Annotated in this window: 31 protein-coding genes; 16 read left to right on the top strand and 15 right to left on the bottom strand. The window is 73.0% G+C overall.

Features of this window, described 5'->3' with window-relative positions:
• Positions 1-66 precede the first annotated feature (66 nt).
• Positions 67-2,283, top strand: coding sequence for a SpoIIE family protein phosphatase (locus AB0M03_RS32295; RefSeq protein ID WP_363498116.1), 2,217 nt, complete (start codon positions 67-69; stop codon positions 2,281-2,283).
• Between the two features lie 32 nt (positions 2,284-2,315).
• Here AB0M03_RS32295 and AB0M03_RS32300 read toward each other — a convergent pair whose 3' ends face one another.
• The 5 genes from AB0M03_RS32300 to AB0M03_RS32320 all read right to left on the bottom strand — a co-directional run bounded on the left by AB0M03_RS32300 (position 2,316) and on the right by AB0M03_RS32320 (position 6,955).
• Entirely contained in the window at positions 2,316-3,338 is a 1,023-nt protein-coding gene (locus AB0M03_RS32300) for a DUF2637 domain-containing protein (protein WP_363498119.1), read from the bottom strand.
• Positions 3,339-3,469: 131 nt separating this feature from the next.
• Positions 3,470-4,276, bottom strand: a complete 807-nt coding sequence (locus tag AB0M03_RS32305; protein ID WP_363498122.1) for a (2Fe-2S)-binding protein — start codon at positions 4,274-4,276, stop codon at positions 3,470-3,472.
• A 104-nt stretch (positions 4,277-4,380) separates the two neighbouring features.
• Positions 4,381-5,181 carry a hypothetical protein gene (locus AB0M03_RS32310; RefSeq protein ID WP_363498125.1) on the bottom strand — a complete coding sequence of 267 codons (801 nt, stop codon included), beginning with the start codon at positions 5,179-5,181 and terminating at the stop codon, positions 4,381-4,383.
• Positions 5,182-5,328: 147 nt separating this feature from the next.
• Positions 5,329-6,147, bottom strand: a complete 819-nt coding sequence (locus AB0M03_RS32315) for a hypothetical protein (protein ID WP_363498128.1) — start codon at positions 6,145-6,147, stop codon at positions 5,329-5,331.
• A gap of 205 nt (positions 6,148-6,352) precedes the next feature.
• Positions 6,353-6,955 (bottom strand): nucleotidyltransferase family protein, encoded by a 603-nt coding sequence (locus tag AB0M03_RS32320; RefSeq protein WP_363498131.1) that lies wholly within the window; start codon positions 6,953-6,955, stop codon positions 6,353-6,355.
• 131 nt (positions 6,956-7,086) lie between these two features.
• Here AB0M03_RS32320 and moaA point away from each other — a divergent pair, with 131 nt between their 5' ends.
• Positions 7,087-8,127 (top strand): GTP 3',8-cyclase MoaA, encoded by a 1,041-nt coding sequence (gene moaA / locus AB0M03_RS32325; protein ID WP_363498134.1) that lies wholly within the window; start codon positions 7,087-7,089, stop codon positions 8,125-8,127.
• Between the two features lie 138 nt (positions 8,128-8,265).
• A complete protein-coding gene (locus AB0M03_RS32330; protein ID WP_363498202.1) occupies positions 8,266-8,952 on the top strand; it encodes an HNH endonuclease family protein in 687 nt (228 codons plus the stop codon).
• A gap of 143 nt (positions 8,953-9,095) precedes the next feature.
• Here the strand turns inward: AB0M03_RS32330 and AB0M03_RS32335 are convergent, their stop codons facing one another.
• Both AB0M03_RS32335 and AB0M03_RS32340 read right to left on the bottom strand, forming a co-directional pair.
• The gene (locus AB0M03_RS32335) at positions 9,096-11,381 is read right to left on the bottom strand and encodes a glycosyltransferase family 39 protein (protein WP_363498137.1); all 2,286 of its coding nucleotides are present in this window, start codon (positions 11,379-11,381) and stop codon (positions 9,096-9,098) included.
• A 125-nt stretch (positions 11,382-11,506) separates the two neighbouring features.
• Positions 11,507-12,634 carry an alpha/beta hydrolase-fold protein gene (locus AB0M03_RS32340; protein WP_363498140.1) on the bottom strand — a complete coding sequence of 376 codons (1,128 nt, stop codon included), beginning with the start codon at positions 12,632-12,634 and terminating at the stop codon, positions 11,507-11,509.
• Between the two features lie 320 nt (positions 12,635-12,954).
• Between AB0M03_RS32340 and AB0M03_RS32345 the strand changes: the two genes are divergently transcribed.
• A complete protein-coding gene (locus tag AB0M03_RS32345) occupies positions 12,955-15,204 on the top strand; it encodes an MMPL family transporter (RefSeq protein WP_363498143.1) in 2,250 nt (749 codons plus the stop codon).
• An 81-nt stretch (positions 15,205-15,285) separates the two neighbouring features.
• Here the strand turns inward: AB0M03_RS32345 and AB0M03_RS32350 are convergent, their stop codons facing one another.
• The 3 genes from AB0M03_RS32350 to AB0M03_RS32360 all read right to left on the bottom strand — a co-directional run bounded on the left by AB0M03_RS32350 (position 15,286) and on the right by AB0M03_RS32360 (position 17,194).
• Positions 15,286-16,416, bottom strand: a complete 1,131-nt coding sequence (locus AB0M03_RS32350) for a hypothetical protein (protein WP_363498146.1) — start codon at positions 16,414-16,416, stop codon at positions 15,286-15,288.
• A 310-nt stretch (positions 16,417-16,726) separates the two neighbouring features.
• Entirely contained in the window at positions 16,727-17,050 is a 324-nt protein-coding gene (locus tag AB0M03_RS32355) for a hypothetical protein (RefSeq protein ID WP_363498149.1), read from the bottom strand.
• 6 nt (positions 17,051-17,056) lie between these two features.
• The gene (locus AB0M03_RS32360; protein WP_363498151.1) at positions 17,057-17,194 is read right to left on the bottom strand and encodes a hypothetical protein; all 138 of its coding nucleotides are present in this window, start codon (positions 17,192-17,194) and stop codon (positions 17,057-17,059) included.
• Positions 17,195-17,592: 398 nt separating this feature from the next.
• On the opposite strand from AB0M03_RS32360, the gene AB0M03_RS32365 reads away from it, so the two are divergent.
• Positions 17,593-18,564 (top strand): helix-turn-helix transcriptional regulator, encoded by a 972-nt coding sequence (locus AB0M03_RS32365; RefSeq protein WP_363498154.1) that lies wholly within the window; start codon positions 17,593-17,595, stop codon positions 18,562-18,564.
• 121 nt (positions 18,565-18,685) lie between these two features.
• On the opposite strand, the gene AB0M03_RS32370 is transcribed toward AB0M03_RS32365, so the two are convergent.
• Positions 18,686-21,208 carry a discoidin domain-containing protein gene (locus AB0M03_RS32370; protein ID WP_363498205.1) on the bottom strand — a complete coding sequence of 841 codons (2,523 nt, stop codon included), beginning with the start codon at positions 21,206-21,208 and terminating at the stop codon, positions 18,686-18,688.
• A 553-nt stretch (positions 21,209-21,761) separates the two neighbouring features.
• On the bottom strand, positions 21,762-23,000 hold the full coding sequence (locus tag AB0M03_RS32375; RefSeq protein ID WP_363498157.1) for an ROK family transcriptional regulator: 1,239 nt from the start codon (positions 22,998-23,000) through the stop codon (positions 21,762-21,764).
• 155 nt (positions 23,001-23,155) lie between these two features.
• On the opposite strand from AB0M03_RS32375, the gene AB0M03_RS32380 reads away from it, so the two are divergent.
• The 6 genes from AB0M03_RS32380 to AB0M03_RS32405 all read left to right on the top strand — a co-directional run bounded on the left by AB0M03_RS32380 (position 23,156) and on the right by AB0M03_RS32405 (position 30,095).
• Entirely contained in the window at positions 23,156-24,472 is a 1,317-nt protein-coding gene (locus AB0M03_RS32380) for a sugar ABC transporter substrate-binding protein (protein ID WP_363498160.1), read from the top strand.
• A 1-nt stretch (position 24,473) separates the two neighbouring features.
• Positions 24,474-25,403: a sugar ABC transporter permease gene (locus tag AB0M03_RS32385; RefSeq protein ID WP_363498163.1), complete on the top strand. Its 930-nt coding sequence runs from the start codon at positions 24,474-24,476 to the stop codon at positions 25,401-25,403.
• Positions 25,396-26,238: a carbohydrate ABC transporter permease gene (locus AB0M03_RS32390; protein ID WP_363498166.1), complete on the top strand. Its 843-nt coding sequence runs from the start codon at positions 25,396-25,398 to the stop codon at positions 26,236-26,238. Before AB0M03_RS32385 ends, AB0M03_RS32390 begins: the two co-directional genes overlap by 8 nt.
• Positions 26,239-26,258: 20 nt before the next feature.
• Positions 26,259-27,599, top strand: a complete 1,341-nt coding sequence (locus tag AB0M03_RS32395) for a GH1 family beta-glucosidase (protein WP_363498169.1) — start codon at positions 26,259-26,261, stop codon at positions 27,597-27,599.
• Positions 27,600-27,834: 235 nt separating this feature from the next.
• Complete coding sequence (locus tag AB0M03_RS32400; protein ID WP_363498172.1) at positions 27,835-28,779, top strand: RNA polymerase sigma-70 factor; 945 nt, start codon at positions 27,835-27,837, stop codon at positions 28,777-28,779.
• A gap of 113 nt (positions 28,780-28,892) precedes the next feature.
• Positions 28,893-30,095, top strand: a complete 1,203-nt coding sequence (locus tag AB0M03_RS32405) for an FAD-dependent oxidoreductase (protein ID WP_363498175.1) — start codon at positions 28,893-28,895, stop codon at positions 30,093-30,095.
• A gap of 71 nt (positions 30,096-30,166) precedes the next feature.
• Here the strand turns inward: AB0M03_RS32405 and AB0M03_RS32410 are convergent, their stop codons facing one another.
• Together AB0M03_RS32410 and AB0M03_RS32415 are read right to left on the bottom strand one after the other, a co-directional pair.
• A complete protein-coding gene (locus AB0M03_RS32410; protein ID WP_363498178.1) occupies positions 30,167-32,110 on the bottom strand; it encodes a CocE/NonD family hydrolase in 1,944 nt (647 codons plus the stop codon).
• A gap of 139 nt (positions 32,111-32,249) precedes the next feature.
• The gene (locus tag AB0M03_RS32415; protein ID WP_363498181.1) at positions 32,250-33,188 is read right to left on the bottom strand and encodes a hydrolase; all 939 of its coding nucleotides are present in this window, start codon (positions 33,186-33,188) and stop codon (positions 32,250-32,252) included.
• A gap of 333 nt (positions 33,189-33,521) precedes the next feature.
• Between AB0M03_RS32415 and AB0M03_RS32420 the strand changes: the two genes are divergently transcribed.
• From AB0M03_RS32420 to AB0M03_RS32435, 4 genes are all read left to right on the top strand, one after another.
• A complete protein-coding gene (locus AB0M03_RS32420) occupies positions 33,522-34,628 on the top strand; it encodes a HoxN/HupN/NixA family nickel/cobalt transporter (RefSeq protein ID WP_363498184.1) in 1,107 nt (368 codons plus the stop codon).
• A gap of 312 nt (positions 34,629-34,940) precedes the next feature.
• Positions 34,941-35,897 carry an RIO1 family regulatory kinase/ATPase gene (locus AB0M03_RS32425; RefSeq protein WP_363498187.1) on the top strand — a complete coding sequence of 319 codons (957 nt, stop codon included), beginning with the start codon at positions 34,941-34,943 and terminating at the stop codon, positions 35,895-35,897.
• A gap of 280 nt (positions 35,898-36,177) precedes the next feature.
• Complete coding sequence (locus tag AB0M03_RS32430) at positions 36,178-38,613, top strand: endonuclease/exonuclease/phosphatase family protein (protein ID WP_363498190.1); 2,436 nt, start codon at positions 36,178-36,180, stop codon at positions 38,611-38,613.
• A gap of 117 nt (positions 38,614-38,730) precedes the next feature.
• Entirely contained in the window at positions 38,731-39,663 is a 933-nt protein-coding gene (locus AB0M03_RS32435) for a nucleotidyl transferase AbiEii/AbiGii toxin family protein (protein ID WP_363498193.1), read from the top strand.
• Between the two features lie 135 nt (positions 39,664-39,798).
• Here the strand turns inward: AB0M03_RS32435 and AB0M03_RS32440 are convergent, their stop codons facing one another.
• Entirely contained in the window at positions 39,799-40,725 is a 927-nt protein-coding gene (locus AB0M03_RS32440; protein ID WP_363498196.1) for an SGNH/GDSL hydrolase family protein, read from the bottom strand.
• 291 nt (positions 40,726-41,016) lie between these two features.
• Here AB0M03_RS32440 and AB0M03_RS32445 point away from each other — a divergent pair, with 291 nt between their 5' ends.
• Complete coding sequence (locus AB0M03_RS32445) at positions 41,017-42,672, top strand: FAD-binding dehydrogenase (protein ID WP_363498199.1); 1,656 nt, start codon at positions 41,017-41,019, stop codon at positions 42,670-42,672.
• The last annotated feature ends 97 nt before the right edge of the window (positions 42,673-42,769 follow it).

The following is a 42,769-nucleotide window of genomic DNA, read 5'->3' on the forward strand; positions in this document are numbered from 1 at the left end:
CAACCGAACACCCCCCGGCCGGGCCGCCCCCGGGGGGCGCCACGGCCTGGCAGCGGCAGGAGACACATGGCGACAGAGCCCGAGCCGCAGGGGCCCGCGCGCCGCAGCCCACCGGCCCAGGCGGTCCGCAGCGCAGCAGGCCATGCGCTGCGCACCGCGACCGCCGGCCTGTCGGTGCCCGCAACGACCCACGGCCTCTCCGGCCGCGGCGGCGACTCGACACCGGACTGGCTCGAGCCGGCGATGGCCGCCAACGGCATCGGCTCCTTCGACTGGGACATCCGCCGCGACCTCCTCGAGGGCGACCAGCGGGCCTGCGACATCCTCGGCCTGGACCCCGACCGCTTCGACCGCAGCTCCGCGGCCTTCCTGGCGCTGCTCCACCCCGAGGACGCACCGGTGGTCCGCCGCCGGGTCGAGCGCGCCGTCGCCGAGCTCGGCCAGTGCGGCGCGTACTACCGCACCGTCCACCCCGGCGGCGAGATGCACGCGGTGCGCTTCCGCGGCCGGGTCCTCGCCGACGCCTTCGGCCGCCCCTCCCGCATGGTCGGCTTCGTCTGGGACGCGACCGTCGAGCTCCACAAGCGGGAGAAGGCCGGCGAGATCGCCGCGCTGCGCGAGGAGCGCTCCCGGTTCATCAAGGAGGCCGCCCGGGCACTGTCCGAGGCGGTCACCGTCCGCGACGTCGCCCGCGTCTTCACCGAACTCCCGCTGCCCGGCCTCCCGCCGGACGGCCTGGTGCTCGCCTCCATGGAGGCCGGCCGGCTCGCCGTCCTCGGCGCGAGCGGCTACCGCAGCGAACTGATCGCCCGGCACGACCGCTCCCCGCTGGCCGCCGACCACCCGATGGCGTACGCCGTCCGCACCCGCACACCGGTGTTCATCGCCGACCGCGACGAGTACCGCGAGCGCTACCCGCAGGCCTGGGAGCAGCTCGGCGCCGGCACCGGCCGCAGCGCCTGGGCCTTCCTGCCGCTGGTCGTCAGCGGCCGGGCGATCGGCGTCTGCGTGGTCAGCTTCGACGACGACCGCGAGCTGGACCCCGACGAGCGCACCCTGCTCTCCACCCTCGGCGGCCTGGTCGCACAGTCCCTGGCCCGCGCCCAGCTGCACGACGCCGAGCACGAGCTCGCGGCGAGCCTGCAGCGGGTGATGCTGCCCCGCGCCGTTCCGTCGGTGCCCGGGGTGACCACCGCCGTCCGCTATCTCGCGGCCGGCTCCGGCCTGCAGATCGGCGGCGACTGGTACGACGTGGTGCCGCTGCCCGGCGGCCACGTCGGCCTGGTCATCGGCGACGTCCAGGGCCACGACGTGCACGCGGCCGGCATCATGGGCCAGCTCCGGATCGCCCTGCGCGCCTACGCGGCCGAGGGCCACCCGCCGGCCGCCGTGATGGCCCGCGCCTCCCGCTTCCTCGCCGACCTGGACACCGACCACTTCGCCACCTGCACCTACGCCGAGGTCAACGTCGACTACGGCGTGGTCTACGCGGTGCGGGCCGGCCACCTCGACCCGGTCGTCCGCCGCGGCGACGGCTCGGCCGCCGTCCTGCCGGTCGCCGGCGGCCTGCCGCTGGGCGTCGACCCGGACGAGGAGTACCGCGTCACCCGCTTCAGCCTCGACCCGGGCGAGACCGTGGTGCTCTGCACCGACGGCCTGGTGGAGGCCCGCGGGATGGACCTCGACACCGGCTTCTCCCGGCTGTGCGAGGCGGTCTCCGGCCCGCTGGCGGCCCGCGACGAGTCCGCCCGCGAGCCGCTGGAGGAGCTCGCCGACCGGGTCGCCGCCGGTGCCGCCGACTCCAGCGAGCGCGAGGACGACATAGCGCTGCTGCTGCTCCGCTGGGACGGGCCCTCCGGCGGCCGCGCCGCCCAGCAGCTGCGCCGCCGGATCGGCCAGGCCGACCTGGCGCGGATCTCCGAGCTCCGCGGCGAGCTGCGGGACGCACTGCGCCGCTGGCAGGTGCCGGACCTCATCGACACCGCCGAACTGCTCTCCTCCGAGCTGGTCACCAACGCCATCCGGCACACCGACCGGGACGCGATGTTCACCGCGCGGCTCTACCAGGCGCCCGGCAACGGCCGGGCCCGGCTGCGGGTCGAGGTCGAGGACGAGTCGGACCTGTGGCCGACCCGCCGCACCCCCGGCGAGCAGGCGTCCTCCGGGCGCGGCCTGATGCTGGTCGAGGCGCTGGCGGACGGCTGGGGCGTGGAGCCCCGGGGCTCCGGCAAGCGGATGTGGTTCGAGCTGTCCGCCGAGGGGTCCGCCCCGGCGGACAGCTGATCCGGGGCGTGTCCTGCGACACGCCCCGGCCGTCAGCCGAACTGCTGCTCCAGGTCCTTGAGCTTCTGCTCCAGGGAGTCCAGGCGGGGCAGCGTGATGGTGTCCTCCTCCGGCGTCAGGTCGACGCTGAGCGGGGCCGCCCGGACGGGGAGCCCGGTCCGGGCCGCCCGCGTCTCGGCGGGACGGGCCTCGGCGGGGCCCGCCTCCACGGCTATGACGGGCTCCGCGCCGCTCCCGGCCTCCAGCTGGCGGGCGGCCGCGCGGTGCCGCCAGCCGCTCTGGTGCCGGCCGATGGCGCGCAGCTCGGCCCGCTCGCGGCGGTTGGCGAGGCGGCGGCGCTCCCGGTCGGCGGCGGCGGCCCGCCGGTCGTCGCGGACCTCCTCGACCGCCTCGTCCAGCGTGCGCACCCCCTCCAGCAGCATCAGCGACCAGGCGGCGTACGTCTCCCGCGGGGCGCGCAGCCAGCGGACGATGCGGATCTGCGGCAGCGGACGGGGCACCAGGCCCTGCTCGCGCAGCGCGGCGCGGCGGGTCTGCTTCAGCGCCCGGTCGAAGAGCACGGCCGCCGAGAGCGACATGCCGGCGAAGAACTGCGGTGCACCGGCGTGTCCCAGCCCGCGCGGCGCGTGCACCCAGTTGAACCAGGCGGAGGCGCCGGCGAAGAGCCACACCAGCAGCCGCGAGCCGAGCGCCGCGTCGCCGTGGCTGGCCTCGCGGACGGCCAGCACCGAGCAGAACATCGCGGCGCCGTCGAGCCCGAAGGGCACCAGGTACTCCCAGCCCCCGGAGAGGTTGAGGTTCTGGACGCCGAAGCCGACCAGCCCGTGGAAGGACAGCGCCGCGGCGACGGCCGCACAGCAGAACAGCAGGGTGTACGAGGCGGCCCCGTACAGGGATTCCTTGCGGCGGCGGCGCTCCTCCGAGCGCTCCCACGAATCGCCCCCGCCCGCCGTCGCGCCGGCCCGGTTGCGGGCGAACGCCACCAGTACGGCGGTGACCACCAAGAGGGCCCCGCCGGTGGTGGCCCAGCCCAGTGATATGTCCGACAGTCTCATGACCTGAACCAGCCTCGCTTTCCTGCGTGGGAACGGCTGGTCCATGATGGCGGAGAATTCCCGGGGCCGAAGGCCGGATTAAGGGCGATGCACCGGTGCGGGGGAATTATCGAGGAATATTCGAATGGCAATCATCTTTCCTGCTGTCGCGGGCAGGTGAAACACGCCTCGTTCGGGCGAACCGTGTAGAACAGACAGCAGGTCGCCCGAGTGCGTGTACGGATTCCGCCGGAGAGGCGGAAGGCCGCCCCGCCGACGAACGGCGCCGGGCCGTCGCCGGGCAGCAGCGCCGTCAGCTCCGCCGCCGCGCGTTCCTCCTCGCCGAGCAGGCCGGCCAGGTACCACAGCCCTTCGACCACGTCGTCGGTCGCCGTCCCCCAGAGCGTCCGCGGTCCGCGCCGCAGCTGCGGGCGGAACGCCGCCACCAGCGGCGCCGTGTGCTCGGCGAGGGCGTCCAGCAGTTCGGCGCGCAGCGCGGCCTCGTCCGGCACCACCCGCAGCAGTCCGGTGCCGGCCAGCGGATCGTCCGGCAGCCCGGTCAGGCCGGCCGGGTGCACGGCGAGTTCGCCGGTGGCCCGGCGGATCGCCACCCGCCCGACCGGCAGCCGGGGCACCCGGCGCTCCAGGAACCAGGGGAGGGTGAACGCCAGGGCGGTCGGCCACAGGTGGCGGTGCAGGCAGAACCCGGCCGCGACGTCCGGGCGCAGCGGCGTGCCGTAGTCGCGCAGACCGGCCTCCGCGTCGAAGGCGATCGCGGTGCGCATGGCGTCCGGGTCGGTGGCCAGGTCGGCGGCGGACATCCAGCCGTCGCCGGACGGCAGCGGCCCGCAGTGCACGCGCATGGCCGGGTGGGCGGCGGCGAGGCGGCGGTAGCTGTCGGCGAGCGGCGGCTCGGCGGCGGCCTCGGCCGGGGCGGCCTCCACGGTGGTCACGGTCATGCGGGCCCCAGCGGGACGGGGCTCGGAAGGAGCCCGGGGACGGCGTAGGTAGGCAGTCCCGTCCGGGGCACTGCTCTCCCCGGACAGGTTAGCCTTACCTTAGCTCACGCCGTCCCCGGTGTCCGCGCCGCGGTACCGTCCGGCAGGCCGGGCTGCGCAGGCACCCGCAGCCGTCCGGCCAGCCACACCGGCACGCCGCCCAGCGCCTGCACCAGCCGGGCCGCCTCGGCGCGCAGCCGGGCCGCCTCCGCCGGGTCCGCGACCTCGGCCAGCGCGGCCAGTGCCGGCGCCACCCCGACCGTGAAGCCCAGCTCCTCGCGCAGCCGCAGCGAGGCCCGGAAACCCTCCCGGGCCCGCTCCAGGTCGCCGCCCGCCAGCGCCAGCCCCGCCAGGTGCCGCCAGGTGTACGAGCGGAGCAGGTCGTCGTGCCGCTCCAGTGCCGCGTCGTGCGCCCGCCGGTAGGCGATCCGGGCCGCCACCGGGTCGTGCAGCAGGTGCTCCGCGACCAGGCCGCGCCGGAAGTCCAGCAGCGGCCGGCCCGGCGCGTCCGGCGCCAGCAGGGCCGAGGTGCGACCGAGCGCCGCCTGTGCCTCGTCCAGTCGGTCGCGCCGGCCCAGCACGCTGGCCACGTACGCCAGGAAGCCGCGCGCACACGCCGCCGCGGCCCGTTGCGGGGGCGCCGCCGCCCCGGCCTCGGCGAGGCGCAGCGCGGCCTCCGCCTCGGCCCAGTGCGCGGCCGTGAACAGGCACTGCTCGATCAGGAGTTCGGCCCTCTGCAGGGCCGCCGCCGGATCGCGCCCGGCCTGCGGGCGCAGCAACTCGGCAGCCTCCTGCCAGCACCCGCGCGACCGCAACCGCCACACGGCTTCCGCCAGGCCGCCCTGGGCCCTCCCGTGCTCCGACAACGCCACCTCCTCGTGTGCGCCATCCAGCAGGGCGCGGGCCCTCCCCATCGGCCTGCGCTGTGGCGGCAATTCAACACGGGGGCGCGCTTGTGCACCAGATCACGAGCGGCACTGATTGCGGAGGGTCGCCCTCCGCCCGACGGTGGATCAGGACGTCCAGCCAGTCTCCATCAGGGCCTCCGCCGCGCCGTTCGCCGGCTGCGGGATGCCCGCCGCGTCCACCGTGAACAGCGCCACCAGCAGTTGCTCGCCGCGCACCACCGCCTGGTGCGAGAACCCGGCCAGCGTGAACATCGCGGCCGCCATCTCCTCGCTGTGCAGCGTCTGCATCCACAGGCACTCCACGGCCTTCACGTCCGCCGGATCGGACCAGGTGTCCACCTGCGCCACCATCCGGGTGCCGAGCAGTGTCACCGCCTCGCGGTCCTGCCCCTCCGTCAGCTCCAGGTCCTCGAAGCCCAGCCACTGCAGGTAGCGCGCCGCCGCCAGCACCGCGTCCTGCGAGGTGCGCACCGGCTGCGGGCGGAACGGGGGCCGCATCAGCCGGTGCCGGCCCGGCTGCGGTGCCACCGGCTCCGGCGGCACCGCCGTCGTGTACGGCCGCGCACCGGCGGGCCGCCCGCTCGGACCCGCCGCCGGCAGCCGCGGCGCCCGGTCCACCGGGAGCCGCACCGTGGCCCCGCAGTTGCAGGTGAACTCCGGCTGCGGCCACTGGTCGTTGCGCCCGCAGTGCGGACAGCGCATGCTCAGCCAGGAGTCCTCCCACGACCGGAACCGCACCTGCACCGGCACCCCGCCCCGCAGCAGCGGCACCCGCAGCTGGGCCCCGCACGGGCACGGCAGGCTCGGCGCCTCGTACACGTGCTCGGCCCGGCAGGCCGGGCAGCGGATGGCGCTGGCACCCGCGGCCGGGACGGGACCGGCCGCCTGGTCGCTGAAGTCGTCGGGCAGCGGCACTGCGGTCATGGCTGGCACCGTCCGTTCGGTGTCGGCTGGGCAGGTCACCCCCCATCTTCGCTGATCCGGGCAGGTGGCGGAGTGGATTACGGCAAACCTCAGGGAGAGTTAAGGGGCATACAACCCGACCCCGGCGCCGCCCCCTCCGAACGGCGGGGGCCGCTGTGCCACCAGCGCACGAGAGTGGCCCAACGGCCTTGTACAGAGGCGCCGTTCACCCCTGCGAGGCCGTCCAGCGGGCCAGGTCGGCCGGCGTGTCCAGGTCGTCCGGCACCGCCACGTCCCCGCACTCCACCAGCAGGAGCTCCCCGGCGTGCGCGGCGAGCAGGGCGCGCGCCCCCGCGTCCCCCTCGGCACCGGCCGCCGCCTCCGCGAACAGCCCCGCACCGATCAGCACCGGATGCCCCCGCCGCCCCGCGTACGCCGCCGCCACCAGCCCGCCGCCGGCCCGGTGCGCCGCCAGCAGCCGGGCCACCGCCTCCGGCGTCACCCCCGGCGTGTCCACCAGCATCACCAGCACCGCCGAGACGTCCGCCGGCAGCGCCGCCAGACCCGCCCGCAGCGACGAGCCCATCCCGCTCTCCCACGCCGGATTGTCGACCAGCAGGCAGCCGGTCGTCTCCGCCTCCGCCCGCACCCGCTCCCGCGCCGCCCCCAGCACCGCCACCAGCGGCCCGCAGCCGCCCGCCCGGACCACCCCCAGCGCGTGCTCCAGCAGCGGCCGCCCGCGGTACGGCACCAGCGCCTTGGGCCGCCCGCCCAGCCGCCGCCCGCCCCCCGCCGCCAGCACCAGGCCGGCCACCCGAAGATCCGTCATGACCCCAGTCTCCCGACGCCGCGCCGTCCGCGGCAGTTGTGCGATCCCACAAGGGGACGTCGCAGGCCGGCGCCGCACCCCGGCGCTTCCGCCGCTGGCCGCACCCCCCGCCCGGCGCCTGTACTGGGCCCATGGCACCCAGTACCACCGCCCCCGGCAACGGACATCCGCACCGCGCGCCCCTGGTCGACCGCTACGGCCGGGTCCACACCGACCTGCGGATCTCCCTCACCGACCGCTGCAACCTGCGCTGCACCTACTGCATGCCCGCCGAGGGCCTGAACTGGCTGCCCCGCCCCGAACTCCTCACCGACGAGGAGATCGTCCGCCTCGCCCGGATCGCCGTCCACCGCCTCGGCATCCGCACCCTGCGCCTCACCGGCGGCGAACCCCTGCTCCGCCGCGGCCTGCCCGGACTGCTCGCCGCCCTCGCCGGCATCCCCGGCCCCGACGGCGGCCCGGAGCTCTCCCTCACCACCAACGGCATCGGCCTCGCCCGCACCGCCGCCGACCTCAAGGCCGCCGGCCTGCACCGGGTCAACGTCTCCCTCGACACCCTCCGCCGCGACCGGTACACCGAGATCACCCGCCGCGACCGGCTCGCCGACGTCCTCGACGGACTCGCCGCCGCCCGCACCGCCGGCCTCGACCCGGTCAAGGTCAACGCCGTCCCCGTCCGCGGCACCAACGACGACGAACTCTGCGACCTCGTCGACTTCGCCGCCGGCCACGGCTACCGGATGCGCTTCATCGAGTCCATGCCGCTCGACGCCCAGGGCGCCTGGGACCGCAACCGCATGGTCACCGCCGAGGAGATCCTCACCACCCTCGGCCGCCGCTGGGACCTCGTCCCCGTGGGCCGGCACGGCAACGCCCCCGCCGAGGAATGGCGGATCGCCGGCACCGACACCGTCGTCGGCGTCATCGCCTCCGTCACCCGGCCCTTCTGCGGCGGCTGCGACCGCGTCCGGCTCACCGCCGACGGCCAGCTCCGCAACTGCCTCTTCGCCACCGAGGAGTCCGACCTGCGGGCCCTGCTCCGCGGCGGCGCCGACGACGACCGGATCGAAGCCGCCTGGCGCGCCACCATCGCCCGCAAGGGCCCCGGCCACGCCATCGACACCGCCGGCTTCGTCCGCCCCGACCGCCCGATGTCCGCGATCGGCGGCTGACCCGCCCCGCACCCCGCGGCTTGACCCGGCGGGACGGCCCCTGCTCTGCTGGTGCGCCGCTACCGCCACACCGTCGGGGGAGAACCCGTGCGCGCCCGCCGAACCACCGCCCTGTCCGCCCTGCTGCTGCCCGCCCTCCTGCTCACCGCCTGCACCTCCGGCACCACCGGCACCTCCTCGGACAACGTCGCCGCCCTCGGCACCAGCCCCCTCCAGAACCCCGACGGCACCAGGCCCGGCCTCGCCCCGCTCACCACCGCCGCCGACCGCAAGGCCGGCCACGACCTGATCGCCAAGGTCCGCACCGCCCCGCCCGGCCCGCGGACCGGCTACGACCGCGACCAGTTCGGCCCCGCCTGGACGGACAACGTCGACGGCACCGCCCTCGGCCACAACGACTGCGACACCCGCAACGACCTGCTCGCCCGCGACGGCCGCTCCGTCCAACACAAGTCCGGCTCCACCTGCACCGTCACCGCCATGACCATCCACGACCCGTACACCGGCAGGACCGTGCAGTGGACGAAGGCCCAGGCCACGAAGATCCAGATCGACCATGTGATGCCGCTCTCCTACGACTGGCGGATGGGCGCCTCCAAGTGGGACAAGGCCAAGCGGGTCAGGATCGCCAACGACCCCCTCAACCTCGTCCCCGCCGACGGCTCCCAGAACTCCGCCAAGGGCGACTCCGGCCCCGCCGAATGGCTCCCCGCCGACCCGAAGATCCGCTGCGCCTACGCCGTCCGCTTCGCCCAGGTCTCCCTCAAGTACGACCTCCCGGTCACCCCCGCCGACAAGCAGGCCATGCTCGCCCAGTGCAGCTGACCCCGGCGGTCGGCCACGACCGGGAGCGACCCGGACCGGTCGGGCCGGCAGAGGAAGGGGCGCGGGGAACCGCGCGAGTCGGAAGGTGCCGGTCGGCTTCTTCCACTGCGCGCAGTTCCCCGCGCCCCTTCGGGTCGGCCCTGCTACTCGGCTGCGGTCAGGTCGTAGAGGGTGGTGCTGCCGACGGTCTTGGCGGTGAAGTTCTCCTGGACCCAGCTCGCGATCTCCGAGGAGTCGGAGGAGCCGCCCATCCCGCCACCCCCGCCGAAGCCGCCGCCGCCGATGAACCAGTGCACCTTGCCCTCCTTCACGTACTGCTGGAACCGGGCCAGCGTCAGCGACGGGTCGGTGCCGTTGAAGCCGCCGAGCGCCATCACCGGTTCGCCGGTGGCGAGCTGGTAGCTGGCCTGGTTCTGCGAGCCGACGGCGGCCGCGACCCAGGTGTACTTGCCGGCGTCCTGCTTGAGCAGGGCGGCGACCTCGCTGCTGACCCGGGCGCCGTTGAGCAGACCGCCCATCCCGCCGGGCCCGCCCGTGCCGCGCCCGGTCCGGCCCTCGCCGCCCGCCCCGTCCATGCCGGGGAAGCCGTTCCGGCCGTTCGCACCCGGGAGGCCGTTCTGGCCGTTCATGCCTGGAAGGCCGTTCATGCCCGGGAAGCCGTTCTGGCCCTGGGTCTGACCCTGCGCCTGGCCCTGGCCGTTCCGGCCGCCCTGCACACCCGGGGGGAAGCCCGTGCCGCCGGGTGCGCCGCCCGCCCGGAACCGGCCGCCGCCGGGGCCGCCGAAGCCGCCGCCCTGGACCTGCGGACCGGCCGTGACGATGGAGCCGCTGTGCCCGGTGGAGACGGTCTGCAGGGCGTAGGCGGTCGGCCCGCCGAGTGCCGCGGCCAGCGCCGCCAGCCCGGCGACCGTGGCCAGCCGTGCCCCGAGGCGTCCGCTCACCCGGCCGGCGAGCGGCAGCACGACCGCCGCGGCGAGTCCGCCGACCAGCACCGCCCAGCGCAGCCACGGCACGAAGTCCGCGCTGCGGCCCAGCAGCACGTACGCCCAGACCGCGGTGACCGCGACCACGGCGCCCAGCAGTGCCGCGTACGGCAGCCGGTGCCGGGCCCGCCAGAGGCCGTCCGCGCCCATGCCGACGAGTGCGGCGACCGCGGGGGCCAGCGCCACCGTGTAGTACTGGTGGAAGATGCCGGACATGAAGCTGAAGGTCAGGGCGGTGCAGAGCAGCCAGCCGCCCCAGACCAGGAAGCCGACCCGGGCGCTGTCGGTGCGCGGGTACCGGCGGGTCGCCCAGAGGCCGAACACCAGCAGGACGAGTGCGGCCGGCATCAGCCAGGCGATCTGCCCGCCGATGTCGCCGTCGAAGAGCCGGGTGATGCCGGTCTCGCCCCACATGCCGCCGCCCGTGCCGCCGCGGCCACCGCCGCCGACGCTGCCGGTCTCGTTGCCGGTGATCCGGCCGAAGCCGTTGTAACCGAAGGTCACGGACAGGAAGTCGTTGTCCTGGGAGCCGCCGATGTAGGGACGGGCGGAGGCCGGGACGAGCTCGACGATCGCCACCCACCAGCCGCCGGCGACCACCATGGCGAGGCCGGCCCACAGCAGCTGGCGGACCCGGCGGCCGAGCCCGGTCGGCGCGGTGACCAGGTAGATCAGCGCGAAGGCCGGCAGCACCAGGAAGGCCTGCAGGGTCTTGGTGAGGAAGCCGAAGCCGAACATCGCACCGGCGAACACCAGCCAGCGGGTGCTCGCGGTCTCGGTGGCCCGCACCACGCCGTACGCGGCGAGGGTGAGCAGCAGGACCAGCAGCGCGTCCGGGTTGTTGAAGCGGAACATCAGCGCCGCGACCGGGGTCAGGGCCAGGGCGGCACCGGCCACCAGGCCGCCGAGGGCGGAGAACCGGCGGCGGACCGTCGCGTACACCGTGGCGACCGTCGCCACCGCCATCAGCACCTGCGGCGCGAGGATGCTCCACGAGCTGAGGCCGAAGATCCGGACCGACAGGGCCATCGGCCACAGCGACATCGGCGGCTTGTCGACGGTGATGAAGTTCGCGGCGTCGGAGGAGCCGTAGAAGAAGGCCTTCCAGCTCTGCGAGCCGGCCTGTACCGCGGCCGAGTAGAAGGAGTTCGCCCAGCCGGAGGCGGACAGGTTCCAGAAGTAGAGGACGGCGGTGGCGGCCAGCAGGGCCAGCAGCGCCGGCCGGGCCCATCGCGGGTCGTCCGGGCGGCCGCGCCGGGCGCGGCCGGGCAACGTCCGCAGCCGGTCGCCCCAGCTGGAGGGCCCCTTGGGGCCGGGCGCCGGCGGGTCGGCCGGCGGGAAGAGCGGATCGACCGGGGCCCGATCGCCGGCTGGCGACGGCGGCGGGTAGTTCGCAGCCTCGGGCCACGGTTCGCTGGTCGGAGGAACGGGACGGGTCGTGGTCATGGGCGATACGCTCGCCGCGCAGGCTGAGAGCTCCATGAGAGTGGCCTATGAGGCCGGTGTGATCTTCTTCGGCCGCCCCGGCCGCCCTCCACCCGTCCGGATGCGGCCTGCGGCCCGTCGGTGCGTCAGCCCGCGGGCTGCGGCGGGGCCAGGCGCCGGCCGAGCCACTCCAGGGCGGGCGGGATCTCCCGGGTCCAGGTGTGGAAGTTGTGGCCGCCGCTGTCGAGGGTGATGGTGGACACCTCGGTGGGCGCCTTGAACGCGGCGACCATCTTCTGGGTGGCCGCGTAGTTGTGCTCGTTGCGGCTGGTGGCGAGCAGCAGCGAGACCGGCCGGCCCGGCTGCGTGCGCAGCCGCCACAGCAGGTCGTTCTCCTGCTTCAGGCTGGGCCGGCCGCCGAACAGGTCGCCGGTGGTCGGATCGACCGGGGCGGTGTAGTAGCCGGACAGCGAGATCGCCGAGCGGTACGAGTCGGGCTTGCGCAGCGCGAACTTGAGGGCGCAGTAGCCGCCGGTGGAGTCGCCGATCGCGGCGCGGGCGTCCGGCCGGTCGAGGATCCGGTAGCTGCCGGCCATCGCCCTGGGGAGGTCCTCGGTGAAGAAGGTCTCCACCTGCGGGCCGTTGGGGACGTCCATGCACTCGGTGTCCCGGTTGCCGACCAGGGTGGGCCGCATCATCACCAGCACGGTCGGCGGCAGCTGCGAGGCCTGGATCGCCTTCAGGGTGGAGTCCGGGTACTCCAGCAGCGAGATCAGCTTCTCTGCGGAGCCGGGATAGCCGGAGAGCACCAGCGCCATCGGGAAGCGGCTGTGCGCGTACTCGGGCTGGAAGTACTGCGGCGGCAGGTACACGTACGCGGGGGTGCCGGTCAGGCCGGAGGAGGCGCCGCGGATGCGGACCTTCTCGATCACCCCGGAGCGGTCCTGGGCGGATCCCTGCGAGGAGTACACCTTCTGTTGGCCGGTCACCGAGACGGCCTTGCCGCCGGGTTCGTGGTCGACGACCGTGCCCTGCTTGCCGTCGGTGCCGAGCAGGTCGCTCCAGGTGGTGTAGAAGCCGAAGTAGGCGTTGGCGACCAGGCCGATCGCCGCGAGGACGGCCAGCTGGGTGCCGAAGAACGCGCCGAGCCGGCCGAGCCAGGACTTCCAGCCGCGCCCGGCCAGCCTCGGCCACAGCCACATGGTGGCGGCGAAGGCTCCGACGGCGAGGAGGACGGCGAGGACACGCAACGGCAATCCGGTCAGGCTCAACACGCGTTGATCGTAGAGGACTGTCAGAAACCGCTCAGACCACCCCCAGGCTCTGTCAAGAATGTGCACGGACGGCCCGCCCGCCACCTGCGTCCGCCCTGCGACGCACCTGCGGTGACGGCCCGTCGGCAGCCCGGCGCGGGTCGATCCAGGGCGCGTGGCCCCCGTGTGCCTCTTGTGGGCAAGTCCTGGCGGCGTCCGGGGGACGGGGCGGTGTGTCGGCCCCTTGCACCGTGCGGCGCCTGCCTACGCTGCTGAGCAGCCGTCACATCCACGCCCTCGCACCGCCGGCACCGCCGGCGTGCCCGACCCCGGGAGGGCGCATGGCGTCAGCGCCGCCGCCATCACCGCCACCGCCGAGCAAAGCCGCCGAAAAGGCCGTCGCGCGGCCGGGGGTGCTGCACCGGCTGGGTTCGTGGTGCGCCCGGCACGGCGTCCTGGTGCTGGTGGCGTGGCTGGTCGCACTGGCCGGCATCCAGGTCGTGGACCGGGCGGTCGGCGGCACCTTCTCCGACGACTTCAACATCTCCAGCAGCCAGGCGCAGAAGGGCCTGGAGGTGCTGCGGGCGCACAACCCGGCCGCGGGCGGCGTCGGCTCGCAGATCGTGCTGCACGACGAGCAGGCGCTGACCGGCTTCCCGGACCAGATCGACCAGGTGGTCGCGAACCTGGGGAAGCTGCCGCACGTGCTGTCGGTGCAGAACCCGCTGCCGCAGCCCGGCCAGCCGACCACCCAGACGCCCAACGGCCCGCTCTCCACGGACGGGCTGACCGCCTTCATCACCTTCAAGACCGACGCCAACCCCAGTACCTACGGCAGCGACTACCTGACCCAGGTGGACGACGCGGTCGCCCCGCTGCGCCAGGCCGGGGTGCAGGTCGAGTACGGCGGACCGCTCGGCGAGGCGGCCCGGCCCAAGGCGGACGACCGCAGCAGCGAGGCGATCGGCTTCGCGGTGGCGATCGTGGTGCTGCTGATCGGCTTCGGCAGCGTGATCGCTGCGGGCCTGCCGCTGATCAACGCGCTGATCGCGGTGATCGTCGGCCTCGGCTGCCTGGGGTTGTTGGCCGCGGCGACGACCTTCGCGACCGTGTCGCCGACCCTGGCCACCATGATCGGCCTGGGTGTCGGCATCGACTACGCGCTGTTCCTGCTGACCCGCTACCGGCAGGGGCTGATGGACGGCGTGGACCCGGTGGGCTCGGCGGGCCACGCGGTGTCCACCGCGGGCCGGGCGGTGCTGGTCTCCGGCTGCACGGTGATCATCGCCCTCGCGGGCCTCTCGGTCTCCGGCGTCAGCTTCATCTCCAAGCTGGGCCTGGCCGCGGGCGTCACCGTGGTCACGGCGGTCGCCGGTGCGCTGACCCTGCTGCCGGCGATGCTCGGCATCATCGGCCGGGCGATCGACCGCTGGCACGTCCGCAAGCCGGTCGCGGAGACCGACGCAGCGCCGGGCGAAGAGGCCACCGGCACCTGGCACCGGTACGCGCAGGTGGTGGAGCGCCACCCGTGGCGGTTCCTGATCTCCGGTGTGGCCGTGGTGTGCGTGCTGGCGATCCCGCTGTTCTCCATCCAGCTCGGGCACATCGACGACGGCGCCGACCCACCCTCCTTCACCGACAAACAGGCCTTCGACCTGATGTCGGACGCCTTCGGCCCGGGCTCCAACGGCCCGCTGACGGTGGTGATCGACCAGACGACGGTGCCGGCGGCGAGCCAGCAGGCGGTGGCCACCTCCGTCCAGCAGGCGCTGGCCGGCACCCCGAACATCGCGAGCATCGGCCCGTTCCTGCCGTCCGGCGACAACGACGTGCTCACCTCCACGGTGATCCCGGCCCAGCAGCCGCAGGACGAGAAGACCACCGAGCTGGTCAACAGCCTGCAGGACACCGTGCTGCCGCAGGCCGTGGCGAACACCCCGGCGGTCACCTACGTGACCGGCACGACCGCCGCCCAGGTCGACTTCCGCGACATCGTCGCCAGCCGGCTGCTGTCGATCATCGCGGTGGTGGTCGGGCTGGCCTTCCTGATCATCCTCATCGTCTTCCGCGGCCTGCTGGTGGCGGTGAAGGCGGCGGTGCTGAACCTGCTGTCGATCGCCGCCTCGTACGGCGTGGTGGTGGCCGTGTTCCAGTGGGGCTGGGGCGGTCCGGCGCTCGGGGTGTCGGGCACCGTGCCGATCGAGAGCTACGTGCCGATGATGATGTTCGCCATCGTCTTCGGCCTCAGCATGGACTACGAGGTCTTCCTGCTCTCCCGGGTGCACGAGATGTGGCTGCGCACCGGTGATGCCGAGAACAGCGTGGCCCACGCGCTGGAGATCACCGCACGGGTGATCACCTGCGCAGCACTGATCATGGTGAGCGTGTTCGCGGCCTTCATCCTGAGCGACAACATCGTGGTGAAGATGCTGGGCCTCGGCCTGGCGGTCAGCGTGCTGATCGACGCCACCATCGTCCGGCTGCTCATGGTGCCGGCGGTGATGACACTGCTCGGCCCGCACGCCTGGTGGACACCGCACTGGCTGGACCGGATCCTCCCGCACCTCAACCCGGAGGGCGACGAGGACTGAGCCGACTCGTCCGGTGACGCGGGGTTGCGGACGGCGCCGTCCGGGTCGAGAGACCCGTCCGGCGCCGTCCGTGTCGGTCCGTCAGCCGACCGCGGTGGCGGTGATGCCCTGGGCGCCGCCGGCGGCGCCGGGGACCTCGGTCCAGTTGCTCCACCGGCCGGCGGAGTAGTCGGCGTCGCGGGTGTAGACCCGGCCGTCGGCGGCGACGGCGTAGTAGTGGGCGGTGCTGCCGATCGAGGCGCTGGCGAGGTGCTTGAGGCTGCTGCTGTCCATCTTGGTCCAGCTGCCCCAGGTGCCGGCGGAGTAGTCGGCGTCGTTGTTCCACATGGCGCCGTCCGCGCCGATGATCTCCAGGTGGACGGAGTTGCCGACCGCGGTGGCGGTGATGCCCTGGGCGCCGCCGGCGGCGCCGGGGACCTCGGTCCAGTTGCTCCACTCGCCGGCGGAGTAGTCGGCGTCGCGGGTGTAGACCCGGCCGTCGGCGGCGACGGCGTAGTAGTGGGCGGTGGAACCGATCGAGGCGCTGGCGAGGTGCTTGAGGCTGCTGCTGTCCATCTTGGACCACACGCTCCAGGTGCCGGCGGAGTAGTCGGCGTCGTTGTTCCACATGGCGCCGTCCGCACCGATGATCTCCACGTGGACGGAGCCCGTCCCCGTGCCGGCGGTGGTGTCGACGACGTTCTTGTAGCGGAGCGCCTTGTACTCGCTGTTGGGGTGGCCGTCGAAGGACGCCGCGTTGATCGAGACGCCGGTGGCGTGCCGTACGGGCGTCGAGCCGAACGAGTAGTAGGAGAACTTGGTGTGCGCCGCGTCGTCCCACTTCTCGAAGAGGATCACGTGGTTGTAGTAGCTGTTCAGGATGTCGCCGGGCTTGAGGTCCTTCCGGGAGATCTCGTACGTCCGGGAGTCGGCCAGCGACTGGGTGTTCTCGCTGGTGCCGAGGTGCCAGGCCATCGACACGTAGCCCGAGCAGTCCGTGCGGTAGAGGCGGCCGCTGGAGTCCGGGTAGCTGCCGCCCTGGTTGTAGGCGATGCTCTTGCCGTACCAGAACTGGGCCCGCTGGATGATCTCCGAGCGGGTGATCTGGCCGTCCACCGAGGAGCTGGCGGCGTGCGCCGCGGTCGCGGTGAAGGCGGTGGTCGCGACGGCGCCGGAGGCGGCGATGGCGGCGGCGAGGGCGATGCGGGCGATCTTGGACGTCTTGGCAGGCATGGTGGTGGTCCTCGAGGTGAACGGATCCGTGGCGGATCGAAGGCAAGGGGATGCCCGACCGGCGACGGGCTGCGGTTCTGCGGGCAGGGCAGGGCGGGGCAGCACGGACAGGGCGGGGTGCGGCGGTTCGGCCCGAAGGGCCGGGAGAAGTCGGGCAGGGCCCTGGGACGGACGGGGCGTGGCCGGATCGGCGGGCCCGCGGCGTCGGCCGGCGTCGCGGAACACGGGGGACGGCTGTCCTGCAGGAACAGCGGTCACGGCCGTGGCTGTGCCGGGTCGGTCTGCGAACGTGGTTGAGGGCGGCGGGAGTTCAGCCGAGAGCGGGGTTGCCGGCGGTCGGCGCGGGGGCCGGCGGCAGGTAGCGCCGGTGGAGCAGTGGCGAAGCCCGGTGGCTTCGGGCGATCAGGCCGTGGACCCGGCAGGGGGCGAGGGACGCACCGGCGGTGTCCGGGGCCCGGGTGAGGAGATAGAGCAGGAGGTCGACACGGTCGTCCAGGATGCGGACGGAGGCGTGCTGGAGTCCGTCGTCGGGTCGGGCGTGCGCCCACAGGACACCGAGCACTTCGGCCGCCTCGCCGGGCGGGGCCGGGTCGGCCGGGTGCCTGCGGTGCAGGCTGGCGTAGACGATGTCCACCCCGGGTCAGCCACCCCAGCCGAGGCTCCCGTCGGCCTGCACGGTGGCGGAGGCCGACGGGGCGAGGACGGCGGGAGCGAGGACGAGGGCGCTCAGGGAGACGGCGACGACCGCGGCGGCCTGGGCGATACGGGTGCGGATCACTGGAGGAGTCCTTTGCTGTCGGAACGGTGACGGGGATTCCGGTGGGTGTCCCGCGGTCGACACCTTCCGGCTGCCGTTCGGGCTGTCTCCCTGGCGGCGATCACTAGCTTCGCCGCCCGCCGAGGGTGCCGGGAAGGGCTTCCGGGTGTCGCCAACCAGCCAGTCCGACTCCGGACATGCTGTCATGTCTGCGACAAGAAAATTGTCGTGATCCGTCCGCCCCGCAGCCGTGCGCAAGGGGCGAACAGGGGCGATGCCGCTCAGGACAGAATCCGCCGACATATGCTCCGACCTGCGGCGAAAGGCCACCGATTGATCTTGAAGTGGGATCGTCCGGGCTGCGAGGATGCCGTTCTGCCGCCACCGCGGCACCCGAACCATCGATCCGGGGGGATCTCATGTTGGAGGCACTGGGCCTGTCGGCCGCTGCCACCGCGGTCTACCAGACCATGCTCGACCACCCTGCCGACGGTGTGGACGAGCTGGCCGCCCGCTGCACGCTGACGGCCGTCCAGGTCCACGGCTGCCTCGACGAACTCGGCGAGCTCATGCTCGTACGCGCCTCGGCCGACCACCCGGGGCAGATGCGTGCCATCGATCCCGCGATCGGCCTAGCCGACATGGTCGCCCGCCAGGAGGCCGACCTCGCCGCCCGCCAGGCCGCTCTCGCCGCCTCCCGCGCCGCCGTCAGCCGCATGGTCGCCGAACGCGCCGAGCACCGCGCCGGACACGGCGAACGCCTCCTGGGCATGGACGCCATCCACGCCCGCCTCGAACAGATGGGCCGCGCCACCACCACCGAAGTCCTCAGCAGCCAGCCCGGCAACCAGCGCACCGAGGACCTCGACGCCTCCCGCCGCGCCGACGCCGAGGTCCTCGCACGCGGCGTCACCATGCGCACCCTCTACCAGGACGCCACCCGCCACCAGCCCCACGTCACCGCCTACGCGCACTGGCTCCTGGGCCGGGGAAGCGAGGTACGCACCGCCCCCGCCGTCCCCCAGCGCCTGATCATCACCGACCGCAGCCAGGCCCTCGTCCCCATCGACCCCGCCGACAACCGCAAGGGCGCCCTCCACATCACCGAACCCGGCATCCTCCACGCCCTGCTCGACCTGTTCGAACAGGCCTGGAACACCGCCGTCCCCCTCGGAGCCACCAACCCCACGGACCCCGCCAGCGGTCTCACCCCCACCGAACGCCACCTCCTGCGTCTGCTCGGTTCCGGACTCACCGACGACACCGCGGGCCAGCGGCTCGGCATCTCCTCGCGCACCGTCGGCCGCCACATGGCCTCCATCATGGAACGCCTCAACGCCACCAGCCGCTTCGAGGCCGGCATCAAAGCCGCCCAGAAGGGCTGGCTCTGACCCCACCCGGCGGCAGGGGTGTCCCGGTCGCGCGGTGCGCAGGAGTGGGCGCGGCCGCCGCCCGGTGAACCGGGCGGCGGCCGCTGTTTCGTGACGGTCCTACCGGGTGGGGGTCAGGCCGTCACGGGTAGGAGACGACGTTGGACGGGGTGGTGGAGGTGCCGGAGGTGGGGGCGCCGGTGTCGTTCACCACGTGGGCGAACTGGCCGTTGCCACCGAGGGAGTTGACGAGGATGTCGTGCAGCTTCACGCCGGCCTTGACCGGGACCTCGAAGCCGTGGTCCATGACGATCGTCGGGTCGACGTTGAAGTAGCAGTAGCTGCCCAGGCCCCAGCCCTCGTGGGTGTTGACGGCGTCGTCGACCTTGTAGGCCGCGTAGCCGCGGGTGCTGCCGTTCTGGATGGCGGCCTGGTTGGGGGCGTCGTACGCCTTCTCGTTCTGGAAGAAGATCGTGCGGCCGCCGTTGCCCTTCCACCAGACGTCGTACTTGTTGAAGTGCTCGACGAACAGGCCGGTGGCCAGCACGTCGTTGCCGCCGACGACGAAGCCGTAGTCGGAGCGGTTGGTCTCCCAGCCCACGCCGGCGCCGTGGTCGGCGCGCCAGATCCAGGTGTGGTCGACGACGGTGTTGTTGCTGTTGATCACCATGCCGTTGGTGGCCTTGCCGGCTCCGGCGCCGCCCACGCGGACGAAGACGTCCTGGACGACGGTCGGGTTGGCCGCGTGGCTCGCGCCCGGGCCGGCGTCGCCGACCTGCAGCAGGGCGGGGGAGTTGACGGTGCCGGCGTCCAGCAGCAGGCCGGCCAGCTTGACGCCGCCCACGTCGGCGACCTTCATCGCGGTCACGCCGTTGTCCGGGACGACGGTGGCGAGGCCGAGGCCGAGCACCACGGTGTTCGGGCGGGTGATGTTGATGGTCCGGTCGACGTGGTAGACGCCGGGGGTGAAGAGCAGGTCGAGGCCCTGGGCCAGCGCCTGGTTGATGGTGGCGGCGGTGGCGCCCGGCTTGACCACGTAGAACTGGCTCAGCGGCAGCGAGGAGCCCTGCGGTGCGCCGTTGCCCCAGGAGGTGCCGCGGGCGTTGGTGCGCTTCGCGGGCACGAAGACCTTGTAGTCGTTGCCGTCCAGGTGGAGGAACGGCTTCTCCTGCGAGATCGGGGTGGTGTCGAGCGTGGTGTACGGCGGGTTCGGGAAGCCCTGGGCGGGGGCGCCCTGGACACCGGAGAAGGTCTGGTTCCAGACGCCGTTGGAGAAGCCGCCGATCGAGCTGTCGCGGGTGTACCACTGCTGCTGCGAGTAGTTGCCGATCTGGCCGTCGATCTTCGAGTCGGCGATGTAGCCGCCGGAGGCCCAGCCGTAGCCGTTCGGCGCCAGGTTGAGGCCGCCCTCGACGTGCATCCGGCGGAACGGCGCGGCCTGCGAGACGGCCCAGCGGTCGGTGCCGCTGACCGGCTTGAGGTGCAGGTTCTCGGCGGAGCGCCAGAAGTTCTGGGTGGCGTTGCCGTTGAACCAGCCGGCGTCGACGGTGACGTCGCCGTTGAAGGTGGTGTCGTCGGGGCTGAGGCCCAGGCCCTGGATCGAGGTGTAGAAGCCGATCTGGGCGTTGATGTTGTTGTACGTGCCGGGCTTGAACAGAAGCGCGTACCGCTCGTTGCCGAACTGGTTCGACTCCTGCTTGGTGAAGACCTCGTCGACCTTGGCCTGGATGTTCGGCGTGGACGGGTCGAAGACCATCACGTTGGGGCCGAGGTCGCCGCCGCCCTGGACGGGCGGGACGGTGCTGCCGCCGCCGGTGTGCACGGCGAACTCCCAGAGCGAGTAGCCCCAGGCGGTGCCGCGCTGGGTGCCGTAGACCCGCACGTAGCGGCCGGTGCCGGTGACGTTGAGGGTCTCGTTGCCGCCGGCTCCGGTGGTGGTGGAGTGGACCGTCGTCCAGGTGCTGCCGTCGTTCGACGTCTGGATCTGGTAGGCCTTGCCGTACGCGGCCTCCCAGTTCAGCTGGACCTGGCAGATGTCCTGGACGGAGCCTAGGTCGACCTGCAGCCACTGCGGGTCGCTCGCGGCGGAGGACCAGCGGGTGCCGGTGTTGCCGTCGACGGCGGCCGAGGCCGGGGTGCCGGCGTTCTCGGTGCTGGAGGCGGTGGCGGCCTTGCCCTGGGCGGCGTTGGTGGTCGCGCAGGTGCCCGGGGTGGTGCCCGCGAACGAGCCGAAGACCTGGAACTCCCAGAGCGAGTAGCCGTAGCCGGTCGCCCGGGTGACGCCGTTCATCCGCACGTAGCGGCCGGTGCCGGAGACGTTGAGGGTCTCGGTGCCGCCGGCGCCGGTGGTGGTGGAGTGGACGGTCGTCCAGGTGGCGCCGTCGGCGGAGGTCTGGATCTGGTAGGCCTTGCCGTAGGCGGCCTCCCACTGGAGCACGACCTTGCTGATGGCCGCCGAGGCGCCGAGGTCGACCTGGATCCACTGCTGGTCGCTGGCGGCGGAGGACCAGCGGGTGCCGGTGTTGCCGTCGACGGCGTAGGCGGCCGGGGTGCCGCCGTTCTCCACGGACGATGCGGTGACCGTCCGGCCCTGGGAGATCAGGGTGTCCGCGGCGTGGGCGGCGCTGCCGGGCAGCGCCAGGACGGCGCCCGAGAGCAGGGCCATGCCGAGCAGGGCGGCGGAGCTGCGGCGGCCGGCTCTGGCGCCGGGGCGTGCTGAAGTGAGCCTCACGGGCTTCTCCTGCGGTGGGGTGGGTGGGGGTTTTTGTGGGGGGGCGCGGACGTCGTGCGTCGGCGTGGGGACCGGCCCGCGACTGGCGGGCCGGCGCGGCGCAGGGGCGCCGGAGAACTGCGGGGCAGGGCGGTGCCGGATCCTTGCGGCTGAGCCGAGAGAGCGCTCCCCGGAGGGAGTCTGTGGGGCTGCGATCTCGGGTGTCAAGTCCTTCGACCGGAGTTCCGGTACGGATCAACACGCCTGCGGGGAGCCGTCGTTGACCCGTCGCAGACTGTCGCCCGCGGCGGGTTTCCGCAGGTCGCAAGGGGTCCGGCAGGGCTGCACCGGCCGAGCACCGGCAGACCCCGGCCGAGCACCGGGCGGGGCCGCGGAGGACTGCACGGGACGGGACGCGTCCGCACGGACGTTCCCGGTCCGCGCGGTCTCCCGGGCGTCCGACCGGCCGCCCGCGTGCCGTCGGCGGCGGCTCCCGGCCCGCCGCGGGTCAGCCGGCGGCCGCCGCCGCCAGCCGGGCGGGCAGCTCGCCGCCGGACTGCAGGAAGTGCCACAGCGGCAGGGTCGCGGCGCCGACGGTCACGGCGTCCGGCCCCAGCCGGCCGAGGTCGATCGAGGTCTGCGCGCGGGGGAAGCGCAGCGCGTACGCGGTGGCGGCGTCCCGGATCGCGGGCAGCAGGCGCGGCCCGAGCATCAGCCCGGCCCAGCCGCCGATCACGATCCGTTCCGGGTTGAACAGGTTGATCAGGTCGGCGATGGCCGCGCCGAAGTACTCGGCGGCCTCGGCGAGCAGCTCGACGGCGTCCGCCTCGCCGGCCTCGGCGGCGGCCAGCAGGGCGGCCAGCCCGGCCTTCTCGCTGGACCCGGCGGGGGCCCGGCCCCAGCGCTCGACCAGCGCCTCCGCGCCGACGTAGGCCTCCAGGCAGCCGCGCGAGCCGCAGCGGCACAGCCGCCCGCCGACGTGCACCTTGGTGTGGCCCCACTCGCCGGCGCTGCTGGTGGCGCCGCGGAAGCGGGCGCCCTCGGCGATCACGCAGGCGCCGACGCCGGAGCCGAACAGTGCGACCACCGCGTGCCGGGCGCCCCGGCCCGCCCCGAACCACATCTCGGCCTGGCCGAGCGTCTTGGCGCCGTTGTCGACGTACAGCGGCAGGTCGGTGCCGGCCCGCAGCATCCGGCCGATCGGCACGGCGTCCCAGTCCACGGTCTGGCTGTGCACCACGATGCCCGCGCCGTCGGTGCCCGGGTCGCCCTGTTCGACGATGCCGGGGACGCCCACGCCCACGCCGAGCACGGTGGCCGGGTCGGTGCCGGTGGATTCCAGCACCTCGGCGAGCCCGGTGAGGATCAGCTCGACGACGTGGTCGGAGTCGTGGCCGCAGTCCGAGAGGGGGTGGTCGCTGGCGGCGAGCTCGGTCAGCCCGAGGTCGAACAGGGCGACCCGCACCTGCGTCTCGCCGACGTCCACGCCGACCAGGTGGGCCCGGCCGGGCGGCACCTGGAGCAGGATGCGCGGGCGGCCGCCGTCCGACTCGACCGAGCCGCACTCCTCGACCAGCCCGTCCGCGAGCAGTTCGCCGACCACGTTGCTGACCGATCCGGCGCTCAGACCGCTGACCTGCCCCAACTCCTGCCTGCTCAGGGGCCCTTCGAAATACAACCGTTGCAATAGGGTCGATCTGCTGCCGCGCCGCAGGTCGCGGACCGTCTGCTTGCCTCGCTCTGCCATCGGTTCTCCCTCCTGCAGCGAATCTATCGCTGCCCGTCCTCTTGACGCCAGCTTTTCTCACACGTTAAATCACGGCCTGAAGAAAGCCTCGGAAGGTCGATCCGGGGCCCTTCCACCCCCACCACGCCATCCACCCGCCCGAGAGGGGCATGGTCATGCGTATCAACCGTCTGGCTGCTGCGACCGCCGTCGTCGCGACTCTTGCACTCACCGCCACCGCCTGCGGAGGCGGCTCCAGCACCTCCGGCTCCGGCGACAACAGCAGCCCCAAGACGCTCACGTACTGGGCCAGCAACCAGGGCACCAGCCTCGAGAACGACAAGCAGGTCCTGGAGCCCGAGCTCAGAAAGTTCGAGCAGCAGACCGGCATCAAGGTCAAGCTCGAGGTCATCCCCTGGTCCGACCTGCTCAACCGCATCCTCGCCGCCACCACCTCCGGCCAGGGCCCCGACGTCCTCAACATCGGCAACACCTGGTCCGCCTCGCTCCAGGCCACCGGCGCGCTGCTGCCCTTCGACGACGCCGCCTTCGGCAAGATCGGCGGCAAGGACCGCTTCCTGCCCGCCACCATCGCCTCCGCCGGCGCAGCCGGCAAGGACCCGGCCGCCGTCCCGCTGTACTCCATGGCCTACGGCCTCTACTACAACAAGAAGATGTTCCAGGCCGCCGGCATCGAGCACCCGCCGGCCACCTGGGACGAGCTGGTGGCCGACGGCCAGAAGCTCACCAAGGACGGCAAGTTCGGCATCGCCGTCGAGGGCGGCAACGTCTCCGAGAACGTCCACCACGCCTTCACTCTCGGCAAGCAGCACGGCGCCGACTACTTCGACGCCTCCGGCAAGCCCGCCTTCGACACCCCCGAGGCCGTCGCCGCGATCAAGCAGTACGTCGACCTGATCGCCAAGGACAAGATCGCCGCCCCGGGCAACGCCGAGTACGCCAACAACCAGACCCTCACCGACTTCGCCACCGGCAAGGTCGGCATGATGATGTGGCAGTCCGCCGGCGCCAACCTCAAGTCGCACGGCATGAACCCCGACGACTACGGCGTCGCCCCCGTCCCCGTCCCCGCGGGCGCCTCCGGCACCAAGCTCACCAGCTCCATGGTCGCCGGCATCAACCTCGCCGTCTTCAAGAACACCAAGAACCTGAACGGCGCGCTGGACTTCGTGAAGTTCATGACCGGCAAGGACGAGCAGATCCAGCTCAACAAGACCTACGGCTCCATCCCGCCGGTCAAGGACGCCCAGGGCGACCCGGCCTTCGCCACCCCCGAGCTCCAGGCCCTCTCCAAGGTCCTCGGCACCAGCGCCCAGCCGCTCCCGCAGGTCGCCAACGAGAGCCAGTTCGAGACCCTGGTCGGCACCGCCGTCAAGAACCTGCTCGCCGCGGCCGCCGCCGGCAAGCCGGTCACCGACGAGTCCGTCAAGGCCGAACTCGCCAAGGCCCAGCAGCAGATGCCGGCCAACTGACGTGCGACAGCGACTCGGCCGACTGCGCCTGACCCCTTCGAGCCTGCCCTACCTGCTCCTGCTCCCGGCACTCGCCCTGGAGCTGCTGATCCACCTGGTGCCCATGGTGGTCGGCATCGCGATGAGCTTCAAACAGCTCACCCAGTTCTACATCCGGGACTGGTCGTCCGCACCGTGGACTGGCCTCGGGAACTACCGCATGGCGGTGGACTTCAACGCCCCCGTCGGCCAGTCGCTGCTCAACTCGTTCTGGGTGACCTGCGCCTTCACGATCCTCGCCGTCGGCCTCTCCTGGCTGGTGGGCACCACGGCGGCGATCATGATGCAGGACTCCTTCAGAGGCAGAGGGCTGCTCCGCGCAGCCTTCCTGCTGCCCTACGCCCTCCCCGTCTACGCGGCCGTCATCACCTGGTCGTTCATGTTCCAGCGGGACACCGGGCTCATCAACCACGTCATCCACGACCAGCTCCACCTCACCTCGGACCGGCCGTTCTGGCTGATCGGCGACAACAGCTTCACCGCACTCGTCACCGTCTCCGTCTGGCGCTCCTGGCCGTTCGCCTTCCTCACCCTGACGGCCGGTCTGCAGAACATCCCCCGCGAGCTCTACGAGGCCGCCGCCATGGACGGCGCCGGCATCTGGCAGCAGATCCGCCGGATCACCCTGCCCTCGCTGCGCCCGGTCAACCTGGTCCTCGTGCTCGTCCTCTTCCTCTGGACGTTCAACGACTTCAACACGCCGTACGTGCTCTTCGGCAAGTCGGCACCGGAAGCCTCGGACCTCATCTCCATCCACATCTACCAGTCCTCCTTCGTCACCTGGAACTTCGGCGCGGGCTCCGCCATGTCGGTGCTGCTCCTGCTGTTCCTGCTGCTGGTGACGTCGGTCTACCTGTTCATCACCTCGCGTCGGAGGGGCGCCGATGATTAACCCGCCCGCGTCCTTCCGGTGGACCCGCCGGATCGTGCTCGCCCTGCTCGCGGTCTTCACCCTCGTCCCGGTCGGCGTCATGGTCAGCTCCTCGCTGAAGCCGCTCCAGGACGTCCAGGGGCCGTTCCGCTGGATACCGAGCACGCTCACCGTCCGCCCGTACTTCGACATCTGGAAGACCGTGCCGCTCGGCAAGTACTTCCTCAACTCGATCATCGTGGCCGGCGGAGCGACGATCTTCTCGGTGCTCATCGCGATCCTCGCCGCCTACGGCGTCAGCCGCTACCGCTTCCGCGGCCGCCGGCTGTTCACCGTCACCGTGCTGTCGACGCAGATGTTCCCCGGCATCCTCTTCCTGCTGCCGCTGTTCCTCATCTTCGTCAACATCGGCAACACCACCGGCGTGGCCCTCTACGGCAGCCGCGGCGGACTGATCCTCACCTACCTCACCTTCTCGCTGCCCTTCTCGATCTGGATGCTGGTCGGCTACTTCGACTCCATCCCGCGGGACCTCGACGAGGCCGCCCTGGTCGACGGCTGCGGCCCGGTCCGGGCCCTGGTGCGGATCATCATCCCGGCCGCCATTCCCGGCATCGTCGCCGTCGCCGTCTACGCCTTCATGACCGCCTGGGGCGAGGTCCTCTTCGCCTCCGTCATGACCAACGACGAGACCCGCACCCTCGCCGTCGGCCTCCAGGGCTACGCGACGCTCAACGACGTGTACTGGAACCAGGTCATGGCCGCCTCCCTGGTCGTCAGCGTCCCCGTGGTCGCCGGCTTCCTCCTCCTGCAGCGCTACCTCGTCGCCGGCCTCACCGCCGGCGCCGTCAAGTGACCCTGATTGAAAGGCCAGTTGTGAACGACCTCAACGCCCTGCCGGACGACTTCGTCTGGGGCGCGGCCACCTCCGCGTACCAGATCGAGGGTGCCGTGGACGAGGACGGCCGCGCGCCCTCCATCTGGGACACCTTCTCCCACACCCCCGGGAAGATCGACAACGGCGACCACGGCGACACCGCCTGCGACCACTACCACCGCTACGCCGAGGACATCGGCCTCATGAAGCGGATCGGCCTCGGCGCCTACCGCTTCTCCGTCGCCTGGCCGCGCGTCGTGCCGCAGGCCGACGGCCGGGTCAACGCCGAAGGCCTCGCCTTCTACGACCGCCTGGTCGACGGCCTGCTGGACGCCGGCATCACCCCGCACGGCACCCTGTACCACTGGGACCTCCCGCAGGCCCAGCAGGACCGCGGCGGCTGGCCCGAGCGCGCCACCGCCGAGCGCTTCGGCGAGTACGCGGCCGTCGTCGCCGACCGCCTCGGCGACCGCGTCAAGCACTGGGCCACCCTCAACGAGCCGCTCTGCTCCTCCTGGATCGGCCACCTCGAGGGCAAGATGGCCCCCGGCTGGACGGACCTCACCGCCGCCGTCCGCACCTCGTACCACCTGCACCTCGGCCACGGCTACGCCGTGCAGGCGCTGCGCGCGGCCCACGCGGACGTCCAGGTCGGCATCGTCAACAACCTCAGCCCGATCATCCCGGCCTCCGACAGCGAGGCCGACCGCCTCGCCGCCGTCCGCGCCGACGGCCACATCAACCGCTGGTGGCTCGACCCCGTCCTCGGCCGCGGCTACCCGGAGGACATGGTCAAGCTCTACGGCGTCGAACTCCCCGTCCGCGACGGCGACATGGAGCTCATCTCGGCCCCGCTCGACTGGATCGGCCTCAACTACTACTTCCGCCAGTTCGTCGAGGACGACCCGGCCGGCCCGGCCCCGCACTTCCGCCAGGCCCCCGGCCGCAACGCCGAACACACCGCCATGGGCTGGGAGGTGGACGCCGAGGGCATCCACCAGCTGCTGATGCGCCTCACCGAGGAGTACGGCGTCCGGAAGATCTACATCACCGAGAACGGCTCCGCCTACCGCGACACCGTGACCGCGGACGGCCGGATCGAGGACCCGGAGCGCACCGCCTACCTGGAGGGCCACCTGGACGCCTGCGCCCGCGCCGTCGCCGAGGGCGCCCCGCTGGCCGGCTACTTCGCCTGGTCGCTGCTCGACAACTTCGAGTGGGCGTACGGCTACGACAAGCGGTTCGGCCTGGTGCACGTCGACTACGACACCCAGCAGCGCACCGTGAAGGCCAGCGGCGAGCGGTACGCGGAGATCATCCGCACCCACCGCGCCCGCTGACGCACAGACCGAGGGGTCCGGCGGCGGCCGCCGGACCCCTCGTCGTCAGCTCCCCGCGGGGTGCCCCCGTGCGCCCGGGGCAGGTGCGGGCAGGGCCTCGCGCAGGCGGTCGAGCAGGGCCCAGGCCGCAGGCTCCCGCAGGGCCGCCTCCGCGGCGGACCGGGCAGCCGCTTCACCCACCCGGGAGCTCCGCGCCGTCTGCCGTTCCGTGCCGGCGGCAACTAGGATCGCGGGCATGGCCCTGATCATGAGCGACGTCGACCGGTTCGAAGCTGCCAGGCCCCGGCTGGAGGCCATTGCGTACCGGTTGCTCGGCTCGTCGAGCGAGGCCGAGGACGCCGTGCAGGAGACGTTCCTGCGCTGGCAGGCGGCCGACGTCGAGCGGATCGAGGTGCCCGAGGCCTGGCTGACCAAGGTCCTCACCAACTTCTGCCTCAACATGCTCACTTCGGCACGCGCCCGGCGTGAGACGTACGTGGGGACGTGGCTCCCCGAGCCGCTGCTCGCCGGGGACCCGATGCTCGGCCCGGCCGACACCGCCGAGCAGCGCGACTCGGTGTCGTACGCCGTCCTCGTCCTGCTGGAGCGCCTGTCGCCCAACGAGCGGGCGGTGTACGTGCTGCGCGAGGCCTTCGACTACCCGCACCGGGAGATCGCCGAGATCCTCGGCATCAGCGAGGCGGCCAGCCAGCAGATCTACCACCGGGCCAAGAAGCACGTCGCGGACGGCAGGGCGCGCACCGAGATCGACGAGGCCGCCGCCCGGAGGATCGTCGAGGAGTTCCTGGCCGCGGCGACCAGCGGCCGTACCGAACCCCTGGTGCGCCTGCTCACCCAGGACGCCGTCTCGGTCGGCGACGGCGGCGGGAAGGTCCCGGCCCGCGCGAAGGCGTTCGAGGGCGCGCTCGCGGTCGCCAAGTTCCTGCGCGGCCTGTTCAAGCCCAGCGAGGCCAAGCGGGCCCACGTCGGCGGCGCGGCCGAGATCTACGCCGCGGACGCCAACGGCGGGCCCGCCATCGTGGCGGTCGTGGACGGCCGGGTCGTCGGGATCACCTGTCTGGAGGTCACCGCGGACGGCATCGCCGCGGTCCGCAGCCAGGTCAACCCCGACAAGCTCGTCCGCGCGACCGAGCAGTGGGCCGCCGCGGAGCACGGGAACGCCCCGCTCCACACCCTCTGATCCGATGTGACGTGCTTCACATCCCGACCCTGTCAGGAAACGCCGGGCTGCCCGGTTCAGGAGGCGAAACCGCGCGAAGACAGCGGCGGAACCCTCCAGACAGGAGCAGGCACATGCAGCACCGCATCGTCGTCCTCGGCGCCGGCTACACCGGAGCCACCGCCGCCGGCCGCATCGCCAAGCGGCTGCACCGCGAGGACGTCACCATCACCCTCGTCAACCCCGAGCCCGACTTCGTCGAGCGCGTCCGGATGCACCAGCTCGCGGCCGGCCAGGACCTCAGGCCCCGGCCGTTCGGCGAGATGTTCGCGGGCACCGGCGTGGCACTGAAGCTCGCGAAGGTCACCGCCGTGGACGTGGACCGCAAAACGGTGACGGTCACCGCCGCGGACGGCCCCGGGCGGGAGGAGCTGGAGTACGACACCCTGGTCTACGCCCTCGGCAGCGGCTGGAACGACGGGGGCGTCCCCGGCACCGCAGACCACGCCCACGAGGTCTCCAGCCGTCCCGGCGCCCTCCGCCTCCGCGACCGCCTGGCCGCCCTGGACGCCGGCCGTCCCGTGGTCGTGATCGGCGGCGGCCTGACCGGCCTGGAGGCCGCGACCGAGATCGCCGAGGCCCGCCCGGACCTTGACGTCGCCCTGGTCGCCCGCGGTGCCCTGGGCGACTGGCTCTCCGAGAAGGGCCGCGCCCACCTGCGGAAGGTGGTGGACGGGCTCGGCATCACCGTCCACGAGGACGCCGCGGTCACCGCCGTGGAGGCGGACCGCGTGACCACGGCCGACGGCCGGATCATCCCCGCCGAGGTCGCCGTCTGGACCACCGGCTTCGCCGTCCACCCGATCGCCGGGGCCACCACCCTGGAGGTCACCGACCGCGGCCAGATCGTGGTCGACAGGACGATGCGCTCGGTCTCCCACCCGGACGTGTACGCCGTGGGCGACGCCGCGATGGCGATCGGCCCCAATGGCAAGCCCCTGCGCATGTCCTGCGCCTCGGGCGTTCCGATGGCCTGGCAGGCCGCCGACGCCGTCGCGGCCCGGCTCGCCGGCACCAAGGTCCCCCGCGTCCCCATCCGCTACTTCCAGCAGTGCATCTCGCTCGGCCGCAAGGAGGGCCTGATCCAGTTCGTCACCGCCGACGACCGGGCGGTCGACAGGGCCCTGACCGGCCGCGTGGCCGCCCTCTACAAGGAACTGATCTGCAAGGGTGCGGCCTGGGGCGTCGCCAACCCGACCACGGGCGTGCCGGCCCGCCGCCGGCGCGTCGTCCGGGAGGAGCTCCCCGGCCGTGCACGGGCGGAGGCTGCGGCCTGACGCGGCCGGTGCCGGGCCGCCCTCACGGGTCACCACCCAGGGGCCCCCGGCGCCCCTGGGTGGTCGACCGTTCATGTCCGCGGCAGGCGGCGGCGCCAGTTGCGTTCGTAGAGGACGTCGCCGCCCTCCAGGGCGCGGATGTGGTCGTGCACGGTGATGTGCCCGGCGTCGCAGCTCGCCTCGGAGCGGATCTGCAGGGTGACGTCCCAGCCGATGTCCGTCCGCTCCAGCCGCAGGGTGCGGTCGGTGCGCGCCCGGGCGCTCAGCGGGTCGTCCGAGCGGATGCGGTACGCCTCCAGGACGTGCTCCTCCTCGGCGAGGCCGTCGGGGTGCACCACCGCGCCGGCCGGGCGGGCCAGCTGCAGGCGCCATTCGCCGGTGCCCACGTCGTGGACGGTCTGCCGCTCCGGGTGGGCGGTGAGCGGTTCGGGGCGGAGTTCGGCCGGCGCCGGCGCCTGTTCGGGCGGGTCGAAGGCGACCGGCCCGCTGCCCGCGTCCGCCGCCAGGTGCCGCACCGGCAGGGTGAGCACCGACGCGCCCGGGTCCAGTTCGAAGCCGCCGGTCTCGGCCACCGGCCACAGCCACGGCCAGTACGCGGAGGAGAGCGCGAGCCGGATGCGGTGCCCGGCCGGGAAGGCGTGCGCGACCGCGGCCAGCCCGAATTCGACCTCCACCGGCCCGATGCCGCCCGCCAGGGCCGCTGCACCACGGCTGACCAGCGTGGACGAGCCGTCCGGGGCGACGTCGCACAGCCGTGCCGCGACCTGCCCGTGCCGCGCGTCCAGGCGCACCCGCAGCCGTACCGAGGCGGCGCCGAGCAGTTCCTCGGGCTCGGGCAGCGGCACCGAGTCGAAGCAGACCGAGCGGCCGTCCTCCTCGCGCTGGTCCGGCGGCAGATCGGCCGGCCCGCCGAGCGGCTGCACGGCCCCGGCGTCGATGCCGGTGTGCTGCGGGGAGCGGACGGGGACGAGGCGCTCGCCGGAGGGCGTCCCGGCGGTGCGCAGCGCGTCGTCGAGGCCGTAGTGCACCTCGCGGACGTCGGGTGAGGGCCAGCTCTCGTCGCCGACCCAGCGGCCTGGCCGGTTGACGTAGGAGGTGGCGGGCGGCACGGACTCGTTCATCCAGCTGCGCAGGGCCGGCTCCTTGAGGACGCCGGTCTCGGCGCCCCTGAGCCAGTGGTCCCACCACCGGAGGGTCTCCTGGAGGAAGCCGATCGCGGGGCCGGGCGGCAGGCCCTGGTCGGGGTACTGGTGCGGCCAGGGGCCGATGACGCCGCGGGCGTTCTCGCCGAGCTGTTCGACGAGGCGGAGCACGGTGCCGGCCTGCGGGTCGGCCCAGCCGCCGAAGGCCAGGACGGCGGCGCGGACGGCGGCGAGGGCGAGCCGGCCGCCTTCGTCGGGGTCGTCCGGGCCGACGGCGGCCAGCCGTTCCAGCCAGAGGTGTTTCCAGTCGTCGCCGGTGTACCGGGGGTCGGGCGGGCGGCAGGCGGCGGCGAGCCGGGCGGCGGAGTCGGCGTGCACGGCGGCGGCGAGCGGGGCCCCTGCCCGGTCCCGTACGGGTGCGGTGCGGTCGTCGGCGCAGACCGCGACGACCGCGGCGAGCGCCTCGGGGGCGCGGGCGGCGAGGGCGAGGGCGGCGGTGCCGCCGCGGCCGATGCCGAAGGCGCCGGCCCGGCCGTTGGACCAGGGGCGGGCGGTGAGCCAGTCGAGCAGGGCGAGCCCGTCGGCGGTGCCGGCCGGGGAGGCCGGGTCGGTGGGGAGGCCCTCGGAGCTGCCGTGGCCGCGGGCGTCGACCCGCAGCGAGGCGTAGCCGTGCCCGGCGTACCAGGGGTGGCGCTGGGCGTCGCGGACGGCCGTGGTGTCGCCGATGCCGCCGGGGTGGTGCTCGAGCAGGGCGGCCACCGGGTGGTCGGTGACCGGGAGCCAGAGCCGGGCCGCGAGGCGGGTGCCGTCCGGCATGGCGATCCGGACGTCCTCGCGGGTGGTGCGGTAGGGGTACGGGGCCGGCGGCTGCATGGGCCCTCCGTGGGTTGTGCGGCGGCCCGGGGCGGGCCCGACCTCCCCAGGATGGGTGCGGTCGGGCCCCATTTCCACCGGGCCGGGTGCAGGGACGTGCCGCGGGCCCCTGCGGCGCGCGGCGCCGCAGGGGGGTGGTTCAGGAGGCCTTGCTGAGCCAGGCGGTGGCGTTCAGGGCCAGCGCGGCGTTGGTGCCGGCGGTGTCGTTCCAGCCGTCGTACAGGGTGTTGCCGGACTGGCCGGTGCCGTCGTCGGCGGGGGAGCTGTCGCCCCAGGCGGCGACCCGGCCGCTGCCGAAGGTGCTGGTGACGAAGAAGGCGCCGGTGTTGCCGCTGTAGCCGGTGCGGTAGACGAGGCCCTTGACCGAGGAGTTGGCGGAGGGGGTGAGAGTGAAGGTGGTGCCGGAGCGCAGGATGGAGCCGGTGACGTTGCCGAAGGCGCCGTGCAGCACCGGGTCGGCGGCGTCGTTGACGGCGCGCGGGTTGTCGGTGCTGATGGTCTTCACGTCGACCGAGAAGCCGAACGGCGAGGTGTTGTCGACGCCGTTGCTGGTGAAGAGGTCGTTGATGATCTCGGGGGAGTCCCAGCCGTCGTTGTTGCGGTCGCTGTTGCTGTGGTCGGAGATGAGGAAGAGCCCACCGCCGTTCTGGACGAAGCGCATGATGGCGGTCTTCTCGGCGCTGGAGAAGCGGATGTTGGGCTCGGGGATCACGAAGGTGTCGAAGTTCGCGAGGTCGAGCGCGGCGCCGGTGCCGTAGCTGATGGTGGAGCCGGCGGGCAGCGTCTTGAGGCTGTAGCCGCCGGCCTTCTGCAGGGCGACGCCCCAGGCGGAGAGGGCGCCCGTCCAGCTCTTCTCGGTGCTGGGACTGGCGTTCTGGGCCAGCGGGTCGGGCTGGCTGGTGGAGATGATCCAGTCGGCGTTGCCGGCGGTCTCCGCCTTGCTGTTGTCGAAGAGCACCCGGTGGGGGGTGGCGGCGGCGGCCGGGGCGGCGGGCGCCGCGAGGCCGGTGAGGGTGGCCGCCAGGACGGCGGAGGCGGCCAGTGCCGCCTTCGTGCGGATGGTGCGAGTGCCGATCATCTGCCGTTCCTCCGTGGGGAGTTGGGGGATTGGGGGCAGTTCTGTCCGCATGACCTGCGCGCGGGACTGCGCGCGGGACTGCGCGCGGACAGCTGGGGTATCCGCGCGTAGATCCGCGTATGGAGTCGAGTATCCGCGCGTAGAAGAGGACGCAGGAAGACGCGGGAGGTTAAGGGATCGGGTACGTCGTGTGACATGTCCTGCGCGGAATGCGCCCCCGGTGCATCCGTGCAGGTCGCCGTGCGCCATGCCAGCAATTGCATATGACTTGCAATTGATTCTCCGGGGCGACAGGATGGCTCGGCTCATCCGTCCGCTGCCGGGAGGACTCCCATGTCGACACCAAGCCGTCTCCGCGACCGGCTCACCCGCGAGGAGTGGCTCCGGCTCGCCGGGATGGGCGGCTTCGTGCTGGCCCTCCACGTCGTCGGCTGGTTCACCCTGCTCGCCGTGATCGCCCCCCGCCACTACGACGTCGGCGGCCAGGTCTTCGGCGCGGGCATGGGCCTCACCGCCTACACCCTCGGCATGCGGCACGCCTTCGACGCCGACCACATCGCCGCGATCGACAACACCACCCGCAAGCTGATGGGCCAGGGCAAGCGCCCGCTCTCCGTCGGCTTCTGGTTCTCGCTCGGCCACTCCTCGATCGTCTTCGGCCTCTGCGCGCTGCTCGCCTTCGGCATCCGCTCGCTGGCCGGCCAGGTCGAGTCCGACGAGTCCGCGCTGCACACCGCCACCGGCCTGATCGGCGTCACCGTCTCCGGCACCTTCCTGGTGCTGATCGGCCTGATCAACCTCGGCGCCTTCAACGGCATCCTCAAGGTCTTCCGCAGCATGAAGGCCGGCGAGTTCGACGAGGAGGAGCTGGAGCGCCAGCTCGACAAGCGCGGCTTCCTCAACCGCATCCTCGGCCGGGTCACCCGGGCCGTCACCAAGCCCTGGCACATGTACCCGGTCGGCCTGCTCTTCGGCCTCGGCTTCGACACCGCCACCGAGGTCTCGCTGCTCGTCCTGGCCGGCGGCGCCGCCGCCTTCTCGCTGCCCTGGTACGCGCTGCTGGTGCTGCCGGTCCTCTTCGCGGCCGGCATGAGCCTGCTCGACACCATCGACGGCTCGTTCATGAACTTTGCCTACGAGTGGGCGTTCTCCAAGCCCGTCCGCAAGATCTACTACAACCTCACCGTCACCGGCCTGTCGGTGCTGGTCGCCCTGGTGATCGGCGTCATCGAGCTGGTCGGCCTGCTCGCCGAGAAGCTCGGCATCACTTCCGGCCCGATCGGCTGGATCGCCGAACTCGACCTCAACATGGTCGGCTACGCCATCGTCGGCCTGTTCGTGGTCACCTGGGCCGGCGCCGTCGCCTACTGGAAGCTCGGCAAGGTCGAGCAGAAGTGGTCGGCAGCCGTTCGCGAGCCGGCTGCCGTCGAAGCGGACTGAGGCAGTCGGGGCAAACCCGTCAGGGGCGCGTGGGGGCGCCTCCTCGCTCATGGCTGGGAGGTGCCCCACGCGCCCCTTCGGGATGTCCGTGAATATTCGGTTGCGCTGCCGCGGGGAGCGGCTAGGGTGCTGACGTCCCGCCGTTGTCGTGCGAGGACCTGACGTCGAGGAGGTGTGTCCGGATGGTTGCCGCCGTGTCGCGGCGCGCCTTCGCGTGCGCGCCATACGCCTCCCTCGATCGTCACCTTCCCACCGGCTGACAGCGCGTCGCATCCGACGCACCCGGTGGGCCGTCTCCCAGGAGCCACCGCAGTGCGCGAGCGCTTTGCCGACAGCGATTCCTTCTCCCGCATCCGTCCCAAGGGCGGGCCCCGGCGCGGCCGCCGGTCCGACCGGTTCGACGACTTCGAACCCGAGTACTTCCCCTCCGCGGCCGCGCTCCCGGAGGGCTTCGACGACCCCGCCCCGGCCGTGTCCGACGGCCCCGCCGAGGGTGACCGCTGGTCCACCTGGGACCGGTCCACCCCCACCGAGAAGGGCCCCGAGCCGCGCCCCGGCTGGGTGGTGACCGAGCTGGCGGCCGTGGACACCGAGCTCGGGATCGTGAAGACCGGCAAGGAGGCCGACGTCTTCCTGCTGGAGCGTGCCGTGCCGGGCACCGACCGCCGCACCCTGATGGCCGCCAAGCGCTACCGGGACGCCCAGCACCGGATGTTCCACCGCGACTCCGGCTACCTGGAGGGCCGTCAGCACAAGGAGTCCCGGATCACCCGGGCGATGGCCAAGCGCACCGCCTTCGGCAAGGAGGCGATCGCCGGGCAGTGGGCCGGGGCCGAGTTCGCCGCGCTGTGCCGGCTCTGGTCGGCCGGGGTGGCCGTCCCGTACCCGGTGCAGATCACGGGGACGGAGATCCTGATGGAGTTCGTCGGCGACGAGGACGGCGCGGCCGCGCCCCGGCTGGCCCAGCTCCGCGCCGAGGAGGCCGACGTCGAGGACCTGTGGGAGCAGCTCGGCCGCAGCCTGTCGCTGCTCGCGGTGGGCGGCTACGCGCACGGCGACCTCTCCGCGTACAACATCCTCGTCCACCGCGGGCGGCTGGTGATCATCGACGTGCCGCAGATCGTCGACGTGGTCGCCAATCCGCGCGGGCTCTCCTTCCTGGAGCGGGACGTGCGCAACGTCGGGGCCTGGTTCGTCTCCCGGGGCCTGCCCGAGGGCCGGGTCGAGGAGCTGGTCGGCTCGCTCGCCGCCGACGCGCGGCTGGGGTAGCCGGGCGCGGTGTCCGTGCCGGTCGGGCCCTCCCGGCCCGTCCGGCACGGACCCTGACGGAGACTCCGGCGACCGGAGGGCATGCGGCGTGTGCCAAGAGTTAACGCACGATGTCTTGTCGCGTCACCTTCTACGCGCGTATCTTACTGCACGGTATCTACGCGAGTAGTTACCAACTCTGACACACCCTCAGCACCCGGCGAGCCCACGTCCGCCGGGTGACCGTGCTGCCCGCACGCGGTGGTCCCGCGTCCGCCGGCAGATTAAGGAGCCTCTCCCGGTGACCCGAACCACCGCCGCCCCCAACCCCCGCTCCCGCCGGAGACTGCTGCGCGCGACCGTCCTGTCGTCCTCCGTGGCGGCCTCGCTGGTCCTCGTCCCGCTGCCGGGCGCCACGGCCGCGCCCTCGGCCGACGCGGTGATCGCCGAGGTCTACGGCGGTGGCGGCAACTCCGGTGCCACGCTGAAGAACGACTTCATCGAGCTCGCCAACAAGGGCGGCGCCGCCTTCGGCCTCGACGGCTGGAGCGTCCAGTACATCTCCGGCAACCCCGGTTCCGGCAGCACCTGGAGCGTCACCCCGCTGACCGGCTCCGTCGCCCCCGGCGGCCGCTACCTGATCGCCGAGGCCGCGGGCACCGGCGGCACCGTCGCCCTGCCGACCCCGGACGCCACCGGCACCCTGGCCCTCTCCGGCACCTCGGGCACCGTCGCCCTCGTCCAGGGCACCGCCCCGCTCACCTGCAAGACCGCCGCGGACTGCGCCGCCGACACCCGCATCCGCGACCTGGTCGGCTTCGGCACCGCCGTCGTCCGCGAGGGCAGCCCCGCCGCCGGCGCGAGCAACACCGCCTCCGTCGCCCGCGGCGCGGGCCTCGCCGACACCGACGACAACGCCGCCGACCTGAAGGCCGGCGCGCCCACCCCGGTCAACGGCAAGGGCGAGGCCGCCGAGGGCGACACCGGCTCCACCGGCCCCACCGAGCCCGGCACCGTCCGCATCCACGACATCCAGGGCAGCACACGGATATCCCCGAAGTCCGGCAGCACCATCGCCGGCATCCCCGGCATCGTCACCGCCGTGCGCACCACCGGCTCCAAGGGCTTCTGGATCCAGGACGCCACCCCGGACGCCGACCCGGCCACCAGCGAGGCCGTCTTCGTCTACACCGGCAGCGCCGCCCCGACCGTCAAGGTCGGCGACTCGGTCCTGGTCACCGCCAAGGTCACCGAGTACTACCCGGCCTACAGCGGCGGCGGCCAGTCGGTCACCGAGCTCACCGCTCCGAAGACCACCGTGCTCTCCTCCGGCAACCCGCTGCCCGCCGCCGTCCGCCTGGACGGCCGCAGCATCCCCGCCGCGTACGCGCCCGACGCCGCCGGCGCCACCATCGAGAACCTGCCGCTCAAGCCCGCCGAGTACGCCCTCGACCGGTTCGAGTCGCTGGAGGGCATGCGGGTCGAGATCGCCGACGCCCGCGTCGTCCAGGCCACCGACAAGTACAACGAGCTGTGGGTGGACGTCGACTGCGAGGACCCGGCCACCCGCCGCGGCGGCGTCGTCTACCTCGGCTACGACAAGCCCAACGCCGGCCGCCTGATGGTGCAGTCGCTGATCCCCGCCGCCGAGCAGGCCTTCCCGGTCGCCAACGTCGGCGACCGGCTCACCGGCACCACCGCCGGCCCGCTCGACTACAACCAGTTCGGCGGCTACACCGTCGCCGCCGACACCCTCGGCACCCTCAAGGACAACGGTCTGGGGCGCGAGGTCACCGCCCGTCCGCTGCCGAGCGAGGCCACCATCGCCACGTACAACGTGGAGAACCTCGACCCGTCCGACCCGGACGAGAAGTTCGCCGAGCTCGCCCAGGGCATCGTCACCAACCTGCGCGCGCCCGACGTCGTCGCCCTCGAGGAGATCCAGGACGACAACGGCGCCGTCAACAACGGCACCGTCACCGCCGGTGCCACCCTCGCGAAGTTCACCGCCGCCATCAAGGCCGCCGGCGGCCCCGCCTACGAGTGGCGCTCCATCGACCCGGTCGACGGCAAGGACGGCGGTGAGCCCGGCGGCAACATCCGCCAGGTCTTCCTCTTCAACCCCGCCCGGATCTCCTTCACCGACATCGCGGGCGGCGACGCCACCACCGCCGTCGACGTCACCGGTACCGGCAAGGCCACCGCGCTGACCGCCTCCCCGGGCCGCATCGACCCGGGCAACGAGGCCTGGAACGCCAGCCGCAAGCCGCTGGTCGGCCAGTTCTCCTTCAAGGGCAAGCCGATCTTCGTCATCGCCAACCACTTCAACAGCAAGGGCGGCGACCAGGGCATCGACAGCCGCTTCCAGGCCCCGACCCGCAGCTCCGAGGTGCAGCGCGGCAAGCAGGCCGCCGCGGAGCACGCCTTCGTCGCCAAGCTGCTCGCCGCCGACCCGGGCGCCCGCGTGGTCTCCCTCGGCGACTTCAACGACTACCAGTTCTCGCCCGCGCTGCAGACCCTCACCGAGGGCGGCGTGCTGCGCGACCTGGTCAACGAACTGCCCAGCTGGGAGCGGTACTCCTACGTCTACCAGGGCAACTCGCAGGTGCTGGACCACATCCTGGTCAGCCCCGGCCTGAAGCGTCAGCACGTCGACTACGACGTGGTGCACATCAACAGCGAGTTCGCCGCCCAGGCGAGCGACCACGACCCGCAGCTCGTGCGCATCAAGCCGTGACCCACGGCTGAGACCGCACCACCGGCCGGTCGAACGGCGGGGCGCGGCCCGGGGCTTTCCCCGGGCCGCGCCCCGCCGGCATTCCCGGCTGTCGGTGCCGGCCGCTAGCGTGCGCCCGTGACCAGCCGGACGACCGCCGAGGCCCACCGGGCCGTCCTCGACCACGTGCTCGCGACCGCCGCCGGCGCACCCTGGATCGACGGTCTGGTGCTGCGCGGCAGCGCCGTCCTTGCCGCCTGGTGCCCGGACACCGCCCGGCCGCCCGCCGACCTCGACTTCGTCCTGCGCGCCGTGCCCGCAGTGCCGATCGACCCGCTGGACCCGCACTCGTACCTCGACACCCTCGACGCCGTGCTCTGCGAGCCCGAGGCGGCCCACGGCGCCGGCACCGCCGAACTCTGGGACCCGCAGAGGGCCGAACCGCGCGGCCCCCGCGTCCGGCTCCCGCCCGAGGGACTGCACTGGCTGCACGACACCCAACCGGAGGACGTGCCCTACGGCGACCTGCTCGACCGGCTGCAGGACGCCCCCGAGGCCGCGCCCGGCCTGCGGCTCGACGCCGGGTCCGCCCGGCACGAGGGCCTCGGCGGCTACTACGCGCCCTACGGCGACGGTGCCACGGGCCTGCGGCTCACGATTCCGTGGGCGGCGGACGGGCTCGCACCGGGTTCCCTGCGGATCGACTTCGCCCGGGACGAACCGCTGCCCGAAGCACCGGTGTTCACCGCGATACCGCGGGCGGACGGCGGACCGCCGGCCGTGCTGCCCACCGCGAGCCGCGAACTCTCCCTCGCCTGGAAGCTGCTGTGGCTGCTCACCGAGGGCACGGCCGACGGCGGTACCGCCCGCGGCAAGGACCTCTACGACGCCGTCCTGCTCGCCGAACACCCGGCCGTCCGCCCGGCACCCGAACTCCTGCACCGAGTGCTGGGCCGCGGCCCGCACCCCGTTGCGCCTGCGGCGCTGCCCACCTGCCGCGTCGACTGGCAGGGCTTCCCGGGCACCCCCGGGGAATGGCTGGACCGCCTGATGCGTGCCATGCGCAAATAGCACCGACCCCAAGGGGCGCGGGAACCGCGCGGAAACGGAAGGTGCGGCACCGCCACTTCCGTTTCGCGCAGTTCCCGCGCCCCTATCGGCTTGCCGGTCCTGCGGGTTGTGTCCCCACGGGTTTGCCCCTCCGCCCTACTTGCCGAGCGCGGCGAGGACGGCACGGGCCATGACCTGTTCGCCGGTGGCGTTGGGGTGGAAGGGAACGGCGGGGGAGCCGGGGAGGGCACCCTCGATCCAGCGGTCGTTGGAGCAGACGTCGTGGCCGCGGGTCGGGGTGAGGGTGTCGACGTAGGTGGCGCCGTTGGCGGCGGCCGTGGCGGCGAGGGTGTCGTTCAGCCTGTGCAGGATGCCGCGCAGGTAGGCGACGTCGCCGGTGGTGATGGGCTGGCGGCCGATGCAGTTGCGCTCGTTGTCGGGCAGCACGGAGGGGTAGCCGACGAGCAGCACCTTGGCGTTCGGGGCCTTGGCGTGGATCCTCTGCAGGGCGGCGGCGATCCTCGGGCCGCCGGCGTCGATCCGGTTCACCAGGGTGTCCTCGCCCCACTTCCAGGACCAGGACCTGAAGTCCCAGTGGCCGTGGGCGTAGACGTCCTTGCAGGGGGTGCCGAAGGGGTTGACCACGGCACCCGCCATGCAGGTGGCGATGACGTCGCCGATGCCGAGGTCGGAGGTGCCGAGCTCGTTGCCGCCGATGCCGAGGGTGACCAGGTCGGTGCCGGAGGAGACGGAGTCGAGCTGGGGGTCGTTGACCCGGATGAAGGCGTCGTACTGGGCCTCCGTCAGGTCGGAGACCTTGGCCGCGCCGCAGGTGGCGTCGCGGTAACTGGCCGAGCCGAGTGCGGAGGCGACCAGGTGGCCGTAGTTCCGGCTCGAACGGAGGCAGAGGCCCGCGTACTGGGAGGGGACTCCTGCTCCGGATGCGTACGAGTCGCCGAGGGCGACGTAGTCGCCGTTGACGTCGGCGGCGCTCGCGCCGGGGGCGCCGAGCAGACCCGTGGCGGCGGTCGCCAGGACGGCGCTGACCAGGACGGACGAACGCTTCAGGGCACGGCTGAACACGGTTCCTCCTGGGGAAGAGAAACGGGGGCGAGGGTGGGGGAGCTACTGTTCGGTAAGTTACTGGCAGGTTAACGCAGTTGTCCAGATATTCGACACGCAATTCGCGCCTGAATTTCCGTCAGGCCGCGCCCGAATTACGCTCCATGGTGAAGCGTTCGGGATTTCCACTACCCGGTGGAGCGAAATTCCCGGGCGCGGGGTTACCGGCCGGTTGACCGCCGCTCCGCCAGGGCGCACCATGCTGGTCACCGAGATCGACAAGCCCGCTCCCAGCCCTGGAGGACCGCCCGGATGGCACTCGACGCCGACGTGATCGTGATCGGAGCGGGCCTGGCAGGCCTGGTCGCCACCGCCGAACTGGCCGAGGCGGGCCGCAGGGTGATCCTGCTCGACCAGGAGCCCGCCGCCTCCCTCGGCGGCCAGGCCCACTGGTCCTTCGGCGGCCTCTTCCTGGTCGACTCGCCCGAGCAGCGGCGCATGCGCATCCGCGACTCCCGGGATCTCGCCTGGCAGGACTGGCTGGGCACGGCCGGCTTCGACCGCCCCGAGGACGAGTGGCCGCGCCGCTGGGCCGAGGCGTACGTCGATTTCGCGGCCGGCGAGAAGCGCGCCTGGCTGCACGAGCGCGGAGTGCGCTTCTTCCCGGTGGTCGGCTGGGCCGAGCGCGGCGGGCTCACCGCCACCGGCCCGGGCAACTCGGTGCCCCGGTTCCACATCACCTGGGGCACCGGCCCCGGCCTGGTCGAGCCCTTCGCCCGCCGGGTGAAGGCCGCGGCCGGCAAGGGGCTGGTCGACTTCCGCTTCCGCCACCGGGTCACCGGGCTGTCGGCGACCGGCGGCAGCCTGGACACCGTCAACGGCGAGATCCTGGCACCCAGCACCGTGCAGCGCGGCGAATCCAGCTCGCGCGAGGCGACCGGCTCCTTCGAACTCCGGGCCCAGGCCGTGATCGTGGCCTCCGGCGGCATCGGCGGCAACCACGAACTGGTCCGCAAGGCCTGGCCCGCCCGGCTCGGCACCCCGCCGGAGCGGATGCTCTCCGGCGTGCCCGCCCACGTCGACGGCTTGATGCTCGGCATCGCGGGCGACGCCGGCGGCCACCTGATCAACGGCGACCGGATGTGGCACTACACCGAGGGCATCGAGAACTGGGACCCGATCTGGCCGATGCACGGCATCCGCATCCTGCCCGGCCCGTCCTCGCTCTGGCTGGACGCCCGCGGCCGCCGCCTGCCCGTCCCGCTGTTCCCCGGTTTCGACACCCTCGGCACCCTCGAGCACATCATGACCACCGGGTACGACCACACCTGGTTCGTGCTCACCCAGAAGATCATCGAGAAGGAGTTCGCCCTCTCCGGCTCCGAGCAGAACCCGGACCTCACCGGGAAGTCGGTCAAGGGCGTGCTCGGCCGCGCGCTGCCCGGTGCCACCGGGCCGGTCGAGGCGTTCAAGAAGCACGGCGCCGACTTCGTCGTCGCCGACACCCTCGACGAGCTGATCCGCGGCATGAACGCCAAGACGCCCGAGGCGCTGATCGACGCCGCCGAGCTGCGCCGCGAGGTGGAGGCCCGCGACCGCGAGATGGCCAACCCCTTCTCCAAGGACCTCCAGGTCACCGCCGTCCACGGGGCCCGCCGCTACCTCGGCGACAAGCTGATCCGCACCGCCGCCCCGCACCGCCTGCTCGACCCCAAGGCGGGCCCGCTGATCGCGGTGCGGCTCAACATCCTCACCCGCAAGTCGCTCGGCGGCCTGGAGACCGACCTCTCCTCCCGCGTGCTGCGCGCCGACGGCACCGTCCTGGACGGCCTCTACGCAGCGGGCGAGGCCGCCGGCTTCGGCGGCGGAGGCGTCCACGGCTACCGCGCCCTCGAGGGCACCTTCCTCGGCGGCTGCCTCTTCTCCGGCCGCGCCGCGGGCCGCGCCGCCGCGAAGGCGACCGCGTAGCGCGCGGACGGACAGGCGGGGGCGCGGGGGCCCCGACGGGTACCCCCGCCCCCCCGGGGTTGGGGGTGGGTGCGCGGCGGCCGTAAAATCTTTTCAA

The organism is Kitasatospora sp. NPDC051914 (assembly GCF_040680995.1).
In the GTDB taxonomy this organism is placed as follows: Bacteria; Actinomycetota; Actinomycetes; order Streptomycetales; family Streptomycetaceae; genus Kitasatospora.

Coding starts and splice junctions, on each gene's coding strand:
- AB0M03_RS32320 (WP_363498131.1), bottom strand. CDS start 6,955: ATGACGGATCTTCGGGTGGCCGGCCTGGTGCTGGCGGCGGGGGGCGGG.
- AB0M03_RS32400 (WP_363498172.1), top strand. CDS start 27,835: ATGGCCCTGATCATGAGCGACGTCGACCGGTTCGAAGCTGCCAGGCCC.
- AB0M03_RS32300 (WP_363498119.1), bottom strand. CDS start 3,338: ATGAGACTGTCGGACATATCACTGGGCTGGGCCACCACCGGCGGGGCC.
- AB0M03_RS32390 (WP_363498166.1), top strand. CDS start 25,396: ATGATTAACCCGCCCGCGTCCTTCCGGTGGACCCGCCGGATCGTGCTC.
- AB0M03_RS32420 (WP_363498184.1), top strand. CDS start 33,522: ATGTCGACACCAAGCCGTCTCCGCGACCGGCTCACCCGCGAGGAGTGG.
- AB0M03_RS32305 (WP_363498122.1), bottom strand. CDS start 4,276: ATGACCGTGACCACCGTGGAGGCCGCCCCGGCCGAGGCCGCCGCCGAG.
- AB0M03_RS32375 (WP_363498157.1), bottom strand. CDS start 23,000: ATGGCAGAGCGAGGCAAGCAGACGGTCCGCGACCTGCGGCGCGGCAGC.
- AB0M03_RS32410 (WP_363498178.1), bottom strand. CDS start 32,110: ATGCAGCCGCCGGCCCCGTACCCCTACCGCACCACCCGCGAGGACGTC.
- AB0M03_RS32345 (WP_363498143.1), top strand. CDS start 12,955: ATGGCGTCAGCGCCGCCGCCATCACCGCCACCGCCGAGCAAAGCCGCC.
- moaA (WP_363498134.1), top strand. CDS start 7,087: ATGGCACCCAGTACCACCGCCCCCGGCAACGGACATCCGCACCGCGCG.
- AB0M03_RS32370 (WP_363498205.1), bottom strand. CDS start 21,208: ATGGCCCTGCTCTCGGGCGCCGTCCTGGCGCTGCCCGGCAGCGCCGCC.
- AB0M03_RS32295 (WP_363498116.1), top strand. CDS start 67: ATGGCGACAGAGCCCGAGCCGCAGGGGCCCGCGCGCCGCAGCCCACCG.
- AB0M03_RS32350 (WP_363498146.1), bottom strand. CDS start 16,416: ATGCCTGCCAAGACGTCCAAGATCGCCCGCATCGCCCTCGCCGCCGCC.
- AB0M03_RS32335 (WP_363498137.1), bottom strand. CDS start 11,381: ATGACCACGACCCGTCCCGTTCCTCCGACCAGCGAACCGTGGCCCGAG.
- AB0M03_RS32405 (WP_363498175.1), top strand. CDS start 28,893: ATGCAGCACCGCATCGTCGTCCTCGGCGCCGGCTACACCGGAGCCACC.
- AB0M03_RS32380 (WP_363498160.1), top strand. CDS start 23,156: ATGCGTATCAACCGTCTGGCTGCTGCGACCGCCGTCGTCGCGACTCTT.
- AB0M03_RS32365 (WP_363498154.1), top strand. CDS start 17,593: ATGTTGGAGGCACTGGGCCTGTCGGCCGCTGCCACCGCGGTCTACCAG.
- AB0M03_RS32445 (WP_363498199.1), top strand. CDS start 41,017: ATGGCACTCGACGCCGACGTGATCGTGATCGGAGCGGGCCTGGCAGGC.
- AB0M03_RS32415 (WP_363498181.1), bottom strand. CDS start 33,188: ATGATCGGCACTCGCACCATCCGCACGAAGGCGGCACTGGCCGCCTCC.
- AB0M03_RS32315 (WP_363498128.1), bottom strand. CDS start 6,147: ATGACCGCAGTGCCGCTGCCCGACGACTTCAGCGACCAGGCGGCCGGT.